Here is a 57671-nt window from a genome sequence, read left to right as displayed (position 1 = left end):
CTGTTTACGAATCCAGAGCAAAGCCTGCAATTTTCGCAGGATGGCTATCGCCGCGTGATGGCGGAATTCACCATCACTCAGCATACCCAACGCTTTGAAGCTCTATACCAATCGCTACTGACCAATCCAAGCATGACCGCCCGTTGGACCAACCAATGGCAATTTGTGCCTCCTGTTAAGGCGTCACTGAACTTTGTTCGCAAATTCCGCCGTCAACCTTCGGAGGCTGTGTAATGAAACGTTTAAAGCATATCGTGATTCTGGATCCGATCCCCTTTGCTGGCGGCTCTAAGGTATCCACCAAACATATCCTTAGCCAGTTGGAATCAAAGCCGGTTCGCATTTCGATCCTGACATCCGACCCTGACACCTGGGCGAAAACGCAGGCGTACGTAAAAACCTTGCACATGCCAAAGCAACTGGAAAAAACCGAGCAGGGTTTAAGCTACTTCGCCCGTCATTTTCTGATTGCCCTGCAATTGCTTTGGTTAAGATTATTTGTCGGAAGAATGGATACGGCGCTCGCGGCATCAGGGCCGGGTGTTGACCTTGGCCTTTACCTCGCCCGTTTTCTGCTGGGTTACCGTCTGGTGCAATGGTACATGGCCCGGTTGCACGCTCAAGAACCATTGGCCGCTGCTTACTGTCTGCCGATGAAGTCTATTATCTTGACTCCACGCGGGATTCGTTAAACCACGCCATCAGTGCAACAGGCTCGTTGGAAGATGTTTCCGCCTTTCCTCAATTCCAGACCTTCAGAAATGGTCTGCCAAAGGCGCTTTGGCCAACCCGATGCCAATATGACTATGCGGTATTGTTCTGGGCGGCTTCTCTCCTGAAATGGAAAGGGTTAGATACGCTAACCAAAGCGCTATCGCACATGACACCGTCTGAACGCCCGGAAACGCACATTTGCTTTATCCGCCCGAAACAGACCAACCTTGCGGTCAGCGACGCGCCGCAATGCATCACAAAAGTGTTCTGGCATGAAGCCCCTGAAAAGTTGGATGCCATTCGCGCGCACAGCAATATTTTTGTTTCCACCAGCACCAAAGAACCTTTCGGTTTATCCATTCTTGAAGCCATGGCTGCGGGTATGTGCGTCATCATTCCTTCCGATGGTGCCTACTGGGACACCCAGCTGACTGATGGCGAAAACTGCCTGAAATACTTGCCGGACGATGAAGCGGATCTTGCCCGCACACTGGCAAAAGCGCAGCAGAACATGCAGTCGCTTAAAGAGTTGGGTGAGGAAGCGTTCCAAATTGCGCGTCAATACCGCGCCGAACTTTGCTTCTCAGCCATTTGTGATGCACTCACTCAACAAAGCGCACGCAGTGAAGCCACGCTCGCCCGCGATGAGGTTCAAGGATGAAAGCGTTATCGCCAATGATGAAACAAACCTTGCTGTATGGCAGCAGCATGGCATTGATGAGAGGGATCTCTCTGCTGATGCTGCCCTTTATTACCCATCAGTTGCCTCAAGCTGAATTCGGGAAATTGGAGATTGTCAGCAGTATCGCCGCCCTCGGCAGCATTCTGGTGGGTTTGGGACTTGAAGATGCCTTGTATCGCTTTGTTGGGCGCTGTAAATCCGAGGCAGAACGGCTCACCATGTCCGCGCGGATCTTTACGCTTACTTTGATTATCTGCGCGGTGGTGATCCCTTTATCCTGGTCACTGGCGGCTTGGCTCGACAGTATGGTTCCCGGTGGGCTCACCACCTATCAGTTACGTCTTGTGCTTCTGATGTTGGCGCTGGAAGGTTGTATCGCTGTACCACTCGGTTGGATTCGAATGCAGAATCGTGCCTTCACCTTCTTCTCCGTCGCCGTTGGCCGCGCGCTGCTACAAGCGGGTCTTACTGTGGTGATGCTGCTTTCAGGCCGAGGCATCGATGGCGTATTGGAAGCCGGGATCATTGCGGCTGTTGTACAGGCAGTGATTCTGTTTGTGATTCAGGTTCGCGAAACGGGATTGGCGTTTTCCATGCCTGTCGCCAAGCAATCACTCATCTACAGTATTCCTATCATGGCGAGCGGCCTAATGGCTTTCACCATGAACGGTTTCGACCGCTGGGTACTGGCAGAAGTCAGTTCTCTCGAAGAGGTGGCACAGTTTGGCGTCGCCGCGAAGTTCGGACTCGCAGTAGTGCTTTTACTGCAACCTTTCGGTATGTGGTGGATGCCAAAACGCTTCGATGTGCTTTATGACGTCAACGGGCGCGAAACAGCAACACGTTATACCTGTTTTGGACTGACCGCAGTGATGCTCATTTCAGTAATGGTTGCCTTTTTGGCTCCACTCGCCATTACTTGGTTACTCCCTGATACCTATCAACTCGCTGCGACTTTCACCGTCTTTTTAATCATTGCCGCATTGTTCAAAGAGCTGGCTGAATTGGTCAACCTTGGCAGCTTCGCCGGAGACACCACCTACGGACAAATGGCGATTAATGTGGTGTCTGCTCTTGTTGCTGTGGGTACCTTGATTTGGTGGGGAAACAGCTACGGCGTGATGGGTGTGCTAATGGCACTCACCTTTACCCAAGGTCTTAGGTTCGTGTTGTTCTATGCTGTGAGCCAGCACCTTTACCATCTGCCTTATCCTTTAACAGCCTTGCTTTTCTGCGGTGGTTTTTGCTTCTTCTGGCTTTACGTTTCCACGTATGAATGGTCAGACATCGCGCGCCTTATGCTACTGATGATGGCGATAGGTTCTATGGTACTGCTGGCACAACGCTTCAGCCTGCTACCCAAATTTTCGATTCAGGCGATGAAAAGGCAAACAGCAAACTAATACCAATCGTAGTAAATATCTACTCATCCTAGCTTGTTAAAATGCTCGATAACAGCGTTGGAAAATTTGAATGTAGAATAACTACTTATCGAAATTTTCCGCCTTGTTCTCGAGCATTTTTCCTGCGCTATTTCTGATCACCTACTTACTGTGATTGGTATATCCGCCAATTTGATTAATCTGACATTCATAATGAGAAAACGCCGTTTTATCGCACGGCGTTTTACTCTATCTATCTGAAAATTAACACTATTACATCTTGGCACAGTTAGTGCTCTCTTCTTGGAAAAGGCGCTCATCAATGAACGGAAAAGAAAACCAAGGAGAACGATTATGTGTGGGATCTTCGCAGCTGTTTCAGAAACGTCAGTCACCTCAGCATTAGTGGGTGGGCTTCGTGCCCTGTCATATCGCGGATATGACTCCAGTGGTCTGGTGATCGCACAACGCACCGGATTACAACGCCGCCGTGCACCGGGCAAACTTGATGCCTTGAGCTCACTGCTGAAAGAACATCCATTGGAAGGCTTTGTGGGCATAGCTCATACCCGTTGGGCGACCCACGGTGCACCTTCCGAATCCAATGCTCACCCGCACATGACACCTAAAGTTGCCGTGGTTCATAACGGCATCATCGAAAACTACAGTGCTTTGAAAACCGATCTGGAAAGCGATGGTTATCGTTTTAACAGCGAAACCGACAGCGAGTGCATCCCACTGCTCATTACCCGCAACCTTGATAAAGGATTATCACCCGAAGCTGCGCTGCGAGAAGCTGTCGCTACGTTAGAAGGCAGCTTTGCGATAGCAGTCATCTTCGCTTCTGAACCAAACACGGTTTATGCCGCACGTCTAGGCAGTCCATTGGTGATTGGTCAGGGCGCTGCGGGTCACTTTATTTCATCTGATTCGATTGCTTTAGCGAGTGTTGCACGCAACCTCTGCCTGCTGGAAGACGGGGATGTTGCCAAAGTAAGCGTCGATGGCTTGGTGATCACCACCACCCATGGCGAAACCACGCACAGAGAAATGAAAGCACTGCAGGTCTCCGAGCACGACCAAGGCAAGCAAGGCTATCGTCATTACATGCTGAAGGAAATCCACCAGCAGCCAGAAGTGGTGCGAAATACGCTCAACCACTACTGTGACAACGCGACATTTACGCTGAAAGATGAAATGTTCCCAGCCAATCTGGAACGCTTTGACCGTCTTTCTATCGTTGCCTGCGGCACCTCTTACTATGCAGGCATGGTCGCCCGCACCTGGTTCGAACAATACGCAGCGATTCCCGTCGAGGCGGATGTTGCGTCTGAATATCGCTACCGCGAATCTCCTCTGTCGCCAAACACCCTGTCGCTGTTTATAAGCCAATCCGGCGAAACAGCTGACACCCTCGCCGCGCTTCGTTACACCAAAGAGCAAGGCTTATCTTGCATGTCACTGCTTAATGTTGATACCAGCACCATGGCCGCTGAAAGTGACTGCTTCCTGCGCACACTGGCTGGCGCTGAGATTGGTGTGGCTTCAACCAAAGCCTTCACCGGACAGTTGATGGTTCTGCTGCTGACAGCCCTCCGCATGGCAAAAGCCAGCGGCCGACTGGATGTCGCAGCAGAAAAAGCGGCGATCAAGGCGCTGTTCAGCCTACCGGTAGGCTTATCTAACGTGATTGATCAACTGGCGTCCCTTAAGTCTGTCGCTGCTTCCATGATGCAATCTGAGCACGCACTCTTCCTCGGCCGTGGAACAGGTTTCCCCCTGGCTCAGGAAGGCGCGCTGAAGCTCAAAGAGATCAGCTACATCCACGCTGAAGCTTATCCGGCAGGCGAGCTGAAACACGGCCCAATTGCTCTGATTGATGACAGCATGCCTGTGGTATTGGTTGCACCTCCGGGCCCAATGATGGCGAAAACACTCTCGAACCTTCGCGAAGTGGCCGCACGTGGCGCCAAAGTGATTCTGATCAGTAACCACGAAGGTATCGAATTGGCATCAGACCATATTACCCATGCGATTGAGATGCCGGATTGCAACCCCATACTGATGCCCGTGCTTTACACCCTGCCTTTGCAGTTGCTGGCGTATCACGTTGCTGTGCTGAAAGGCACCGACGTTGACCAACCACGTAACCTCGCAAAATCAGTGACCGTGGAGTAATCATCATGAACATGCAAGCTACCCGACATTGGTTAAAGCACAGCCCGAGCCCCGTCGCTCGCGGCCTGTTCAAAATGCTGAAAGGCATGCTCCAGATGAGCATGCCAGCACCAAAACTCATTGTTGTACCACTCTACAAAATCACGGTTGTGATTCAGGCCCTGTGGGGCAACCTGACTCGCGCTCTGTGGTGGACACCGGTATTCAAGGGTCGCCTGCAGCATGTCGGGCGTGGTTTGTACCTCTACGGCGGTATGCCCTTCGTCAGCGGTCCAGTTGCTATCTCCATGGGTGACAACTGCCGCGTATCAGGGCAATCCACCTTCTCGGGTCGCACCAGCGGTAACATCCAGCCTGAGTTGATCATTGGCAGCAATATCGATATCGGCTGGCAAACCACCATCGCTGTTGGCTCCAAAGTGGTGTTGGGTGACAACGTTCGCATCGCCGGCCGTGCTTTTATCGCTGGCTATCCCGGGCACCCTGTCAATGCTGAAGACCGCGCCGCAGGCATGTCTGAACTCGACAGCCAAGTCGGCGATGTCATTTTGGAACAGGATGTTTGGCTGGCGACCGGTGTCTCTGTGATGGCTGGCGTCACCATCGGCCGCGGCACGATTGTCGCCGCTGGCAGCGTGGTCACCCACGATCTGCCCCCCTTTGTTGTCGCTGGCGGTGTGCCAGCAAAAGTGATTCGTCCACTCACGGATGAGGAGATGAAACGATGAGCCGCGATTTGATTGTTTTCGGTGAAGACTGGGGCGGATTGCCTTCAAGTACCCAGCACCTTATCCGTCGTCTTTCGGAACAGCGCAAAGTGGTTTGGGTCAACTCCATCGGCCTTCGCCGACCAACACTCACCATGAACGATGTGCGTCGGGCGTGGAGAAAGCTCACCGCAAAATCGGTCCCAACTGCAGAGAAAAGTGAGGCGAGCTTGCCTGCAAACTTCACCTTAGTGAATCCATCAACGCTGCCTGCACCCCGAACCCGTTTCGGCAGAACCATCGCATCCAGTATGCTGATGAACCAGCTGCTTCCCATCATTGAAAAAGCCAACTTGCACAACCCAATCCTCTGGACTTCTCTGCCAACCGCAGTGGATATTTCAGACAAACTGGGCGCATCGTCGGTGGTTTATTATTGCGGTGACGATTTTTCCAAGCTGGCGGGTGTCGACCACGACACCGTGGCAGAACGCGAAAATGAATTGGTGAACAAAGCAGATCTCATCCTTGCTGCCAGTGAAACCCTCTACACACGCTTCCCTGCCATGCGCACACGTCTGCTGCCACACGGTGTCGACTACTCACTGTTTTCTAAGCCGGCCCCCCGCGCAAAAGACTTGCCTAATGATGGTAAGCCCATCGCTGGTTTCTACGGCTCCCTGTCTGAATGGCTGGATTACCCCATGCTGCACAGCACCATTGAGGCCCTGCCAGACTGGCATTTTATCTTCATCGGACATGCCTGCGACGAAGCCAAAACCTTGGCAAAGCACGATAACGTCACCCTGATGGGCCCGCGCCCTCACCACGAATTGCCTGGTTACAGTCAACATTGGTCAGCCAGCTTGCTGCCTTTTACCGACAACGGCCAGATTCAGGCATGTAACCCTCTGAAGTTACGCGAATATCTCGCCACGGGGCGTCCGGTTATCAGCACACCTTTTCCTGCTGTCAGTGAATATCGTGGATATGTGTCTATCGTTAATAATGTGGACGAAATGATCTCAGCACTGGAACGTGCGGGGCAGAAGCAAAACAATTCACACCAGCAAGCGGCGGTCAGCCCTCATACCTGGGATGCGCGAGCTGAAAAATTAGCTGACTGGTTGGATGCGCTATGAACTCCTTGACCTACAAATTCCTGATCCTGCTCGATGGCGCTTGGCGTCGTCGCTATGTGGTTATGATGCCGATACTCATTTTTCCTTTGATGGGGATTGCCATCGGCCTGCTGAGCCCAAAGCAGTATATTTCGCACACCAGCATGCTGATCCAGGAAACCTCTAAGATGAATCCCTTTCTGGAAGATCTGGCGATATCCGCTCAGATGAAAGAGCGTTTTAGCGGACTACAAACCTTGCTGCACAGCCGACATATTTTAGGGAAGGTTGCCGTAGAACGTGGCTACGTAAAGGAAGACGATTCTCCCCAGAAGCTCGATCAGGTTATCGCCCAGCTTTCCAATGGGCTGAATATGGTCACCATTGGTAAAGACGTGATCAGAATTGATTACCGCTCTAACGACCCAGAAGGTATGAAAGAAACGCTGGAAACCGTAAGCGATTATGTGGTGGAAGAACTCTTAGCACCGGAACGTTCCTCCATGAAAGACTCCAGCTTCTTCCTTTCAGAACACATCAATAAACGTCGCGAAGAACTGGATCATGCAGAAGCGGCGTTGGCTGATTTTCGCAGCAAGCATGCTGATGGTCTGCCGGAACTCCAAGTCGCAAACTATGCCCGTATCGAACAGCTCAAGCAGCGCCTTTCCGAAAAGGAAGCCGAAATGGCCGGTGCACAGAAGAGCCTCGGTGGCCTTGACCAACAGCTTTCCAGCACCAACCCAGTCATAGGTAGTATTGAAGATCAGATTGTGAAAATTCGCAGTGAACTGGCATTGCTGAAAGCTCGCTACACCGACCAACACAGTCTGGTTCAGGCGGCGCTCAGGAACCTGCGCCGCCTCGAAGAACAACGCGCCCAACTGGTTGAATCAACCCGCGAGACCATTGATACCGCGCAGCTCTGGGATATCGCCAGCAGCGCACGTATGAATGGTGACAGTGAATCCCAACCCCTGCTTATCTCCCAGCTAGAAAGCCTTCAGGCTGCAAGAAGCAAAGTCGAAACGCTGGAAGAAGAAACAGCCAGCTTGCGGAAAATGATCACCCAGCTGGAAGAAAAGACCAATATGTCCGGCGAGAAAGAGCAGCAAATCCGCAAGCTCGAGCGTGACCTGCAGGTGAAACGTATGTTGTTTGAAGAGTTGCTGGAACGCCAGGAAAAAGCACGTTTAACCAGCTCTCTCGGTGTGTTCGAACAAGATAAACGGATCAAAATTATCGACCGCCCCTACTCACCGAGCACACCAAGCAATCTCCCCATCATTGTGTTTGCCATCGCTGGCATGGTGGGCGGCGTATTCCTTGGCTGTGGGCTTGCCGTCATCATGGAACTGACGGACACCACCATTCGCCGTATACATACACTGGAAACCATCACAGGTGCGCCGGTACTCACGCGCATTCCTTTCGTGAAGCAGGAACACCCTGCGCTGCCTTCACCCAAAGACGGCAATGTTATCGAAGCCAAATAATGGAGTGACAAAGATGAAATCATGGATTCTCACCTTGCTGTTACTTTATCCTTCGTTGGTAATGGCTAATCTCCGTCTCGACAGCACGGAGCTGCAAGACATCTCGGAAACGAGCATGCTGGTGATTTCGGGTAATAACCTTTCGAAAACCGACGCCATCGCCGTCATCCGTGCCGACGACACCAAAAACCCGGGTTATGCCGATCGCGCCAACATCGAGCGGGTCATCCCACCCGGTGAATTTAATCTGGAAGTCCCTTTTGCCAGCTTGCGCACCCCGGCAGGCAGACGATTAGATCTGCAAAGTCTTGAGCAAATCATCGTTTTTACCGGACGTGCAGAACGCGGTTTCGCGCTGACCAGCATCAAGGCAGTGACCCCCAAACCGCTTGGCAAAAATATCTTTGCGTGGGATTTGGGCCCTGAAGGAAGCGCGATTTGGCCTGGGTTTCAGCCTTTGTCACCCGGTTCGCCGCTGGTCACCGGACGTTCAGTTCATGCGCTGGACAGAAGTACCCGCATGCAGGCTGCCGACGCCCTAACGTTTGATGGCATCCGTGGCATTGATAACCTCACACTGCCACTACCTGCCGGTGAATGGCAAATCACCCTTTGGCTTCGCGACGCAGGGGAATGGGAATTTCTCCCCCACCCACTGGAACGCCAAATTCAAGTGGATGGAAAAACCGTTTACCGACAACGTCTTTCTCCAAAGGATTGGATTGAAAATGTCTACCTCGGTCTTCGCGACGTGACCGTCTCACCGGAAAGCAGCAGTTGGGATCATTTTGGCGCAAGGAAAAGTGACCGCGTCACTTTCAGTGCCAGCAGTAACGGCAATCCGGTGAAGATCACCCTCAAAGGCGACAGCCCAGATGCACAGTTTGTCAGCGGTGTGCTGGCAACACCTGCGGATAACCCGCTGATTTTGGATATGCTGACCCGCCAACGCAAACTCTGGTGGGACAGAAACTGGCCGGTAGCGGCATGGAAAAAGTGGCCAACTGGACAGCCGAGGTTACAGGTTCAAAAAGAAACAATCAGTGCTGCTCCCGGTACACCCGTGTTATTTACCATGGCGTTTGAACAAGGTAACCTGCCCGGCGCTCCCATGGTGTTGCTGAGACAACCCAGCCAAGAACAGCAAACTTTGTCGGCCAGTTGGCACTGGAGCCAATGGCAACTGACCCGCACCCACCTTTCATCAACCTTACTGGCACCCAACGATGATTACCTCCGGCATGGGTTGATGCCAGAAAACCAAGGCGTTGCGCTGCCAAGGCGGCTAATGGTGAGAGTTGATGTACCAGACAACCAGCCGCCCGGTGACTATCGCGGCGAAGTACAGGTGATGATGCAGGGCAAAGTCCTTAAAGCACCGTTCACCGTTTCTGTTCTGGATGTTGCCTTACCGCCGTTGACCAAACCCGTCGGGATTTACCTTGAAAAACAGGTGCAGTTTGGTTGGTTCAAAGATCTGGCACCCATTGGCGACATGGCAATGATCTGCGATTTGAAGTTCCTGAGAAAAATCGGGCTAACCGGTATCTCTCCGCCTTATTCCACACCCCACAATCAGGAAACACAAAAGGAATTCGATAACCTTTCCGATAACCTGAATGTGCTGGGCTTTAGCTCCGTGATGGCTTACGCCCCGGCTAAACGGCTGAGCCAGTCTATAGGCACAGGCAATGCTGCCAATGTTGTGGCAGACATCGAAGCCCGTTATAAACAGCGCTTGCAGCCAACACCCTATTGGTCGATTGCTGATGAACCAAGCAATCCCGGCAATGTTGATCTGTTTAAGGAAATGCACCGAAGCTTTAGCATGCTCGCCCCGGACGCCAAGCTCGCTGGGCACCTGAACAGTGATCATGATAAAACCTACCTTCCCATGTTCGACTTGGTCTTGGTGAACGATGGTTTTGGCATTGATGCGGATCAGGTCAAAGAGACGCAGAAAGACGACCGCGAAGTATGGCTCTATAACCTCTCTAACGCTCGCGCAGCGTCCGGCTACTATCTGTGGCGAACCGGCGCAGATGGCTTCTTGAAATGGCACGGACGTATGCCCACCGCAGACCCTTTCGACCCCACCGATGGGCGGGAGTTTGATGTGCAGATGCTCTACCCTTCCGTCAATCCTTGTCCGGAAGAGCCTGATATCCACAACGATCTGTATGATATGATGAACGGCATTGTTGATTACCGCTGGTTGTTATGGCTGGAGCAACAAGCCCAAAGCGATCCCAATGCACGTCAGCTTCTGGCGACGATAAAAAATGACATCCCAGACCGTTGGGAGCAGATGGAAAAGGTAAATTCCCGCACGATGGAAAACTGGCGTGAAAAAATCATGGGACTCGCCCGATGACTGTCATGGCGATTCTCAGAATGAGAAATTCAACTCTCCGGCCAAATCCCATTTTACAATTCTTCACTATTTCATTGAGTTAAATACCTCACACGAATTGGCACACCCTATGCACTAAGGTCTTCATCAACAAGGTTCCTAAAGATTGAATCGAATTGGGGAAAACCATGAAGACCATAGTGCAGGTAGTACAACATCTCAGACCCGGTGGACTCGAAGTCATGGCGCTCGAGCTGATGAACTTCTCCACGTTCCGCAACAACATGAAGATTGTGAGTCTGGAAGGTGATCTGGAAACTGCGATTGCAGCGTGGCCTCGTCTCGAGGCGCATAAAGACCAGCTCATTTTCCTCAACAAGCAACCAGGCCTGTCTTTGGACCTGGTAAAGCAGTTGAAACGAGTTCTCCGTGAGTTGAAAGCAGATGTGGTTCATACCCACCATATCGGTCCCTTCTTTTACGGTGGTTTGGCATCTCGCCTTAATGGCATGGCTCACATGCACACCGAGCACGACGCTTGGCACTACAGTGAAAAAAGCCATCGCCTCCTGCACCGTATCGTTTCCTTGATTGCCAAACCTGTCGAAGTCGCAGATGCCGACATCGTGGCGCAGGGCATGATGGATTTACCCGGCATTCACCAGTTGAAGGTCATCAAGAACGGTATCGATACTTCCCGATTCATTCCGGGTGACAAATTCAAAGCACGCAAGGCATTGAATCTGCCTTCTGGTGTCAAGCTGATTGGTGCCAGTGGCCGTCTCGAAGAAGTGAAAGGCCACGGCGTGCTTATTGAAGCGATGGCCGATTTGCCTGCTCACTATCATCTGGCCATTGCGGGCTCCGGCTCACTGGAAAGCGCGCTGAAAGATCAGGCTGAACGTTTGGCGATTGACCATCGCGTTCATTTCCTTGGCCATGTCGAGAGCATGCCAACCTTCTACCAATCACTGGATCTTTTCTGCTTACCCTCGTTCAACGAAGGCTTTCCACTGGCCCCCCTTGAAGCACAATCTTGCGGCATTCCGACTGCAGTTACCGATGTGGGTGGTGCTGTCGAAACGTTATGTCCGAAAACAGGTTTACTGTTGAAAGCGGGGGATTCTGCAGACATGGCGGAGAAAATCCTGCCATTCCTGTATGAGAACCGCACTCAAAACCCACGAGATTTCGTGATGTGCCATGCCGATGTCCGAAACATGGCAAAAGCCTACGATTCTTTGGCGGAGGGTCTTAGCTATGGCGTATGAACTGATTTTTTGGCTCACTACGGCGAGTATCTTGCTGGTGATTTATCACCATATTGGCTACCCGCTGCTGCTTAAACTGTTGGTGCGATTTACCACTAACGCAGCCTCAGAGCCAGCAACCACGGCGGATGAAAAAGCACTGCCAACCATCTGCGTGCTGCTGCCTGCATACAACGAGGCACAATGGATCGCAGAGAAAATCCGAAATCTGGCCATGCTGGACTATCCCGCAGAAAAACTGGAAATCGTTCTGGCATGTGACGGCTGCACCGATAACACAGCAGAAGTTGCCCGCAACACTATTAGAGAGCCGCTTTGCCAGCACCTGAACCTTCGCGTGCTTGAGTACATCGACAATCACGGCAAGGTGACTGTGCTCAACAAAGCCATGGCGACCATTCATACCGATCTGGTAGCGATGAGCGATATTTCAGCCCTGATTTCTTACGACGCATTGCGTCTGGCGGCCAAACGCTTTCAGTGCAAAGAAGTTGGCGTAGTGAACAGTCGTTACTGTTTCCTGAACCCTTGCGAAGAAGAACAGCAATATTGGCACTATCAAAACAAAATCCAACGCAACGAAGCACAACTCGGCTCGGCATTGGGTGCTCATGGTGCGCTGTACTTTATCCGCCGTGAATTATTCAAGCCGTTGGCGCTGGACACAATCAATGATGATTTCATCCTGCCAATGTCCATCGTGGCGCAAGGTTACCGCGCAGTGGTGCTGGAAGATATTCAGGCTGTGGAGCTGGAAGCCTCCAACCACGCACAGGATTTCCGCCGCCGTCTGCGCATTGGTGCGGGTAATTGTCAGCAGCTTATCCGCCTCGCAGAATGTTTGCACCCCAGCCACCGCGGTGTCGCATTCACCTTTGCATCTGGTAAAGCGTTACGCGTGCTGATGCCGTTTCTGATGCTGACTGCGTTGGCAGGCAGCATCTACCTTGCCCAGACCAATCCCTTCTTCATGGTTGCAGCGGCAGGACAACTCAGTATTTACAGCATTGTGGCGATATGTCAGCTGATCGGCTGTCAGCCAAAAAACAGAATTAGTAAGGCGCTGAACTACCTGGTTGCCGGCCACACGGCAAACCTGATTGGTACTCTGCGCTACATCATTGGATTAGAAAAAGGACGTTGGCAGCGTGTCACGTCTGGCAAATGAATTTAGGAAGAGGACGATCATCATGAACCTGAACATGAATCTCAACGCGCAAATGGACATCAACCCCATCACTGCAAAAGCAAAGCGCTCGATGGACATTTTCTGCTCTCTTATCGGACTGGCACTCACACTGCCGCTGTTTCCTTTGATTGCGCTTGCTATCAAACTCGACAGCCCAGGCCCAGTGTTTTTCAGCCAGATGCGCATTGGTCGTTCACTGCCAGACCGCAGCCTGATTTTTAACATGATCAAGTTCCGCACCATGCGCACTGACGCAGAAGCTGGCGGCGCGGCTTGGGCAGCCAAAGAAGACCCTCGCGTGACCCGCGTAGGCCGTTTCCTGCGCAAAACCCGTCTGGATGAACTGCCACAGTTTCTGAATGTGCTGGCCGGTGATATGGCACTGATTGGCCCTCGTCCAGAACGCCCAGGTTTCTACCAAAAATTGGAAACTGCTATTCCTTACTTTGCCGACCGCACTTACGGTGTGACGCCAGGCATCACCGGTCTTGCTCAGGTTAACCAAGGCTATGACACCTGCATTGAAGATGTACGTTCAAAAGTCGGCTTTGACCACTCTTACGCACTGTCACTGTCTTCACCAATGAGTTGGTTGAGAATGGACTGTTACATCATCTTCCGCACTTTGGTTGTGATGGTGTGCGGCCGCGGCCAGTAAACCGAACCCAATCTCTCTATCCACTGCACCCTTGCGCAGGCTCCTATTCCACCACCGGAGTCTGCGCTTTTTTATCTGACGATAATGGTGATTTTGTGGGAAATAATAGGTTTAACATGAGGAATATGAAGGTAGTCTCCGAAAAGTAATTGCAGCGAGTGCTTTCCCTTCGGTAGCGTCAATTGCGTCTCAGTTTGCCCACCACCAAAATGCAGGATGTTATTTGTTGCTGGTAAAGGCAGCGAAAAATCCACCAGCGAGTCAATGTTGATCAAAAGATGATGATGCCCTGAGTTAGCCACTTTCTCACCGGCTTTCGCCAACCGCATACCTTCCAACCCGAATTTGACCGTAAAGGTCTGCGGGACCACCTCACCATCTTGTGGAGTGATAAAGAAGACCCGCGCATTTGACGGCGAAGGTGTCGCGGCGTTCGCAAAAGTGCCCAAAAGTGCGGGGGCAAGCAGCATCGATATGACGCATAACACTAAAAAGCTGTCACTTTTCATGAACCACCCTGAGCGCGAACCTAAAGTAATCATGAGCAAAATTTGCTGACAAAGGTGTCAGGATTTAGGACAACGGGGAAAAAGGCCAGCGATAGGCTGGCCTACAATGAAATGATTAGCGGATTCATTTAGCAGAAGGCGGTTTTCCAGGTGCGATAGCCACCTATCAGGTTCTTGGCTTTAAAGCCATTGTTCACCAACTGGCGATAAGCAACATTGCCGCGCAAACCAACCTGACAGGCCACCACGATCTCTTTGTCTTTCGGCAATTCATCCAAGCGTTGACGGAGCTGATCGACAGGAATGTTGATAGCATTTGGAAAACGACCAACTGCTTCGAGCTCACCCGGATTTCGAACATCCAGCAACACTTGGTCATCGCCAAGCGTTTCAATCTCGTGGTAATGCATGGCTTTTATGTCGCCTTTCATGACGTTAGTTGCCACAAATGCAGCCTGATTAATCACGTCTTTGGCGCTGCCGTAAGGTGGCGCATAAGTCAGTTCCACGTGCTGCAATTGTTCAACCGTCATGCCTGCCCGTTGCGCGACAGCAAGAATATCGATTCGTTTATCGACACCATCTTTACCCACAGCCTGACCACCGAGAATTTTACCAGTCTCTGGCGCAAACATGAGTTTCAGAGACACCACTTCCGCACCGGGATAATAACTGGCATGACTCGCAGTGTGGACATAGACCTTCTCGTAGCTAATGCCTTCACGCTCCAACTGCTTTTCATTTTTGCCCGTTGACGCAACCGCCAGATCAAACACTTTACAAATCGCAGTTCCCTGTGTCCCTTGATACGTTTCATTCGCACCCAGCATGTTGTCTGCCGCCATGCGCCCTTGTCGGTTAGCTGGCCCAGCCAAAGGCACAATGGTTTGTTTGCCAGTGACGAAATCTTTTTCTTCAACCGCATCGCCGACCGCATAGATAAAAGGGTCGCTTGTCTGCATCTCGTCATTCACCCAAATACCACCTAACTCGCCGATTTTCAGGCCTGCCGCTCTCGCCAACGTGGTTTCAGGTCTTACACCAATCGCCATGATCAGTAAGCCCGTTTCCAGTGATTCCCCGTTGTTGAATGAAAGGGTCAGTCCTTTGTCATGCTGATTCACAGCCTCTAATGCTGTGCTCAATCTAAGGTCGATACCTTTCCCTCTGATCTCCTGATGAACAAAACCTGCCATTTCTTTATCGACTGGCGTCATGACTTGATCCGCCATTTCGATCAAAGCGGTTTGAATCCCTAACTGATGGAAAGCTTCCATCATTTCGAGACCGATAAATCCGCCACCCACCACAGTGGCATGTGAAGGCTTATTGCTCTGGATAGCATTGATGATGCGATCCATGTCAGGAATGTTGCGAAGTGAAAACGTAAGAGGATTGTCGATACCCGTGGTCGGTGGAACGATAGGGCTGGCACCCGGACTTAACAACAAAAAGTCATAGCTCTCCTGATACTCTGAGCCATCCACTAAGTTTCGAACAGTGACTGACTTTGCTTCACGGTTTATGGCAACGACTTCATTCATGACACGCACGTCTACGTTAAATCGTGCCAGGAAGCTTTCGGGGGTTTGAAGCAGGAGTTTGCTGCGATCTTTGATGTCACCGCCAATATGATAGGGCAAACCACAGTTGGCAAAAGAGACGAACTGGCCACGCTCAAACATGATGATTTCAGCGTCTTCACTTAAGCGTCGTGCTCGTGCAGCGGCCGAGGCACCACCTGCAACGCCACCGATAATAAGGATCTTAGGCATACGTAACTCCTGTTAGGGTTTGTTCGCGATACGACAGGTTCTTAGAAACTAGGCCAATAAATGCGCATCGCACCATTTACTCACTTTGTTGAATACTTTACATTAGTTTATACTGATACACAATAATCTAATTTAGCGTTGACTTATATTAAGGTTTCAATAAAACTTTAGGTATTGGGAGTCGCCGCATTTGCGGCTGATGCATTGAGAGTTCGGGAGTATTTATGGCATTTCAAATACCATGGGACGCACTGCTAGGTGGCATGCTTTTGGGTGTTTCTGGTTTAGTTTTATTGGCACTGAATGGTCGGGTCGCTGGTATCAGCGGCATCATCGGAGGCTTACTGAAGCCTCGAAAAGCGGATGTGTCCTGGCGATTGCTGTTTGTAGGCGGCATGGTGGTAGCCGGACTGACGGCGTCTTTCATCGGTTTCCCCTACCCCAACTTTTCAGCCATATCAGCTGACACCTCTCCCCTCCTCACTATGTGTGTCGGCCTTCTCGTCGGGGTTGGTACTAAACTCGCCAATGGCTGCACCAGCGGCCATGGCATTTGCGGCATGGGCCGACTTTCAAAGCGTTCTATTGTCGCAACGCTTGTTTTCATGGCGGCGGCTTTTACGACCGTTTTCATCCGTTTTCACCTTTAAGGAATATCATCATGCTTTTTAAATTGGTTGCCCTGATGTCAGGTTTTCTTTTCGGATTGGGGATGATGGTGTCTGGTATGGTCAACCCTGACAAAGTCATCGGCTTTCTGGATGTGTTCGGAGAATGGGATCCCAGCTTGGCGTTTGTCATGGGCGGCGCTTTGCTCGTATTCCTTCCAGGCTACTTCCTTTTAGTGAAGAAACAGCCTAAACCAGCGCTGGCAGATTCTTTTTCGGTCAATCTAAGCCAACATATCGACAAAAAACTGGTGGCTGGCTCACTCATCTTCGGTATCGGTTGGGGGCTTGCAGGTATTTGTCCCGGACCAGCAGTGACAGTGATAGGATCTGGTTCAAGCATGATAGCGCTGTTTGTTGCTAGCATGCTGTGTGGCATGTATTTGGTTAACGTGTTCACAGAAAATAAAGCCAAATTTTCTTACCAAATTCAGGGATAAGAAATATCTCTCTTAAACAGGTCACATTATATTTGTCTATAGCGGGAATCCGGTCATTTACATTCCCGCTCAAAAATTGATCAACATCAATTTTACTCCCCCTCGTCACCCATCTTATTTTGCTCAGAATTTATGCGTTATTTACATTTGTTACAATTTAGTTGAAAAAAACAAGTGTCTATATAAAAAGTCACACTGCATAAAATAGTCTGCAAATATATGTAATTCTGTTTATATAGTCAATGAACCAATTGCAATAGGTAAGGAATATTTAACATTTCTCTGACAAAAAAATTCCGTGACCCAATTCAAACAAAGTAAAAAATAATGACGAATCTCATCTGATTTAAGCATTAGACAAGAAAACCAATTTCATATATATATTCGTGACCACCATCAAGTTATCCGCTCATTTATATTCAACAAATTAGTTACTCAACAGATTTACAACCACCCCACACTGTCTCATATGTGACTTTCTGGTTCATCATTGAAATAAATAGGTCTGGTAAGTCAGGTAGATTAATTTGAATATCAGATATATCTTATGGTTCAACTTTGGCATTTAAGATTATTTTTTAATTACTGAGTTCTTAAAAACTTTGCCAAAGTTAAACACTCTCAAACTATATAAATGGAGTTTTCTCATGTTTCTTTCAAAGATCGTAGAGCGTTTTGCACGTGATGAACGCGGTGTAACTTCGATTGAGTATGCTGTAATCGGTGTTGCGATTTCTGCTTTGGTAGTTGCAGTGTTCGCTGACAATGGTGAATTGAACACCGCTCTGACCACAGCATTGTCAACTATCACGACTAACATCGGAACCGCTGGCGCAACTAACTAATGGTTGAAGTGGTTTAGCATCCCGAATGTTCATTCTGGAGATGCTTCTGATAACCAGCTCTATCGTTGTACTACTATCGGATATCTCGCATAGGCGCATAAGCAATAAATTGAACTTAATTGTCTGCTTTATCTGCTTATCTTTAGCCGTTTTTAGTGAGGATTACTCACTACAACTTAGCCAGAGTGTTTTGATATTAGGTGTAGGGCTGGTTCTATTTCTGCTGGGTATTCTAGCAGCTGGCGATACGAAACTGTTTTCGTCTTATGCGCTCATTATTGATAGTAAATATTTTTTGTTGAGTGTTGTGATGATAGGCATTTTGGGTTTTTTCACCGCCATCATCATTTTCCTCATCAACAGATATCGAAAAAGCAGTGTGCGAGGTGTGCCTTATGGAGTTCCTATCGTAGTTTCCTGCTTGTTCTGGATTTATTTAAGCAAATTGAGTTAAACCATGAGCCAACGTCTTTTTTTCATTATAGCCACGTTATCGATCAGCATTGGTGTGCTAGGTCTTAGCGGCGTTTTCCAGAGCAGACCATCGACAGCTTCAGGTATTTCTCACATCTCCTATCAAGTTGCTCAACTCAAAGAGCCACTGTTAAAGGAGAGATGTTGAAAAGTGGTAATTTTCGTTACTTCCGTATCAATGAGGAAACCGCATTAGAGCAAGGGATCTCCTACGACACCAATATCTCTATCATTTCTGGAATGGTCGCAAAACGCAGTATTTCCGCGCAGGAGTATTTGTCCCAAAGTGACTTCATTACTCCAGAAGATCCCGGTTATGTTGATGCAGTAATCGAAGATGGCATGGCGCCATATTCACTCACCATCGAGAAAAAGAAGTTTATAGGATCCGGGATATCAGTCGGTGACAATGTAGATATCATCATTTTGACATCTGATGACCAGAATATTGGTGAATCCTCCAAGAGTAAGTTTATCGACTCTTTTCGAACACTGTCAGTATCTCCACTTCTACAAAATGTGCGCGTGTTAGCCATCGATGAAGATGATGATGAGGGGCTGTTGCCTTTGACCATCGAATTAGATCGCGAACAAGTAGCCAAAATGGTTATCGCACGTCGCATCGGAATCTTAGAAGTCATCAAGTCAACAGACAACTTTTTAAAGCCTTCAAACAGTTTAAGTGCTGATACGCACGACGTACTACCCAACTTCAAATCAGTCACAGAAATTCGCGGTCAACAAAGGGCCTTTAATTAGAGAGCAGGGATATGCTACGCCTTCAGAATCGATTCATTACTTGTTCAATCCTGCTTACCAGCGCACTGTTAGCAGCCACAGTAAAAGCTGCAGGTATTATGAACCTTGGTGTGGGCGACGCAAGATCGCTTCAATTTGACCAAGTTATTGGAACTGTATTCATCGCTGACCCAGAAACCGCAGACTACCAGGTGATCGACAATCACAAACTGGTGGTGTTTGGAAGAAAAATTGGACAGACCTCATTAATTGTTTTTGGTGAAAACAGCAATACGCTTTCAAGTCGAAAAATTGTTGTAAATAAAAGCCTCACAAAAGTAGAGCAGATCCTCAATCTGCACTATCCGAATATCAATATCTCCGTCCAAAACTTGGGTGACCAGGTTGTCTTATCTGGATTTGTTCCGACGCAAAAAGAAAAAAACGACATTTACGCAATGGTTGGTGAGTTGCTCAAAAAGGATTTCACTGAGAAACGTCTTGAGTGGAAAACTTCTGATAATGAAAGCTATGACATCGACTTTATGGCGCGTCGTACCTATGAAGGTTTAGTCAATAACCTGGAAGTAAGCGTTTCTAAACAAGTCAACGTCAAACTGACCATTGCTGAAGTTAACAGTTCTCTTGTCAACGAACTAGGTATCAAATGGGGAACCATTTTAAGTGATGGTTTTGCAGGAAACGGACAGTTCTTTAGAGGAATTTCAGGCCTAGGAGGGAGCGCCACCAATGTCGCAGCCTATATTTCCGCTATCAACGATGACACCGTTGGACAGGTACTTTCTGAACCCAATATTTCAGTAATTTCAGGAGAAACTGCAAGCTTCCTTGTCGGGGGAGAGATTCCTATTACATACCGCGTGGATGATGGATACCGCATTCAATATAAAGAATTCGGCATCGGTTTAGATCTGGCTGCAGAAGTGCTACGGGACGACAAAATCAAGCTCTCGATTGTTCCTCAAGTCAGCTCAGTTGATGCTCAATTTGGTGATGAACTACTTGATATCCCCTCGTTCAAAGTGCGACGTGCACGCACAACTTTGGAATTAGGTGACGGCGATAGTTTTGTCTTAGCAGGGCTATTAAGCACCGAAGATGAAGAAGCCTTATCCAAAATCCCATTTATTGGCGACGTACCCATCCTTGGCGCACTTTTCCGAAACACCACTACAGAGCGAAGGAAAACTGAACTGGTCATTGTCGCTACTGTTTCGCTCGTAGAACCAATATCTTCCGGCAACGTGCGTATCCCCTCCATGCAACGAACCTCAAGCCTGTCCAGGTTTTTTGGCGTCAACCTCGAGGCTTCACCGGAAGTCGCTCAGTGGCAAGAGGAAATATTATCAACCGGAGGATTCAAAAAATGATCTCATTAAGATTGTCATTGATAGCAAGCTTAACTGCCTTAGCTCTCACTGCATGTTCCGCGAATTCACCCGCGGTTGATGGAAGCCACTTATCAGTAACACCAGTGAATTATCAATACAGTGTTTCAGTGCAGAAGAACGGCATGATGCGAGCTCGTGATGAGGTTGATGCGTATCTGATCCTTAATCGCAAAGCGCTACTGGTTTATGGCGCCAAGATTTCTTGGAACGGAAAACAAGGGCAAAAATTGGCGCAAAAAAGTTATCGCTGGCTAATTCGACAAGGTGTATCGCCTGAAAAAGTGTCCTTACAAAACTCAGCGAAAACAGAGGAAAACAGCATCACAATCTCTACCGAGGTTCACCAAGTTCAAGCACCGTCGTGTGATTACACAGTTATATCCGGGAATAATCTCCGCAATCACGGTTGTACTGTCGAATCTCTACGTTGGGAATCGATGGTGTATCCAGAGCGTAAGATCGCAGGTAAGTCTCAAATTTCTGGCGTACTGCCAAAAAGTCCAATGTAAAGGGGTCGTCCATGTTAGATTTCGGCGATCTATTAAAGAAAGATCAGAAAGACTCCACAGCTACTTCATCATCAAAAAACAGTTTGGGCGCAATACAATTTTATCGTACAGATCAAGTTCGTATTTTGATTGAGGAAACTTTTCGCTTCGATGGTCATGAGCCTCCAATTGCCCAACCTTACAAGTTCAAAGATGTCGCTGTTCAGGTTGAAGAAAATAAAGCGCAATTAGCCGTCATTGACCTGATTGGTTGTCCCGACACATTAAAAGAATGTCGTCAGTTATCGGCGCGTCTACCAACATCACTTTCAATTATCATCATAGGTGATGTCGACTCTATTTCCGTTGTTAGAGAACTCAAGTCTCTTGGTTTCTACTACCTGCTTTGGCCAGTAGACAAAGTCGATTTGGCAGAGTTTGTACAGTCTGTCGTCTCCAGACACATAGAAACATCCTCTCTAAAAAACCGTCGTCGAGCAAAGCGTGTGGGTATTGTTGGAACGAGAGGTGGTGTTGGTGCGTCATTGCTTACCGCTGAGCTCAGTTGGGTACTAACGAACGACAAACAAACTTCCTGCATGGTGGTAGACCACAACTATCTTTCAGGTAATCTCGATCTTCTCCTTGGTTTAAAAAATCGCGACAAGAGACGATTAACAGACAACGAAGTCGGTACAGAGTTGGACCACACCTCTGCCAAAAGTCTCGTCACTCGCATCTCCAACCGATTGGATTACCTGGCTTTAGGACTAAACAATGAGAGCTCAGCAGACCTCTTCGAAACGAACAGTCTCGTCGTCTCTTATTTGACATCAGAAACCAACTTTATATTGGATGACCTCTCTTCATCCGTAAGTTTCGATGTGCAGCCACATACCATCCATCAAATGCTCGACGTTGCCGTCATTGTGATGGAACCAACCATTTCGTGTTTGCGCGAAACTTCCGCCATGTTGAATAAGCTTGCCAAGCAGACTCAAGAAGCTGAGAGACCGAAGAATTTTCGAACTCTATTGGTTCTAAACCAGCATAGAGCACCAAGATTTGCCAGTGTGACGCAGGCTGAAGTAGAAAAATACCTAAACCGGCCTGTTGATATTGTATTGCCGTACGAGACCAAACTTGAGGAGTTTTTGGTCAGCGGCACGAATCCAGGAAGCACCAAGTCCAAGTTTGGTGGGGAAGTTCGCCGTTTGTGCTCACTTATTATTGGTGAAGATTTGGCACCCAAGCGAAAACCTCTTTTCTCTCTTCCTCGTCTTGGAGGCAAGTAACCGCATATGCAGGGAACAAGAGACTTATATCGTTCGCTTCGCGAGAGAATCTTTGATGCCATCGATGCGGAAGCCATTGCCTCACTGAAACGTGAAGATCTGCAGCGGCAGTTAATTGAGGCCATTAACCTATTGGCCGATCAAGACAACGTACCTATTAACAATGCGTTGAGAAGTGACTTCGTACGAATGATGTACGATGAGCTTCGAGGTTTAGGTCCCATTCAACCGTTAATCGAAGACGACACAATCTCTGACATCATGATCAATGGTCCGTCTGATGTCTTCATCGAACGAAATGGTTTGGTGGAAAAATCTCCAATCACATTCATCGATAACCAACAACTGATTAATGTTGCAAAGCGAATTGCGGCACGCGTGGGTCGTCGGGTGGATGAGTCGGTGCCGATGTGTGATGCACGCTTGGAGGATGGCAGCCGGGTAAATATCGTGCTCCCTCCAATTGCGATTGATGGTGCTTCCGTTTCAATCCGTAAGTTTAAAAAGCAAAGCATCATGTTTGCGGATTTAGTTGAATTTGGAGCCATGACTCCTGAATTAGCCAAATTGATGGTCATTGCTTCGCGATGCCGCGCAAACATTGTGATATCAGGAGGTACGGGCTCCGGTAAAACAACCATGATGAATGCTTTATCTCACTATATTTCGGAGAAAGAGCGAGTCGTCACTATTGAGGATGCGGCAGAACTGAGATTGCAACAACCCCACGTCGTCCGCCTTGAAACACGTACAGCAGGTATAGAAGGTACCGGTGAAGTCAATCAGCGCCAGTTAGTTATTAACGCACTGCGTATGCGTCCAGACAGAATCATTATTGGTGAGTGTCGTGGTTCAGAAGCATTTGAAATGCTCCAAGCTATGAACACTGGCCATGATGGTTCAATGACAACACTTCATGCCAATAACCCTAGAGATGCTATATCCCGTATCGAGAGCATGGTCATGATGGCAACCTCCTCTCTCCCCTTGGAAGCGATTAGGCGAACCATAGTCAGTGCTATCGATGTCATTATCCAAATCAGTCGCCTTCATGATGGTAGCCGTAAGGTGCTTAGCATTAGTGAAGTCGTTGGTATGGAGGGTAACAACGTAGTCATGGAGGAAATTTTCCGCTTTGAGCACCGTGGTATTGGAGAAAACGGAAAAGTGCGTGGCGACTTTATCACTTCTGGCTTGCTTCAACGTTCGGTGCTTTATGAAAAGGCCCGTTATTTCGGTTTAGATAAAGAACTAAACAGTATCTTCAGCGGGAGATCTTCATGATTGCAAACGCGATTTACTGCTTATTCCTAGCGTTTGGACTCTACTTGCTCCACAAACAAACGCGTCTTAAATCCCGTCGGGAAACATTGCTAAAAGACAATAACCCGCTTCCGGAAACCCAATTTCTAGAAAACCGTGCGGTAGACATGGATGCGCTGACGCAAACTACCTATCCGCAAAGAGTAAAACGCGCGTTCGAGAATGTGTTGGCCGATATAGGACGGTTTGCACTTCTGAAAATCATCGCGTTCTTCGCCGTCACCTCAATGCTTGGGGTTTACGTGTTGGGTACCTTATTCCATTTATCCATGATTACTAGTCTCGTAATCACAGTGCCTCTATCTGCCATTTTAGGTCTTTCATACCTAAATACCCGAGCTCAGAATGCGTTTGAGGATAGCTTCCCTGATGCGCTAAACATGATTGCAAGCTCAGTCTCCGCTGGTGAAAGTTTGCTTCATGCCATCGTTTTTGTCGGTGGAAATCTCGACAGTATCGTCGGTAAAGAATTCAAGCGCATGGGAGAACGTCTGAATATGGGAGAGTCGACAGATGCTGCGTTCAGGAAGGCTTGTTTGCGGTTTCCCACACCATCATTTCAATTCTTTGTCATCGCAATGCGCGTCAACGTTAACCGAGGCGGCCAGCTTCGGGAAGTTATCACTCGATTGAACCGAGTTCTGTTTGATGCCCGTTCAATAGAAATGAAAAAGAGGGCGATGACCGCAGAGGCGCGAATGTCTGCATACATTGTGTGTGCCATACCATTCATTTTCATTTTCTTCATCATGCGTGTACTTAGTCCTGAAAACTATGACTTCGTGATGAACAATGAAAACGGTCGCCCACTGCTTTACTACACCCTTATTAGTGAAGCAATTGGTATGGCAATCATTACTGGCCTGATGCGGAGCGTTAAGTAATGACTGGTGTACAGATAGTTTTCTACACCTTGCTGATATCCGTTGGTGCGGCAGTGATTCTTACCGGGATTTATGTTTCGTTTTTTCGCCGCTACCGCATACGCCAGACACTCGACGCTCCGACCGCATCTACCCAAAAATCGGCGATGTCTGAGATAGCCAGTTTTACAGCTAGCTTTCTTGCAGGTACAAACCGAGAAATTGAAGAGAAGTTTATCGGTGCGGGTTTTTACAATACCTCCCTCGCGCCTTACTACTTCCTTATCAAGTACACGGTCTGTGCTGTAGGCACCCTGATTATTTTGTTTTCGGGCGACACACCTCTCAGTGAATCAGTCACTTCAAAGGTGATGTGGTTGAGTCTACTCGTCGTAGCAGTTGTTATCGCTCCTGATATTTATCTGGACATGCGTCGCCGAGCTTTAGCATCCAAACTAACCCGAAAACTACCCTACCTTCTCGATCTAATGGGCGTTTGTGTACAAACAGGCATGACTATCGAAACAACCTTGTTTTATCTCACATCTGAAATGGCTGCATTTGATAGAGATATGGCCTATATGCTCAAACGCCTGAGAGATAGGTCTCAAACTGTCGGTCTTGAAAAAGCTTTGAGAGAACTGCATGAGCGGATCCCTGCTCCTGAAATGCGCAGCTTCGTGATGACACTTTCTCAAAGCATGCAGCACGGAACCTCAATTTACGGTGTTCTTTCAACGTTGGCGAGAGACATACGTGAAATTCAATTGCTCTCTCTGGAGGAAAAAGCCGGCAAGCTAGCTTCAAAAATGTCTGTTCCTTTGATCATTTTCATCATGATGCCAATCGTGATTTTGATTACCGCACCAGGAGTTATGAGGATGTTAGGTTAATGAAAATCTTCGCTTATTTTTTGCAGCAACCCTATTAATAGGTTGTACCTCTTCTTCACCATCTCAGTACGTGAAAGATAACGGTGAAGACATCCTCATTAACTCAGGAAACTATGCTGCTCTTGTAAAACGCTACGAAAGGCAGCTGCAAGAAGAACCATCTGCCACCACGAGATTCAAGCTCGCATCAGCACATTACAAGTTGGGAGATGCAGAAGCTGCCATGTTCCAACTATCCCAAATATCTCCCAGGGAGCTGGATAGCGCAGAACTCGCCCTTCTTCGTGCAAACGTTTTTCTCGACCAAGGCAAATTGACGTTAGCTGAACAACATGCGAATACCGCAATTCGAAAGGAAAAAGGTTTAGGTGAAGCACACAACCTCAGAGGGTTGATTCTGGCTGAGCAAGGAAAATTTGCCGATGCCACCACGGCCTTTGAAACCGCAAGGAAAAATCACTACAACGATGCCGCAGTAAAAAACAATTTAGCGATGATGGCGCTTTTGAAAGGTGACTACGACGAAGCTATTGATATTCTCGCCCCACTTGTTCAGGCAGGTAGAGCCGATGATAAGGCCAAAGCCAACCTCCTTCTCGCTTATGCTAAAGCTGGCAAAACACGCGCATTCAGTCAATTACTGGCAAACAGCGAAAATGATACCTATCTCGCCGAGAAGTTTACGGGACTTCGGGCCACAACTCTCAACACAAATAAGCTCACATATGTTGAGAAATCCGCTTCAGTGCCATTGGCTAAACAAGACAAGCTGCATGAACCAGTAAAGACAAAACAACCAGATGTTGTGACAAAGGGCAACGTGGAAAGTAAGCCAAAGGTTCAGCCGAACATTGTAACAAGCTCAGCCCAACCAGGACCAAATACAGCGACGGGCTCAAATGACCAACTAGCAAAACTCCGAATAAAAATGGAGCAAGCAAAAGCCAAGAGCGCTCAGCGAGCGATTGAAGAAGAAAAACAAGCGAAACGGCTAGCTGAAACCAAGAAAAAACGTCAGCTCGCTAAATCGCGTCGCTTGGTGACTCATGTCGAATATAAATCAACCACTGAAGGTGAAGAATACATAGCAACATCTGATTTTCCACTGGGAAAAATCAATACCGAGTATTTGGAGAAACGCAAAAAGTGGGTGTTTGACATTGAGGGCGCAAAAGATTTCACCACCAAGCGGCGTCTCTATTACAAAGAAGGTCCCGCTAAAAAATTGGTTCTGGGGGAACATGAAAACTTTGTACGTATCGTGCTTGAAATGAGGGACGAAAAACAGGGCAAGCCTGAGGTTCAAGTTAAAGGAAACAAACTTTTCATTCGATGGAAGGCTTAGAGATACGGAAATGCAAAATAAAAATAAGATGAACAAACAACGTGGAGTTGTTGCCATCGAATTCGTTCTTGGATTCATGGCCCTATTTTATGTTCTGATATTTTGGGTGGAGTTGTGCATCATGGGATTCATTTCATCCGCCGTCGACTATGCCATTGCTGAGTCATCACGCAATGCCAGAACATCCGCAAACAGTGACTACACCGATGTATTCATGCGCACGATCAATGACAACGATAGCACTTGGGCTCGATTTCTAGACCGCAATAAATTCAATATATCGGTACGTTATTACGAGTCTTATAACGACGCCACTTCCCCTAACAGTCAAGGAAGTGAAGAGCGAGAGGACAACCCCATTGCGCTCTATAGAGTGAGCTATGACTACTCGTCAGTTTTCAATTGGGTAGGCGGCTTACAGAATATTACTTTAGCCCGTGAAGTATTTGGCATTCAGGAGTTTGAACGTGACCAATTTAGCCAATAAACAACGCGGCGTATTCACCATAGAACTTGTCTTGGTATTGATTGGTTTTAGCCTCGTTTTGGTTTTCACTATGGATGTAGTCGTCAAGCAATCCATCAAAGGAAAACTGGATAGGCTTTCCTATTCGCTCGTCAGCCTTATCAAAGAGCGCACTGAACTCTTTGACGGCGATGAGACGATCACCTATGCCGAAGCAACAAAAGGCTTGGACCTGGTATCAAGGTCTCTCAAAGATACTATTGGCGATTTCGAAGCATCGCGATTAGGCCTTTATATCGAACAACAACAATTCGATGACAATAAGCAGCCAATCAGTCCCGTTGTTAATGTTCACCGCTTTAGCCTCGGTCAATATGCATGTCAGCCAGACACCGTTCTATCCAACATGATAGATATGGCTCCTATCACCCAGTTCGACAACAAACTTACGCTTTACCAAGTCACTATTTGCTATCGCTCGAAGAACTGGTATGGCGACATCGTTGGTGAAAACTTCGAACGAGTCCGCTCAATCTCAATGTCATTTGGTCGCTAGGGAAAGAAGATGAATTTTCGTTCACCCAAAAAACAACAAGGCATAGCCACCATTATTTTTGTGATTATGTATCCTTTGTTCTTCAGCATTTTTGTTGTTGCTGTTGAATCAACGCGCTATTTGCAAACACACGCAAGACTTGGCGACGCAGTTGAAATGGCTTCATTGGCCGTTGCCGCGAATGCATCTACAGTCGAGAGCGAAAACAAAGAGCTTGCTCAAAAAGTAACGAACGTTTTTGTTCCAGATGGCGAAATTGAGCAATCAGATATTGCTATCGTCCGAAAAAGTTGTGACGAAATTTACGGTAATGATTGCGGAAAGCCCGGTATTTATGATGAAGAAGGCTTGGTATTTACCGAATACAAAGTTGTCATTAATGCTGATTTCGATTCTTGGTACCCACAAGACGACTACAACTTGGGTTACGAAGAAGTTCAGGAAATGGGCGGTAAGGCCGTAGCTCGAAAATATCAGGGATATACCATTGATGTTGCTTTTGTTGCCGATTTTTCGGGGTCAATGCAGGAATCATGGAATGGGAAGTTGAAGTATCGGGGTGTTATTGACGTCATTTCAGACATCACCCAAAAGCTGGAAACTTTCAATGAAAAAACCGAGCAAGAGCTCAATGGTTCCAAGCTTAAAAACCGTGCAGCATTCATTGGTTACAACATGTATCCAAACAATGGTAGCCGCTATTACAGCAACGTCGATTATAACTACAATTCAGCCAGTTTGACGTGGGAATGGTGGCGAAACATTCCCAATATTAACTATTCGGCTACCGCATCGGATCCTTTGAACAATCGCTATACTCGCATTAACGGCAGATATAGTGGCGACGACTCTTATTTTTACACGCTCGATTTAACCGACAACTTCAGACAGTTCCGTTCAACTATTTCCAGTTTTTATCCAGATTATGGTACTGCATCTTATGAAGGTTTGATCGATGCAGCGAAAATCGTCAATGAAGGCGAGAATGTTCGAAAGTTAATTATCGTGCTTTCTGATGGTATTGACTCAGCAAACGATGAAAACTCAAACGATAACCGCTATCCGGGCTACGCTGCTCTTCGATTATATGAACAAGGCCTTTGCAACGACATCATCAGAGATCTTGAAGCCAAAACGATTAACGGGCGAGACGTTGAAGCCAAAATTTTCGTCATTGGTTTTGACTATGACCTAGAAACCAATCCCGGACTAAAAATATGCGCTGGCGAAGACAATATTCAGTCTGCCGATTCTTATCAGGAAATCTTTGACACTGTCCTTGAGTTGATCAGTGAGGAAGTCGGTCACCTTTACTATCGCCACTACGATGAATAACGGAGTATTTATGAAAGCCACCTTTACCCTTCCTGCGCTTTTTATTGCATTGAGCAGCGTGGCGATGCCGACTCTAGCATCTAACATTTCGGCAACAGTGTTTGAGGACATTTGTTCAGACAAGCAAACAGAGGTCAGGTTCAAAATAGATGTGGGGCAATCGACTGATGTCTTTTTTCATAAGGCGCATTACCTACAACTTGAACGCCAAACCAACGCTTTTCCAACCACCCCAATCTTCATCAACGCCCTGCTCAACGCTGGCCTCAATAAAGAATGTGCGGAGCTCTTGGTGCGTGAGACACCTAAAGTTCAACAAGGTAAGAGCGGATTAATCGCTAAAGTACACTTCGGGTTTGATAAGTCTTCCCTGACCCCTACCGGAAAGAAGATCCTTGCAGGGGTTGTGGATTCCATTAAAACCTCATCAACACCACTCTCCATTACAGGTCATACCGACAGCGTAGGTTCGCACGCTTATAACCTGACCTTGGGTCTGAAACGCGCAGAGTCAGTCAAAGGCTACTTGGTTAGTGCTGGCGGAGACAAGAAGCAACTCAAAACGGTCTCTGCAGGGGAAACCAAGCCCGTACAAAGCAACAAAACAGCAGCAGGCAGAACCGAGAACCGTCGTGTAGAGGTGGTTGCAGTGCCTTTACCTGTTTCACCCGAAGCCACAAAATAAGTGTTTCAGGTCGTTTGAGTATATTGACCCGCTATGATTAGCGGGTTTTTGCTCATAGGGTAAACTAATAGTAAAGGATACCCTTGGAGGTAAACACTCATGATCAAATGTGCCGAGTATGACTATGTTGAAATCGCCTGTTTGTATCACTACCCAGTGAGACTAAAGATGAAGGATGGTGGCGTTAACGAAGGCATTGCCAAAGATACCGCGCGAAATATCCAGAAAGAGGAATGTATGGTGCTGGATGTCGATGGTGAAGAAGTGTTGGTTGTGCTCGACAATGTAACCTCGATGAAGGCCTTAGTTGATAACCCTCACTTCTGTGAAATCACGTTCAGCTAAGCCGCCTGCACTTACTATTAGAAAAAGGATTGGAATAAAAATTCCATTTCTTATTCTCTAACGAAACATTACACTTGCCATAGACGTGCTAAATCAGGGATCGCTATGGCAACTGCAACTCACCTCGCTGAATTACAACAACAAATCCGTCACCGCTATCACGACCTGAGTAAACGGCTTCAGCAGGTAGCTCACTATGTGTTGGATAACCCCAACAGCATTGCCTTCGACACGGTAGCCGTCATTGCCACTCACGCGAATGTGCCGCCTTCGACACTGATCCGCTTTGCCAATGCATTTGAATTCAGCGGCTTCAACGAAATGAAGCAACTGTTCCGCAAAAACCTCGTAGAGGAAACCAGCAGCTATACCGAACGCGCCCGCCTTCTGCAAAACGCCCAAGGTGAAGAAAGAGAGCTGGAAACGCCTTCTGATATTCTGCAGCAGTTTAGCCACGCCAATACCGTCGCGCTTCAGGAGCTCTCCAATGCAGTCGCCCCCGAGCAGTTGGATGCAGCTGTCGATCTATTAGAAAACGCGGAAACCATATACATCGTAGCGATGCGTCGTGCTTTCAGCATCGCCTCATACCTGGGTTATGCGCTTCGTCATCTAGAACGCCGCGTTGTGATTGTCGACGGATTCGGCAGCATGGCAGCTGAGCAGTTAGCCTTGGTAGGCAAAAATGACGTGGTGATTGGTGCGAGCTTTTCCCCTTACTCGCCAGAAACGGTTGATCTCTGCGAGTTCGCCGCAACAAAAAAAGCAAAACAAATCATTTTTACCGACAGTCAGGTGAGCCCTCTTGCGGCAAATAGCGACGCTTGCTTTGTGATTAAAGAAGCGGAGGTTGATTCCTTTCGCTCCCAAACCGCGACACTCTGTTTGGCTCAGAGTCTAGCGGTATCATTGGCATTCAGGCTAAGCAGGAAATAGTCAAAGAAGCCCGTCAATCCCGTCAACCGAAAGCTTTACGCCCGACAGGAAAAGGAATAGATAGCAAAGTTGGTAAATTCGTGTCTGACTAACGCGGTGCAGAAGCTTGACGCCCAGCGCCACCCCGATTGGTGCTAATGGCATGAGTATCAATGCCGTAGATAAGTTGTTGGCATCGAACTCGCCAAGAGCTGCATAGGGAATAAGTTTCACCACATTTAACATAGCGAAGAATACCGCCATGGTAGCCACCAGCGTGACTTTTTCGAGTCTGAGAGGAAGAAGATAGATACTCGCAGGACCGCCGCCAGCGTGGATGGTGGTGCTGGAAAATCCGCTCACACCGCCCCAAAGCGTGGCTGCCAAGGTGTTATTTCGCCTTCTGGCGGGTCTCGCCATTCCTAACAGGCTCAGTAAATACTGACCACAGAACCATAGCGACAATACCCCAATCGTCAACTTCAACCCTGCCTGCGAAACGGCTTGCATGTAGACGCCAGCAAGTGCTATGCCCACCAGCGCACCCGGCAGCATCTTCTTGATCACGGAATAATCAGCGTTGCGGTAGTGATAACGAACGGCGAATACGTCCATCACAAGAAGAATAGGTAGCAAGATAGCCGCGGCCTGTGTCGGTGCTATCGTCAGCGCCATTAAAGGAACGGCGATGATACCCAGAGCGCCACCCAACCCACCTTTACCGATGCCGTAAATCAGCACGGCAGGGATAGCCATCAGGTAAAACAAAGGGTCAGTGATAAAATCCAAGCGCGCCATCTCGTTATTGTTTTATCGACAATATCACTAAAACACATTAATAAAGTGTCGCGGGGCTAAGAAAAACAAAGCCCGCATGAAGCGGGCAATGAGTATTGAGTTAGCAGTCCAGCGCCAACCCGTATTCGTCGGCCGATTGCTGTATCCAAAGCGCGATGTAGTCAGCAAAACTTCGGCGCACAATCAGGTCATAACAGTTTTCACTGTGATGGCGCATAAACACCTGCCCTTTGGCGAAAGATGTGCCAACGCACTTACCCGTAATGAAGCTTCTGCCATCGACATCGTAGGAAACAGATTTCTTCAGCACGTCTTTGGCGTGAGAGCCAGTCAGTGTCAACAATGTCTGCCCGCCAGTGACATCCGTTATTTGGAAATGCCCTGACAACGCTTCCCGAAGTTTCTTCTCGATGGTACCTGCATCTTGGTCGAAGCTCAGGATCAGCCACTCATCTGGCGATTGCCACCAGAGCTGCAGCGAATCGTTCACCGAAGAGGTACAAGGTGAGACTGGCAACGTCAGCCCTAATGCACTTTCCACCGCAGCTGAGAACTCTGAAGTAGGCTCACCACGTAACACAAGGTGACTTACACCATCGCGTTCGTGTAAATGCACGCCCGGTGAAGGCGGGTGCGATTTACCAAGATGATGCACAGGTGTGCGTTTTACTGGTTCATAGCTTTCTGATAGTGCCGATACCTCATCCTCATTCGCGTTCATCGGCTTCTCATTCTTGGTGTCGTAAAAAACTGAGCTGCAAATCTCCGCCTTGAGTGTCTTGCCATTCGCCAATGGGAAGTAAACATATTCCCCCATGCGGTTAAGACCATCTTTTATGAGACCAAATGCAATGGAATGCCCCAATACGGCACTGAAGTATGAAGAGGAGACATGCCCCACCATGGTCATTGGAACAGGTTGGTCAGGGTTATCTACTGCCTGTGCCCCTTCTGGAATAACCTTGTGCGATTCTACACATTTCAGGCCTACCAGCTGTTTCCTGTCAGTTCTGGAAGTGTCCTCCCGTGACCAGGATCGACGACCCAGGAAGCTGTAAGTTTTCTGCTTACCGGTAATCCAACCCATATTGAGATCCTGCGGCGTCACCGAGCCATCGGTATCCTGTCCCACGATGATAAAGCCTTTTTCTGCACGCAGAATGTGCATGGTTTCCGTGCCGTAAGGGGTGATGTTATAAGCTTCACCCGCTTTCATCACCTGCTCCCACACGTAAAGGCCGTAGTTCGCATTCACGTTAATTTCGAACGATAGCTCGCCCGTGAAACTGATGCGGAAAACGCGGGCATCCACGCCTGCCACTTTCATCGGCTTCCAGCTCATGAACGGCATAGCCTCTTCAGAGACATCTTCATCGCCAACCAACTGACGCAGCACATTGCGGCAATTTGGACCGGAAATCGTCATGGTCGCCCATTGGTCCGTCACACTGGTGAAGTAGACTTCAAGCTCTGGCCATTCGGTTTGATGCCACACTTCCAGCCATTGCAGCACACCTGCTGCACCACCCGATGTGGTTGTCATGATGAAGTGAGAATCTGAAATGCAGGATGTCACGCCATCATCAAACACCATGCCGTCTTCGTGACACATCAGGCCATAGCGACAACGTCCCGGTGCCAGTTTGTCCCAGCCATTGGTATAAATGCGGTTCAGGAATTCACGGGCATCTTTACCCTGAATATCGATTTTACCGAGTGTGGAGGCATCCAAAATACCGACACTTTCGCGGGTTGCCTTACACTCACGCGCCAGGGCTTCATCCATGGTTTCGCCGTTCTTCGGGTAATACCAAGGGCGCTTCCATTGGCCCACATTTTCAAACAACGCGCCTTCTTTGACATGCCACTCGTGCATCGCGGTATATCGCGCCGGATCGAACAGTTTGCCGACATGCTGCCCCGCCAATGCACCAAAGGTGACGGGCGTATACATGGGACGGAAAATGGTGGTCCCGGTTTCAGCAATGGATTTACCCATTGCATTGGCAGCAATCGCCATACCGTTAATATTGCCCGTTTTCCCCTGATCGGTACCAAAGCCCATCGCGGTGTAGCGTTTGATGTGCTCGATGGATTCGTAACCTTCACGAACCGCAAGCTCGATACCCGCAGCGGTAACATCATTCTGAAAATCGACAAACTGTTTGGGCGCGCGGCTGACCGGTAAACGGTAAGGCACCAAGTACATCGCCATAGCAGGGTCGGTTTGCATAGTGTCGACGACAGGAACGGTCGTTTCGGCGAGCTCTGCGCCCAGCGCGTCTGCAATGACTTTGGCTTTTGCAGCGCCGTCCTGAATCACGTCCAGCAGTGTGATTTCTCCATTAACAGCACCTGCGTAATCCATTCCTTCAACGGTATTTGAAGGCACGAATCCAGCAATGTCATCACGCCAAGTCGGTCGGCCACCCGTGTGACAACTTAGGTGTAGCGCAGGACTCCAGCCGCCGCTGGTCGCCACCGTATCGCAGCTCAGCACTTTCATTGCACCCGTAACACTCTTTCCATCACGGTCGATAGCAGCCACTTCCGCACCAGTGACATGGCTGCCACCTTGGAGGCTGGTTACGGCATGACCGTGCATGACGGTAATGCCCAAAGCCTTGGCTTCTTTAACACGATCGCCATCAGAGAAGGTACGTGTATCCACAATAGCAACAACCGTCTTGCCACTGTTGTGCCACTCAATCGCCGCGTCATAGGCTTCGTCATTGGTGGTCATCAGTATCAGCTCATTGCCCGGTGCAACCGCATAACGACGGAGATAAATCTGAACTGCCGAAGCCAACATGCTGCCTGGCAGATCGTTATTACCAAAGACCAGTGGCCGTTCTATCGCGCCCGTGGCCAGCAAAACATGCTCCGCGCGGATGTGATGGATGCGCTGGCGAACACCGTTAACGTCGTCACCCAAGTGATCGGTAAGCCTTTCCACGACACCCACAAAGTTGTGGTCGTAATAACCAAACGCGGTGCTTCTTGGCAGCAGCATAAAGTTATGGTCAGCCTCGAGAAGTTCAAGCGTCTCAGCGACCCAATCGGTTGCAGGATTGCCATTTATCTTCTCGCGGCAATGCAGCAGGCTTCCGCCAAATTCTGACTGTTCATCCACCAAGATAACACGCTGCCCTAACCCCAGAAACTGTCTTGCCGCAACCAGGCCTGCAGCGCCACCGCCAACAATCAGCACTTCACAATGCTGATGCATGTGATCGTATTGATCCGGATCGTTTGCGCGTGGAATTTCACCCAACCCCGCCGCCTTACGAATTTGCTTTTCGTAGGTCGGCCAAAGGGATTCCGGATACATGAAGGTCTTGTAGTAAAAGCCGGCAGGCATCATTGCACCGCCAATTTTTCCCACAACGGAAAGAAAGTCTTTATCAAGGCTTGGCCAGGCATTGGCAACGCGGGCAGTAAGGCCATCATAAAGCTCAGTCTGTGTCGCGCGCTGATTTGGCAAAGAGGTCGCTTCGTTAGAACCAAGCTGCAAAATCGCGTTCGGCTCTTCTGCACCTGCCCCCAAAATGCCGCGGGGACGGTGATATTTGAAACTGCGTCCCACGACTTTCACGCCGTTAGCAAGCAGTGCGGAGGCCAAGGTATCGCCTTTATGGCCCTGATACACTTTGCCTTCAAAAGTAAATGTGAAAGAGGAATTGCGGTCTATACGTCCGCCTTCGCTTAAACGGTTAACCTGGCTCATGCACCCGCCTCCCCATTCTCCTCGGGAGCGGACTCACCGATTTTGTATACCGCTTCAATCTTGTAAGTCACTGTGTTTCGCTGCACGTTGAAGAACTTGCGACAGCCCGCGGCGTGATACCACATTTCGCGGTGGCTGCCCTTAATGTTCTTGCGATGGAACAGGTAGTGTCCCCATTCTTTATCGCTCAGGGCTTGGGGTTCCAGCGGGCGAACAATGTGCGCTTCACCGCCATAGCTGAATTCGTCTTCTTCTCTGTATTCTTCACAGTAGGGGCAATAAATCCGTAGCATCTGCGTTCCTTTCCCTAATGCGCCACACCGGCAGCGCCGTGTTCGTCAATCAGATGGCCCGTTACAAAACGGTTGAGGTTAAATGGTGCCGCGATAGGGTGCGGCGAATCGTTCGCGATAGTGTGAGCAAACACATGACCCGAACCAGGTGTGGCTTTAAAACCCCCGGTCCCCCAACCACAGTTGAAGTAGAGCCCTTGAATGTCGGTTTTACTGATGATGGGGCAAGCATCGGGGCAGGTATCTACAATCCCGCCCCAGTGACGGTTCATTCGCACACGGCTGAGGAAAGGGAACATCTCGATGATCGCTGAAATCGTGTGTTCGATGACTGGGAAAGAGCCGCGCTGACCGAAGCCGTTATAGCTGTCGATACCCGCACCAATCACCAAGTCGCCTTTGTCTGACTGGCTGATGTAGCCATGAACAGCGTTAGACATGATGACAGTGTCGATACAGGGCTTCACAGGCTCAGATACCATGGCCTGCAAAGGGTGAGATTCCAGTGGCATCGTCATTCCCGCCATTCGCGCCAACTCACCCGAGTTACCTGCAACCACACAACCTACTTTTTCCCCGCCGATAAACCCGCGAGAGGTTTCGACACCTTTCACCTTGCCATCTTCAATACGAAGACCGGTCACTTCCGTTTGTTGAATTAAATCCACACCCAATTGATCGGCAGCGCGGGCATAACCCCAGGCAACGGCATCGTGTCGCGCCACGCCAGCCCTTGGCTGCCAACTCGCACCTAGAACTGGGTATCGTGCATTGTCAGAGCAATCGAGAAGTGGCACTAAATCCTGTACCCCTTTGGTGTCCAGCACTTCACTGTCGATACCGTTTAGTCTGTTTGCACTAACACGACGTTCAATATCACGCATGTCCTGAAGATTGTGCCCCAGGTTCAACACGCCACGTTGACTGAACATCAGGTTAAAATTGAGCTCCTGGGAAAGACCTTCCCAGAGTTTGAGAGAGTGTTCGTAGAGGTGTGCGGCTTCATCCCACAAATAATTGGAACGCACAATGGTGGTGTTACGTGCCGTGTTACCGCCACCAAGCCAGCCTTTTTCCACCACTGCAACATTCTTAACGCCACATTCCTTGGCAAGATAGTAAGCCGTTGCCAAACCATGGCCACCACCGCCAACAATGATCACGTCATAAAGAGGTTTCGGCGTCGGGTTTCGCCATGCCCGTTGCCAGTTTTCATGGAAAGTGAGCGCGTGTTTAAACAGCCCGAATCCTGAGTAATCTGTCATTCCATTGTCCTGAATTCCGGAAAATCTAACGCCGTCACTGAATTTGTCACGGCACTGAAAAGTGTAGTCTTTTCATTGCTGTCAGGCGGAAAAACGCCACCGTATAAAGGCATGGTAAAGCGGTGATCTCACTGGGAAATGTGCAAATGCGCCCGCCCGAAATGCGTTTGCGACAAAGTGTGACGTCACCTTTTTTACACTTTGGGGCAACGCGTTAAACTGGTTGGCACTATGCTTCGTGACATACACACCGCTCAGGGCTGAGAATGACCAATCGCAAAATGAAAGATGACGAAGCGCAGCCGGATGCGCCACTTCCTCCCCACTCGCTGCATCATTACATTGATGACGAGAGTCAGGTCACTTCGTTTGCAACCCTGCCGACTGAAACGCCACTGGCCATCAGCTACAACAGTATCAGCCACGCAGTGATGATGGTGACACCACAGGATATTGAAGATTTCATATATGGTTTTTCTTTCAGTGAGCGGATTATCCGAAGTGGTAGCGAAATCCACGACATCAACATCGAACAGAAAGACGACGCGCTGATTGCGAATGTGCAGCTTGCCAACCGCGCACAGGCGAGACTTTCCCTCACGAAGCGTCATTTGGCTGGTCGCACGGGGTGCGGGATTTGCGGTACAGAATCTCTCGAACACGCCATACCGACATTTGAACCCTTGCCATATATCGATACTCTCAACAACGACAGCATCCTCAAGCTGAGGGAGTCTCTCCGTCAGTGGCAGTCTTTGGGACATATCAGCGGTGCCATTCACGCAGCGATGCTGGTCAATGAACAAGGCGGGATTTTGCTGTGCCGGGAAGATATCGGCCGCCATAATGCGCTGGATAAAGCACTGGGAACGGCAATCCGAAGCAAAGCGCTGGCACCGACTCAAGCCTTACTGGTCACCAGTCGTTGCAGCATCGAATTGGTGCAAAAAGCGGTGTTATCTGGTGTCGCCACACTGATTACGCTCGGCACGCCAACTTCTCTGGCGGTAAACACCGCGATTGAAGCTAACCTAAACCTCGTTCATCTCCCAAGGCAGGATGCACCGCGCTTTTTTAACCGTGCGTCCCGCTGAGTCACTCGCAAATTTACAACTCGCAATGCAAAAAGTTAAAGGTTCGTTTTATTCTTTCGCATCAATGTTTTAATTGAAAATCCGGAACGAATATGGAACTCGACAAACGCTTTTATCGATGGGGAGAAGAACGCCGCTATGGAAAGTTCTCTTACATCGTCCGTACCGCTTTGTTCCTTACCATCGTTCTGTTGTCATCGCGTCTGGCTTCGCTATTCCTTTACGAACCCAATTCAGGCGTTGAAGCATTTTTCCTCCAATTTCCAACGCAAATACTGATGTTCACCACCCTATCTGTACTCCTTAGTACTCTTGGATGGTGCTTAAAAGAAACATGGTATAAATCCAAAGCACGTCGCCGCAGCTTGCCCATTACGTCTCTGTAATCCGCGCAAAAAGTCCATATTTCGAGGCACACGTCGCGTCACCGCATTCAAGAGGAATCATGCTTAACATTCTGGGCATAGATCATCTGGTTCTCAGAACTGAAAAACGCGAGGCAATGATCGCAATTTATACTGGCGTTCCGTGGTTTGCTGACCCATTTGCGCGCGGGCAATGCCTTGATTGATATTGTCGATATTCATAGTCAACTGGGACGACAAGGTGGTGGAGCACCAGAAGAGACAGAGAAGAGTGTTGACCATCTTTGTCTACTGATTTCTCCACTGGACGAAGACAAAATTATTGCGCATCTAGACCAACATGGTGTTGAGCATGTTGAATTCACCGCTCGCTATCGTTCAGAAAGTGTTGGCAATGATCTTTACCTTAGCGACCCATAGGGGAATACGGTCGAATTTCGTTGCGCGAAAACCGGTGAGCCGCTCTACGCAGTCCTATCTGGTGATGGATAAGCCAAAGGACAGAGCCATGCTCGACAAAAAGGATATTTATGCTTATTTCTACGATGTTTAAAATTACTATGAAAAGGTATCTATCAGATGCCTGCTAATATCACTTTCAGCGAAGTAACACCCCAACATATTCCTGCGTCACTGCTCCTCGAAGCGGATCCATCAGCATCCAGCATCGCCTCTTATCTACTTGATTCTTGGTGTGTCATTGCAACATCTGATGACAATGTGGTCGCAGCATGCGTGGTCAAGCCTATCGGTAACCAACGTGCGGAGCTATTTAACATTGCGGTGTCCCCAGACTTTCAGGGCAAAGGCTGTGGCACACAACTGCTTCGATACATGATCCAATTCGTTCGTGCCAAAGACATGAAAAGGCTGGAATTAGGTACGGGTACGTTTGGTTATCAGCTCACTTTCTACCAGCGAATGGGCTTTCGGGTATTTGATGTTGTCAAAGACCATTTTTTAGACAACTATGATGAGCCTATTTGGGAAAATGGGGTTCAACATAAAGACATGTTGAGGCTTTATCTGGATCTATAAAGCCTCCCAACGCTTATGGAGGAGTGCTTTTCATGCAGCTAGAGACTTTTCTGCTTTATCTTTTCGTTTCATTTTTCTATGTCACCAGCCCGGGGCCCGCTATTTTGCTGGCCATCCGTAATGGTCTCACGGGAAAAATGTCAGTGGTTGCCACCTCAAGCTTTGCCAATATCGTCGGGCTGTTCATTCTCTCAGTGGTGTCTATGCTTGGCTTGGGCGCACTCTTGATGACATCATCCCTCGTCTTTACTGTCTTTAAAGCCATAGGCGCCATTTATCTCATCTACCTTGGCATCAAGATTTTTCGCTCAAGTCGAATAGGCAATTCAAAAGTTGAAGAGGGTGAAAAACCGAATAAGCGCTATCACCATTACTTTGGCGAAAGTTTGCTACTGGCGATAACCAACCCTAAAGCCATCGTCTTTTTTGCTTCGTTCTTTCCGCAGTTTCTGGATACCAACGCGCCTGTCGCACCGCAGTTTTTCATCATGACGCTGAGCTTTATGGCTATCTCTTTTGGCTCTTTGATGTTTTATGGTGGTGCGGCAAAGTTGATGAAGCAAACCTTGGCAAAGCTTGCATTTATCCGCTGGTTTAACCGGGTAACGGGAACCTTGTTTGTCGGGCTGGGTATCAAGTTGGCACTGACCCAACGATAAGAAGAGCTGTTTACACGAAAAATAAAGGCGTCTGGTTAGACGCCTTTGTTGTCTTTTAGCAGCGCTTTTAGCTCCTGAATCTCTTTCCTCAGAGATTGCACTTCTGCTTCCAATGCCGGCGAGTTGTTGTCCTTCGGCTCAGCAATCAGCCAAGAAGCAAACACCGCGGTAAAGCTGCCAAACATGCCCACCCCCATAGTGATCAGCATAATGGCGACAATTCTTCCTTCGAAAGTCACGGGATAGAAATCGCCATAACCTACGGTCGTGATGGTAATGAAAGTCCACCAAAATGCGTCTGCCGCCGTCTGGATGTTTGCGCCCGGCATGCCGCGCTCAAGAGAAAGCACGTAGATAGAACCAAACACCATCATGATCAGCGAAGTCGCAATCAGAAAATGGAGTGAGGACGACGCTTTATTTTCACTGATGGCATGGGTAATCATGGATATCGACTTGATGGCCCTAACCAGACGCACCACACGAAGAATACGGGCAAATTGGTTCACGTCCATCAAAGGAATGCAGGAAATCAAATCCAGCCATCCCCATTTCATATATTGCAGCTTGGATTCTGCTGCGCGGAACTGTTGAACGAAATCGATGAAGAACACCCCGCAGATCAGGGTGTCTACATATAGCAGGATCTGTCGCGTTTCAGCAGAGAGTGGGAACAGAATTTCCACCATCAGCGAAAGCACGACAAATACAGAAAGCACCAGCACCGCGATTTGAAAAGGCGTGATGGATTCCGGCAGCTTTTTGTCGACCGCTTGCACCTGCATTAACCCGCATCTTCCACTTCAGTTTTGGCTTGCGTGTCGGCCGCTGATATCGCGACATACGCATTTCGCATTGGGATCACCGCCTGAGAAATCAGCGCTGCACCCCAAACGAAGTTGCCGATGAGTGCCGGAACAAAAGCGACAATCGCTAGCGCCACAAAGGATAGGCCAATGCCCACCATGCGGATTTTAGCGGTCGCAAATTGGTGTGCCGTACGCTCTTCAATCACATTCTGAATAAGAAGCAACGCATAGAGATAGCCAGCCAGACCCAGACAACCAATGACTGCATACTTGAACGGGTAGTGATCCCAGAAGCCCACTTTCACTTCAGCAGACAAAGCCACACCCACACATACCGCAGACAACATAAGCAAGAGGTGAGATAACGTCCACTGCATCATGGTTTTAGGATCTGTGCTTCGTGGTTTTCCGTTGCCTGCAAAGTCGAAGTAAATCCAGCACATCACCAGCAACGAGAACCCGCCAATAACGTAGTTAACAAACACATCTGGCGATACATTAGACACGCCATATTCCGACAGTGTTATGATCAGTTTGAAGAAGCCCTCACCCACCACAATCAAGAGCAGCAAGGCAAAGCGCTCTGCCATATGACCAAGTCTTGGTACCAATCGATCATGGCGGATAATGCCGATTTTAGGCATAACGAAAAGCGCCCAAATCACCAGCATGCCAATACCAAACAGGATGTAACCATAGGGCTGAGGCAGGAAAGCGCTGACTGCAAAAATGGCGGAAGCAATCCCGTAGTTACGGGACATTTCACAAGGCAGAGACTCCTCAGAATCCCCCACTTTCCTCGCCCTGCGATAAAGATATGCAATGATAAAACGGTTCAGCGCGTAACCGACGGCAAAAAACGCCCAACCGCCATGGTCGATCGAATGGATCGACGAGGTCATCAACATCACCGTTAAGATCTGTGCTGCCATCACCAATCGGTGGCGAATATCTGTACTCACGTACAGCGAGTTAAACAGGCTGAGATCGAACCAGGCGAACCACACCACCACAAACAGCATGGCAAAGATGGCAAAGCCTTCCACACTAAGATGATGGCTGAGGTAATTGCCCAGAACGAAGATAGAAACTACATGCACCAGGTCATAGAACAGCTCAAGCCAGTGAACATGATCACTGGCATGACCGCTGTCCAAATGGTGTTGAGGCTTACGCCAGAGAGGGTGGTCTGACAGACTCATAATCACATCCGTGTCATATTAAAATTCAGAGCATTCTAATGAACGATCCATGTGTCGACTTTCTCAATATTAAGAATCCAATTCTTTCAATATCTGCTTTAGCACGTCGACAGGTTGAGCGCCTGTCACTGCACTTTCGCGATTGAAAACGATCGTTGGAACAGAGGAAACACCAAGTCCACGCCAGTAATTCTGAGTGTCGTCGAAGATCTTGGCTGCTTTGGCGTCTTCTAGCTTGGCCATGCCCTCTTCGGCACTTAGACCCACTTCTTCAAGCAGTTTCGCCAAAATATCTCGGTTCGAAATGTCCTGCTTCTCAGAAAAGTAAGCATCAAACAAACGCAGCTTGAGTGCCGTTTGCTTCCCCTTTTCTTTTGCGTATTCCAAAAGAATATGCGCATCGCGGGTGTTCAGGGTTTTCATCTCATCGAAAAACGTAAACTGAAAGCCAAGCTCTTGACCCAACTGTGTCAAATTTTGGCGGTTACGGTCGCTGTCTTCCCGACTGATGCCGTATTTACCCATCAAGTGCTCTCGCAAATTCTCACCTTCCGGTCCCACATGAGGATTGAGTTGGAACGGTTGCCATTCAAGCTCGATAACGTCCTGCATACCCAGCTCATCGATAGCTCTCTCCAAGCGTTTGTAGCCGATGATGCACCACGGGCATACAACGTCAGACACAATGTCGATTTTGATTTTATCAGTCACGGTGAACTCCCTTTTTACCCCCTGCAAAAATCGGCATACCAGTCTGCAAGGGTATATACCCAAACTACCTGAAGATGCTCGCATTCAGAGGCCCTCAATGCGTTCAATTCAAGGCAAATTTCGCGAGGAATAGTCGTTCTATTTCCGTGGAATTTAACGATGAAGTGGGCGTATTGAGGGCCTCCCTTCGGGCGAGTTGACTGACGTCGTGCTCTTTGTTGTCCCTTTTTGATGGAGGTGACTACACCTACAAAGGGACGCCGCGATCACAACACCAGTCAAACTCGCTGAATCCGGCATCTTCAGGTTGTTTGGGTATAGAATGTATTGTGTGGTTAATTATGGTAACCTTTACCTTCTTTTCAACCAGTTTACTTTTTGTAACCTAGGGTCTTTTTAGAGCGAGGCATTCTAAGTTGGTAGCGAAAATAGAAACTGACAGTCGCGGCCGGAAATCTGCGACCAATGTGTGCACGGAGCCCTGTGCGATTGAACGCGCGATGCGACTGATTGGCGGCAAGTGGAAAGGCTCAATCATTTATCATTTAAAAGATGGCCCAGTCCGTTTTAATGATCTCGCCCGTCAATTAGGCGGTGCCAGCAAAAAGATGATCGACCAGCGACTTAAGGAGCTGGAAAGTGAGGGCATGGTTTTACGCAAGGTGATCAGTGATCGTCCTATTGCTGTTAGTTATGAGCTCACAGAGTTCGGCCAGTCTGCATTAAAGATTCTTGATGACTTGAGGAACTGGTCAGAAGCACATCAAATTGAATTAAAGAAATAACCCTCGTTAAATAATTGGGCAAGATTTGAATGTTAATTAATACAAGACTTGCCCCCCTGCATATCAGCGCAATGCATTTAAATTAATATAAATACAAACAAAGCCTTTCCTTTATTAAATAAGATACAAACTCCCTTTTTCTGCCTCCTGTAATTTGAACAGGAATTACGTTTGATAGTCGCTATTTCAATAGCGTAATAACTGGTTAGGAAAAGGAATTTAATAAATGAAGTTGGGAACCGGCTTGCTGTTTGCGGCACTGGCATCAGGTGCTGCACAAGCGAATGAACAAGATTTCTACATTGCAGGAAGCATTGGAGCGCACGAGTTTGCTGATGAAACAGGCGAAAAATTTGCCGTACATGTAGGTGCCAAAAATATCGCCGATAACAGTTTTTTTCTTGGCGGTGAACTCGAATTCGCACTATTGAACAACGATGACTTCGAAAAGACCTACGGGGGTTACAAAGAAGACTACTCATATTCTGCCAATATTCCGGTAGGTAAACGATTCCACATGGGTTCTGAAAGTTCACTGGATGTATATGGTTTGGTCGGCTATTCGTCACTCAGAATTTACAACGGCAGCGACGATGCGACAGGGGATGGTTTCCGCTGGGGTGCTGGTGTTGACGGCAATTTTTCTAATCTGATGGTAGGCCTCCGTTATACCCAAGGTAAGCAGGAAGGCTCCCTGAACAGTGGCCAAAATCTCGACGACACGGAAAAAAATCTCAGCCTCATTCTTGGTTACAGAATCCAGCTCTAAGTTCTGTATTCAAATGAATAAAAAGCCTCTGTTACTCAAACAACAGAGGCTTTTTATTGTTCGCAGCTTTCAGAAATCCAGGATAGGTAAGCAGGTAAACCCGCTTCAATCGGCAGTTGTATCACTTCGGGCACGTCGTAATCATGCAACCGACTGATTTCTGCTTCGACATCCTGATATAGTGACTTTTTCGTTTTTATCATCACCTGCTTTTCAGTATCCGACGCTATCTTCCCCTGCCAATGGTAGTAACTCTGAATGGGTAGCACCTGAACGCAGGCCGCCAGTTTCTTTTCCAGCAGCGATTCGATAATACGTTTGCCGATGTTGTCATCAGCGAAGGTAGTCATGACGACCACATAGGATTCAGGAGAAGTGTTCATACTCGGCCTCAGTCGATATTGGACGCTATATTTTGAATAGAAACATGGTGAAGCATGCCCACCCTATTTCACCTCAGCGTTAATTTAAATAAGGTCATTATCTCACAAGGATTCATCAAGATTCAGTTTCACGATTTGAAAGAGATCCATATCAACTCGGGTCTTTGTCTTGACACGCTATAGAAGGGATCCAATATGCGCACCTTGTTTTCTTTTACTCTCGTTGCCGCTGCATTGGCACCTGCGACACTGTCTGCACAGAGCTGGGAAAGCAACGGCTCGCCAGCGACCATCGTAGAGCTTTATACCTCAGAAGGATGCAGCAGTTGCCCTCCGGCAGAAGCCACGCTTAACAAGCTCAAAGGGAAAGATGGGCTTTGGACGAGTGTGATTCCTATGGCGTTTCATGTGGATTACTGGAATTACATTGGCTGGGAGGATAAATACGCCAAGTCTGAGTTCAGTCAAAGGCAGCGACAGAAGGTCTCTCAAAGCCGTGCCAGTGGCGTGTATACCCCAGGATGGTTTATCAATGATCAGGAATGGCGGGGCTTTTTCGCCAGACAGCCCGTTCCGTATGTCAACGGTCCCCAAGCGCCCGCACTAAAAGCGTCTCTTAACGGCAATATTCTCAGTGTGAATTACGAAGGCAATGCACACCTCAACGCACAATTTGCACTGCTCGCCATGGATATTGAAACCAAGGTAAAACGTGGTGAGAACCGCGGCAGAACTTTGGAACATGATTTTGTGGTGGTAGATTTCGGCGCTAAGCCAGGGCAGCAAAACTGGCAGTTTACGCTGGATAACGAGGTCGCCGCCAAGCCATCAGCAATCGCCGTTTGGCTGACGCCACAAGGAGGCGGTGATCCGGTACAAACGGTCGCCGGATGGTTGAAGTAGCTTCTCCTTTCACTACCGAAAGTTCATCGTCTCAAAAGCAAAAGGGAGCCATTGCTCCCTTTTGTTGAATCCAGTTACTGATCGCGATCAGGTAGCCTTTGATTCATCCTCCGAACTCTCAATAGTGGTATTTCCGAGCGGTGAAGCCTGAGTGTCGCCTAAGAGCGCCTTCAACCCTTCAATATCTAACGGACGACTCAAATAGTAGCCCTGTGCTAAATCACAACCTTTCGACTTGAGCATCTCCAGTTGCTCTTCGGTCTCTACACCTTCGGCAACCGTCTTGATCTTCAGCCCTTGAGCCATAGAAATGACGGCGGTAGCGAGGGCTTCATTTAATTCAACGTCCGTAATACCGTCGACAAACTCACGATCAATTTTCAGGGCATCGAAAGGGAACTGAAGCAGGTAGCTGAGAGAGGAATAGCCCGTGCCGAAATCATCCATCGACAGCTCCGTGCCCAAATCATGCAGAGTGTTCAGCATCTCTTTGACGTTCGGTTGATTGCTGAGGAGTAGCCCTTCCGTCACCTCCAACTCCAGTCTTTCGGCTGCGAACTCATGCTTTTCCATGATTTGGGTGAAGTCATCAACAAATTGCGGTTGCCTGACTTGTTGTGGGGAAATGTTGACGGCCAGATGCAGTAAATCCCCTTCCTTATTTGTCAGTGATGCAAAATCGTTCATGGCAGTATCGAGAACAAATTTGCCAATTTCATAGATGAGGTTTGACTGTTCTGCGATAGGAATAAACTCGGTTGGCGCGACAGAACCCAGTTCGTCGTTGTTCCATCGGAGCAATGCTTCTGCGCCAGATATACGGTTGGTGTTCAGGTTATACAATGGCTGGTATACCAAAGAAAACTCCCCGCGGGAGAGCGCCCAAACCAGGTGATATTCAAGCCTCAACCGGCGGTGGACGTTATCATTCATCTCACTGGTAAACAGGCGATAGCTGTCTTTACCGCCCTCTTTCGCCTGATGTTTCGCAATATCAGCATTACCAAAGAGACGCTTGAAATCATCTGAGTCCAGCGGACTTAGCGAGATCCCCATGCTGGCAGTGACATGCACCTCACCGCCACCTGAGATTTCGATTGGCTTATTAATGGCCTTGCGCAGTTTGCTGGCGATCTGGCAGGCATTTTCTGTCTGATGCAAGCCGGGAAAGACAATCAGGAATTCGTCGCCACTGACCCGTCCGACGGTGTCTATTTCGCGCACGGTTTTCACAATCCGGCGAGACAACTCTACCAACACCTGATCGCCCACGTCATGGCTCAGCGTATCGTTGATGATTTTGAAATTGTCGATATCCACCAGCATCACGCCCGTCATTAAGCCCCGACGGAGATCGTGAGCGATAGCGTAGCGAAGCCGATCAAGTGTGAGATTACGGTTCGCTAACCCCGTCAGCGAGTCGTAGAGCGCTCGCTGCATGATCAATTCTTCATTGCGACGAATACGAAGTTGGTTGTAGATGCGCAGTTTGACTTCTGCGGGTGACACTGGCTTGGAAATGTAATCGGCACAACCAATTTTCAACCCCATTTCCCGGCCTTCATCTTCTGAATGCTCAGTGATCAGAATGACAGGGATATCTTTGGTGTCTGGTTCAGTTTTAAAGTACTGACAAAGTTCAAACCCATCCATATCAGGCAACTCGACATCCATCAGGATCAACTTGGGCGATTCAGCCTTCGCCAACACTTTGGCTGTTGCCCCCGAGGTCGAAAAAATCACCCGGTATTCTTCACCCAAAATGGCGTTTAGGATGCGGATACTGTTTGGTGATTCATCGACCAACAGAACCGTATCTTTGTCTGGAGCAATGTTATTAGCGTGCATGCGTTGCTCCCTTTTCATCAGCCAATGGGATATCCAGTTTGTTTTCTTTGATGTAAGCGTTGAAGGCGCTCAACGCCTTGGCATAGTCAAGCTCAATCAATTTATCGCCCACGGGTTTCAACTTGGGTGCCAAATCGCAGTAGTCGACCAGCAACTGATAATAGGTATCGATCGCTATCAGGTCTTGCGACATCATTTGATCTTTGAAGACTTTTAAGCGCAAAAGTTTTGCTTGATCCACATCCGGCGTCGCTGAGCTTGATGGCGTGTTCTTTGCGCTTTCAGCGTTCAACAGGCTCTGTGGGATAGCGGTTTGATGACGCTTCAGCAAAATCTCCCCAATTTCCTTTATCGCGTTGTCCATGTCGCGCTTAAAGTGGGTGAGCGGCGATTGATAATCTTCCAGCGCCATCAGGGCGTTCTGCAGTTGTTTGGCCGAGCGGCGTAAACCCACGATTGAAAGGTTTCCCGCGCTGCCAGCAATGGTGTGAGCATTTTCCGACGCTTCCGTCAGCTGCCCCGCTTCAATTTTTTGATAGACCTGATTCTCCTGCGCTCTGGCTTGATGGACGAAGTCACTCAGCAGTTTGAAATAAAGCGCCTCGTTCCCCATCACACGTTTGATCCCATCCTCCACATCGACATATTCGTATTCAGTCGCTTGGCCTGCCTCTTCCCCTTCCTGAATCGAGACCGAGGTGACGGCCAGTCCAAGATACCCAGCGAGCTTTTGCAACAAGTTGTCAGCATCAAGCGGCTTGGGAATATGGTCATTCATTCCCGCTTCTGAACAACGTTGACGGTCACGCTCCATGGTATGTGCGGTCACCGCAAAAATCGGTAAGCTTTCTTTGTCAGAAGTTTCACGGATGATCCGGGTGGCTTCCAGTCCGTTCATTTCTGGCATTTCTAGATCCATCAAAATGGCATCGTATAGCTCTGGTGCCGGACAAACCTTGACCACCGCTTCACGGCCGGAAGAGGCTAATTCCACCTGGAAGTCGTTACTGATTAAGACCTCTCGGGCAATCTGCTGATTGATGGGCATGTCATCCACCACCAGAATCCGGCGTCCGCCGCCGTTGACAGTGACGGCCGAGCCATACTGTTTGGCCCCGATGACACGTCGGTGTGTTTTGGGCAAGTTTTGCCCCATCACTTCCATGATGGTATCGAACATCACTGACGCAGAAATAGGTTTATGGAGGTAGCCATCAATCTTGCCCTGACCGCGCTCCTTGTCGATTTTCTTCTTGTCATACGCGCTGATCACAATCACCAGCGGGTGTTTCTCAGGCTCAAGGTCATCTTTGATTTTTTCCAGCAGATGGAACCCCTTCTTCCCAGGCATGTGCCAATCAAGCAATACCAGGTCATAAGGTTCCAACTCTAAATCCAGATGCCCTTCCATAATGGCGGTGAACGCACTGTCTACATCACTGGCTGCATCCACATCAAAGCCCAACGACTCGATGATGGCCTGATGCACCGCGATGGAAGAAGGATTGTCATCAACGATAAGAACGCGAAGCTCACGCAAATCGACAGGCACAGAGAAGCTCTTATCTGACGTAGCTTTTGCCAGTTGCAACTCCAGATTGAAATAAACGCCGGCCTCGCTGTCATCCATTTCATCATGCACCTGCCCGCCCATTTGCTCAATCAAGCAAGATGCAATCAGCAGGTTGATGGATTCATCCACTTCCGACTTGGACATCAGCAGGCGTTCGTTTAACTCTTCCAGATCGTCGAACATGTGCTCGTCGTCCGTCACTTTCTGGTTGATCGCGAATTCCAGCACAGCACTGTTATCGTTCAATTGACCCGACTTGATGCTGAGAATAATGGGACTGCCTTCACCGACAATCATGGCCTCATCAATTAAGTTGAGCAGCACTCTGCGCAATCTGTCCGGGTCACCCACCAAGGAGCGCGGTACGTCCAGTGGCACATTAAACAGAAGTTCAACATCACGACTCTCCGCCTCGCTGAGTAGGTACTCACGCAAACTTTCTAATAATTGGTCGAGGTCGAAAGGCGTGTTTTCCAGCGAGAGAAAGTGCGAAGAAAGCTCTTGGAAATCGCGCAGGTTATCGCAGATCACCCCAGTGCGTTTGAGGGCGCGGGTCAGGCTATCCAAGTACAGCGCCTGCTTATTGCTGAGAGAGGTTTGATTCAGCATCTGGGCGCAGCTTAGTGCCGTCGCCATCATGGGATACAGCGAAAGGTTAGACTCAGACAGCACATTGAAGCTTCTACTCAACGCACTGGCGACGTTGCTTCTTGCTCCCGCCGTCAGGTGCGTCGACATTTTCAGGAACAATTCCTCTGGGGCGATGGGATAAACCACATAATCAGCGCCACCGCTTCGGTAGGCCTGTTGTTTTTGTTCAACAGAAAACTGGCTACTCGTCATCACAATCCGCGTGTTGCGGCAGGTCGGTAACTGTTGGATCTTGGCTATCTCTTGGGCCAATGAACCACCATCTTCAAACGGAAAATCCATGCTGATAACAAGAATATTCACCGGATGCTGTTGGAGGATGGTCATCAATTTGGCGGGCGTCGCGACCGAACGCAGCCAATATCCACTCTCACTCAAAACTTGCTGGTAAAAATCAATGTGGGAAAGATCTTCGTCCGCGAGCACAATCAAGGGCTCATTTTTCACCAAACCTGTCATTAGGCCTTCCTTTAAGACTTTTTCAGACACAACCGTCTTGGGCCAAGATCGCCAATCAGCTTTTGGTTAGCCTTTCTCTGCAGGCCTTGATGAGGCACGGACCCCGTCATCGGCGACTTCCCGCACTCACTTATTTCTCACTGGCGAAACATTTCTCTGCCTTATAAAGCTAGTGGCTTTTCATTGTGACTGCCAAATCTGACACAGACTTAATTATTTGTTTGTCAGTTGCATATGAGACCTATTTCCATCTTTTTCGCGGGTGACAATGTCGCTTTTCTATTCACTTCCATTACCAGCCTGCACGTAAATCTCATTTATGAAACAGATTGCAAAGAAAATTTATCTAACTTCCTTGACCGGCTTATCCCCACTTAACGTTATGTACTACTTTTAACAAACCGCTCAAAAGATAAACATTTAGCTCAATGATGAGCCGCCAATTGTCGGGAGAAAACTATGGCTATCAACTTGGTTATTAGTCAGGTCGTAGGACAAGCATTTGTGGTAAAACCGGACGGTGAATTGGTGCAAGCTGCACCCAACACCGTGCTGCAAACCGGCGATGTATTATCCGTACCCAATGGAAAAAACGCCTGGCTGGTAACAGAAGAAGGTGAGCAGCTTGATGTGCTTGACGAAGCATTACTTGTTGGAGAAGAAGGTTTCGATAACCTCGACCTCCCTTCGGATGTGCTCGACGTTATCGCGGCGATTGAAGAAGGCGATGATCCCACCCAAAAGGAAGGCACTGAAACAGCAGCAGGTGAAGAGGCCGCTGGCTCAGCATTGGCCGCAGCTTCTGTTATTGAATACAACGCCTCCACTGGCGGAATCAGCAATATTTCCAGCTTTGACAGCACAGGACTTTTTTCTTCAGGGCTTTCTCAGGGGCAAGCTGATACCCTTTTCAACACTCGCTTTGCCGCACTACTTTCAAATACCGAAGAAGGCGCGGACGATGGAAGCGGTGATTCCAGTGGCAGCACCAATGACGGTAATGGTTACGTAACACCGACTTTCAATGGCCTAAACATTTCCTCTCCGGAAGATGGCGACATTGTTCTCAGCCGCGCTGATATTCTTGGTGCAATTACTGGTGGAGACACTGCCAACATTCAGGTTTCGAGCATTCAATCAAGTGTTGAAGGCGCAACCATCACAGAGAACAGCGATGGCTCATTTACGCTGACACCTCCACCAAACTTCAACGGCACCATCATTTTCACAATCGAAATCACTGACGGCCAGTCAACGGTGACTGGCAACGTAAGCGTGAACGTCGCAGAGGTTGAGGATACTCCAGAAATCACCATCACACCTGTCGAGCTCACTGAAGATGAGAATGTCTCTGAGGGCAGTGTGATTGCATCTATTGATGCCACTGATGGCGACGGCGACGCACTGACCATTACTATCACTAATGATCCTAACGGCTACTTTGCCATTGAAGACGGCAAAGTTGTGCTAACGGAAGCAGGCGCTGCCGCCATTGACGACGATACTCTGAACCTTGAAGAAATCAGTGTCACCGTCAGTGTCTCCGACGGAAAAACGACGGTTGAAGAAACGGTAACACTCCCCATCACCCGCACAGATGATGACGCTACTGTTGAAGGTGATACCACTGCAACGGTAACGGACGGCAACGGGACAGTCCCTGCTTCAGCCTCAGGAACCCTGAATGTCGTAGACCCAGATTCCAACAATGAAACCACGCTGGATAACGGCACCTACAAAGGCGAATACGGCACTTTGGTCGTCGAAAACGGCGCTTGGGTTTACACCGTCGATAAAGAGTTGGTTGCGCCGCTTGGCGAGGGTGAAAAAGCCACAGACGTTGTGACGATTACGGCTTCTGACGGCAGCACTCACGAAATCACACTGAACATCCAAGGCACTAACGACCCAGCTCAGATTTCCGGTGATGTCACCGCGACTGTGGTTGATAACAGCGGAACCATGACGGCAACGGGAACCCTGAGCGCTGCAGATGTTGATGGTACAGACAACAAATTTATTGCTGAAACCATCACCACACTGCGTGGTGAAGTGACTATTGATGAAAACGGCAACTGGACCTATACCACCACAGATCCAACCGGTGCGATTCAGCGTTTACCAGAAGGTGAAACACTGACCGAAGTCGTCACAGTGCGCTCAGAAGACGGCACAGAACAGCAAATCGTTCTGACCATTGAAGGCGTCAATGACCTCCCCGTATTCTCCGCAATTGCTGAACGTGATGTTTATGAAAGTAATGATGTGATCAGCGTGTCAGGCACCATCAATGTGGTTGATCCTGACAACGGCCAATACTACATGGAAGCTGGTACCTACGTGGGCGAGCTCGGCTCTGTGACTATGGATCGTGCAGGTAATTGGACCTACACCTCCGATCCGGCACAAAACGCCGCATTGGACTCGCTAAAAGAGGGCGAGCAGCGCGTCGATACCATTACTGTTCGTTCACAGGACGGTACAGAAACCGAAATCAAAGTCACCATTATTGGTACCAATGACCCTGCAGAAATCGCTGGCGACATTGTCGGTACTGTGGTCGAAGCCGATGGCACCATGACGACATCAGGACAGTTAACCGCGACTGATGTTGATGGCGAGAACGCCTTTACTCCGCGAACCATTGAAGGGCGCTGGGGTGAACTGACGATTGATGAAGACGGCAATTGGACGTACAGCTCCGACGACGGCAAAGGTGCGATTAACCGCCTCGGCGAAGGCGACCAACTGACAGATACCATCACTGTTCAGTCTGAAGATGGCACTGAGCAAACCATCACAATTACGATTAACGGGACAAATGATACTGCTGTCTTCAGCGGCTTGAACAGTGTGAGCGTCAACGAAACCGACAGCCAAATTACCACCAGTGGCAGTATCAACGTGTCTGATGCTGACTATGGCGAGTATTTCTTCCAGGAAGGTACTTTCGACGGTGAGTACGGCGAAGTCACCATAGACCGGGCAGGTAACTGGACCTACACATCAGATCCTTCCAATACCGCTGAATTTGATGCGCTTAAAGAAGGCGAGCAGCTTACAGATACCATCATTGTCCGCTCTCTGGACGGTACAGAAACCGAGATTATAGTGACGATCGTTGGCACCAACGATCCGGCCGAAATCGCGGGTGATATCGTCGGTACCATTGTCGAATCCGATGGCACTATGAGCACGTCTGGACAACTGACATCAACCGATGTGGACGGCAACGACAATGCCTTCATGCCTCAGACTATTGAAGGTCGTTGGGGTGAAATTACCATTGATGCGAACGGTAACTGGACCTACTCCACCACTGACGAGAAAGGTGCAATCAACCGCTTGGGCGAAGGCGACCAACTCACTGATACCCTTTCGGTACGAGCAGAAGATGGAACTGTACAAACCATTACCATCACCATTGATGGAACCAATGATGCGGCAGTCTTTAGCGGCAAAACCAGCGCTACCGTCGATGAAACGGACGGTCAAATTTCTACCAGCGGCCGGGCGAAAGTCTCGGATGCCGATTATGGCGAGTATTTCTTCCAGGAAGGTACTTATACCGGAACCTACGGTGAAATCACCATAGACAAAGCAGGCAATTGGACCTACACCTCTGCATCGGAAAACAACGCAACCTTTGATGCATTAGACGCAGGAGATACCTTGCCTGAGTCCATCACAGTTTACTCTCTGGATGGCACGCCGCTCACTATCGATATCATGATTCAGGGTACCGATGATCTTCCTGTTGTGAGCGGTCAAACAGGTGGTGCATTGACGGACACCACTAGCGGCGAAGTACAAACCATCTCAGGTTCACTGTCGATTAGTGATGTGGATGCCGACGACACACCAACGTTCGAAGATACACGCATCGAAGGTGAATTCGGCGTATTGGAAATGGTCGATGGGGAGTGGACCTACACGCTGGACAAAGAAGCTGCTTCCGCGCTAAATGCAGGTGAAACTGACACTGACGTCATCACGTTGACCGCCAGTGATGGCACCGAACAGAAAATTGTCATCACAGTCACAGGCACAGACGATGAGCCCGTCCTGACGGGCAATACCGTTGGTTCAATCAGTGACAACGGTTCCCCAACCACATCAGGCTTTATCAGCGTCATCGACCCGGATTCAGACAACTCGCCAACCCTGCCAGATGCCGAAGTTGATGGCCAGTATGGCTCGCTGACGCTGGTCGATGGCGAATGGACCTACACGCTGGATCCTGATTCTGTCGCAGCATTGCCAGACGGTGAGACCACCATTGATGTCGTCACTGTTGAAGCTTCTGACGGCTCGAAGCACGAAATCACCATCACAATTACCGGCACCGATCAGGAGCCTGTGCTGACAGGCAATACAACAGGTACCATCACTGAAGGCAGCGCAGCGCTGACCGCCTCTGGTTCAGTCGAATTGATTGATGTGGACGCAGGCGAAAACCCTACGCTACCAAACGGCACAACGACTGGCCAATACGGCTCCTTAACATTGGTCGATGGCGAGTGGACGTATACGCTGGACCCGGATCTTGCCCAATACCTGGATGAAGGTGAAACGACCACAGACACCATTAGCATCACGGCTTCTGACGGCACAGTGCATGACATTGTCATCACCATTACCGGTAGTGAGGATTCTGCGGTCCTTGATGGTGACACGACAGGCGGTGTCACCGATGAAACTGGCTCGCTGACAGCCACTGGTTCACTAACTGTCAGTGACCCAGACAGCAGTGATACCCCCACGCTGCCAGACACCAACCAGCAGGGGCAATATGGCTCCTTCACCATGGTTGATGGCAACTGGACCTATACGCTGGATCCTGAATTGGCAGCCAGTTTAGACGAAGGTATCACCGTTATCGATACCATCACAATTACCGACTCCATGGGTGGTACCCATGAACTGTCCATCAATGTAACGGGCACAGATAACGCGGCAGAGCTGACGGGAGATACCTCGGCAAATCTGGTGGAAGGCACAGACATCACCGCAACCGGCTCCATAGAAGTGATAGATGCAGACAGCGGTGATACACCAGTGATTGCCAACACTGATGTTGACGGTCAATACGGCTCCTTCTCACTGGTTGATGGAGAATGGACATACACCCTAGATCCGTCTGTTGCCCAGGGATTGAATGCCGGTCAAACGGCAACTGACACCATCACCCTGACCGACAGCGAAAACAACGAACACCAAATCGTTATTACTATTGAAGGCACTGCCGATGCCGCTGTTGTTTCCGGTGACTTCACCGGTTCTGTTTCTACAGAAACAGGCCCCGTGGTGGAAGTCACTAACCTGTTCGTATTCGGTGAAGATGTAGATGGCGACACCGAAGATTTCAATGCAGGCAGCCAGCCGGGTAATCTGAATTTCAGCTCCACTGGATTCAGCGCCAACATCACTGACAGCGATGGTAGGCTGAACAACGACGGCTCCCAGTCTATTGAACTGAATGGAGAGTCATATCCGGTTTCGGTTAACGCTACGGTTCAATATACCGATGCCTATGGCAATGTCTTCACCATGGCTGTACTGACGGTTTCAGCTACCCAAGCCGGAGGATACTTCGGCGACACAGGCGAACCTACGACCCTGTTGGTTCAAATCGATGGTCCGGATGTCGTTCCAGGCACTGACTTGACGCTGGTCGACGGTTCATACAACGAAGTCAGCAGCATCAATTATCTGGATGTTACCGATGCTGTCACAGCGACAGGTCAAATCAGCATCTCTGATGCCGATACCAACGATACGCCAGAATTCGCCAATACCACCATTGAAGGACAATACGGTACGTTTGAACTGGTCGACGGTAACTGGACTTACACTATCGATCCATCCAAAGCTGAAGCTCTGGGTGCAGACGATGTTGCGACTGAAACCTTCACTCTGACCGCATCAGACAATACTCAACAGACGATCACTATCGAAGTGACGGGTACCGACGATGCCGCTGTCATCACAGGTGATATGACGGGTTCAGTCACCGACCAAGACACCTCGACATCTGGCACGATAAACATCACTGATCCTGATGGTGGTCAAACAGCCACCATCGACAATGTCACCATTGAAGGCGAATATGGCACCTTCGAATTAGTCGATGGCGAGTGGACTTACACCGTCGACCCTGACAAAGCCAAACCGCTCCCTGAAGGCGAAGAGGCCACAGACTCTTTCACTCTGACGGCATCAGACGGCTCTACCCATGAAATCGTCGTGACTGTCACCGGCACCGATGACGCTGCCGTCGTCACTGGCGACACTACCGGACAAGTGACCGATCAAGACACATCGACCTCAGGCTCAATAACCGTCACCGACCCAGACAACGGTGAAACCGCCACCATCGATAATGTCACCATTGAAGGCGAATACGGTACCTTCGAGTTAGTCGATGGCGAGTGGACTTACACCGTCGACCCTGACAAAGCTAAACCGCTGCCGGAAGGCGAAGAAGCCACAGACTCGTTCACTCTTACAGCTTCAGATGGTTCTACTCATGAAATCATCGTGACCGTCACCGGTACCGATGATGCTGCTGTGGTAACCGGCGACACCACCGCCACCATTTCCGATGTCGATACCTCAGCAACAGGCTCTATCACGGTTACCGACCCAGACAATGGCGAAACGGCCACCATTGGCAACACCACCATAGAAGGCAACTACGGCACCTTTGAATTGGTCGACGGTAACTGGACTTACACGGTAGACCCAGACAAAGCACAAGCTCTGCCGGACGGGGAAGAAGCAACCGAAACCTTCACCCTCACGGCGTCCGACAACTCAACGCACGAGATTGTGGTCACGGTTGAAGGTACTGATCAAGCAGCTGTTGTGACGGGTGATACCACTGCGTCTATCACTGACGTCGATACCTCAGCAACAGGTTCAATCACGGTGACCGATCCGGATTCCGGCGAAACGGCCACCATCGGCAACACCACGATTGAGGGCAACTACGGCACCTTCGAACTGGTCGACGGCAACTGGACTTACACGGTTGATCCGGATAAAGCGCAAGCTCTACCGGACGGGGAAGAAGCAACCGAAACATTTACCCTTACTGCGTCTGATAATTCAACGCATGAGATTGTGGTCACGGTCGAAGGCACCAACCAGTCTGCGGTTGTCACCGGTGATACCACTGCCTCTATCACTGACGTCGATACCTCAGCAACAGGCTCT

General features: G+C 49.0%; 51 protein-coding genes (1 of these 51 running past the window's edge). 39 read left to right on the top strand and 12 right to left on the bottom strand.

The window, feature by feature from the left end; all coding sequences use genetic code 11:
- The 12 genes from G5S52_RS11945 to G5S52_RS11895 all read left to right on the top strand — a co-directional run.
- Positions 1 to 234, top strand: partial view of a glycosyltransferase gene (locus tag G5S52_RS11945; protein WP_165013790.1) — the final stretch only. 1017 nt of this gene lie to the left of the window's left edge; only the last 234 of its 1251 coding nucleotides appear in the window; its start codon lies off the left edge, out of view; the stop codon is at positions 232 to 234.
- Positions 234 to 692 carry a hypothetical protein gene (locus G5S52_RS23925; RefSeq protein ID WP_235956211.1) on the top strand — a complete coding sequence of 153 codons (459 nt, stop codon included), beginning with the start codon at positions 234 to 236 and terminating at the stop codon, positions 690 to 692. Before G5S52_RS11945 ends, G5S52_RS23925 begins: the two co-directional genes overlap by 1 nt.
- On the top strand, positions 596 to 1375 hold the full coding sequence (locus G5S52_RS11940) for a glycosyltransferase family 4 protein (protein WP_235956209.1): 780 nt from the start codon (positions 596 to 598) through the stop codon (positions 1373 to 1375). The genes G5S52_RS23925 and G5S52_RS11940 overlap by 97 nt, the downstream gene beginning before the upstream one ends.
- A complete protein-coding gene (locus tag G5S52_RS11935; protein WP_165013788.1) occupies positions 1372 to 2799 on the top strand; it encodes a lipopolysaccharide biosynthesis protein in 1428 nt (475 codons plus the stop codon). Before G5S52_RS11940 ends, G5S52_RS11935 begins: the two co-directional genes overlap by 4 nt.
- A gap of 333 nt (positions 2800 to 3132) precedes the next feature.
- A complete protein-coding gene (gene glmS, locus G5S52_RS11930; protein ID WP_165013786.1) occupies positions 3133 to 4956 on the top strand; it encodes a glutamine--fructose-6-phosphate transaminase (isomerizing) in 1824 nt (607 codons plus the stop codon).
- A gap of 5 nt (positions 4957 to 4961) precedes the next feature.
- Positions 4962 to 5684: an acyltransferase gene (locus G5S52_RS11925; RefSeq protein WP_165013784.1), complete on the top strand. Its 723-nt coding sequence runs from the start codon at positions 4962 to 4964 to the stop codon at positions 5682 to 5684.
- Complete coding sequence (locus G5S52_RS11920; RefSeq protein WP_165013782.1) at positions 5681 to 6805, top strand: glycosyltransferase; 1125 nt, start codon at positions 5681 to 5683, stop codon at positions 6803 to 6805. The genes G5S52_RS11925 and G5S52_RS11920 overlap by 4 nt, the downstream gene beginning before the upstream one ends.
- The gene (locus G5S52_RS11915; RefSeq protein WP_165013780.1) at positions 6802 to 8280 is read left to right on the top strand and encodes a GumC family protein; all 1479 of its coding nucleotides are present in this window, start codon (positions 6802 to 6804) and stop codon (positions 8278 to 8280) included. The genes G5S52_RS11920 and G5S52_RS11915 overlap by 4 nt, the downstream gene beginning before the upstream one ends.
- Before the next feature lie 13 nt (positions 8281 to 8293).
- Entirely contained in the window at positions 8294 to 10654 is a 2361-nt protein-coding gene (locus G5S52_RS11910) for a hypothetical protein (protein WP_165013779.1), read from the top strand.
- Between the two features lie 167 nt (positions 10655 to 10821).
- Positions 10822 to 11904 carry a glycosyltransferase gene (locus G5S52_RS11905; RefSeq protein WP_165013778.1) on the top strand — a complete coding sequence of 361 codons (1083 nt, stop codon included), beginning with the start codon at positions 10822 to 10824 and terminating at the stop codon, positions 11902 to 11904.
- Complete coding sequence (locus tag G5S52_RS11900; protein WP_165013776.1) at positions 11894 to 13072, top strand: glycosyltransferase family 2 protein; 1179 nt, start codon at positions 11894 to 11896, stop codon at positions 13070 to 13072. The genes G5S52_RS11905 and G5S52_RS11900 overlap by 11 nt, the downstream gene beginning before the upstream one ends.
- A 22-nt stretch (positions 13073 to 13094) precedes the next feature.
- The gene (locus tag G5S52_RS11895; protein WP_082111403.1) at positions 13095 to 13751 is read left to right on the top strand and encodes a sugar transferase; all 657 of its coding nucleotides are present in this window, start codon (positions 13095 to 13097) and stop codon (positions 13749 to 13751) included.
- Positions 13752 to 13822: 71 nt separating this feature from the next.
- On the opposite strand, the gene G5S52_RS11890 is transcribed toward G5S52_RS11895, so the two are convergent.
- Both G5S52_RS11890 and G5S52_RS11885 read right to left on the bottom strand, forming a co-directional pair.
- Positions 13823 to 14260 (bottom strand): DUF4399 domain-containing protein, encoded by a 438-nt coding sequence (locus tag G5S52_RS11890; protein ID WP_165013774.1) that lies wholly within the window; start codon positions 14258 to 14260, stop codon positions 13823 to 13825.
- Between the two features lie 128 nt (positions 14261 to 14388).
- Positions 14389 to 16035 (bottom strand): FAD-dependent oxidoreductase, encoded by a 1647-nt coding sequence (locus G5S52_RS11885; protein ID WP_165013772.1) that lies wholly within the window; start codon positions 16033 to 16035, stop codon positions 14389 to 14391.
- Between the two features lie 224 nt (positions 16036 to 16259).
- Between G5S52_RS11885 and G5S52_RS11880 the strand changes: the two genes are divergently transcribed.
- The 18 genes from G5S52_RS11880 (at position 16260) to G5S52_RS11795 (ending at position 31142) form a co-directional block, all read left to right on the top strand.
- The gene (locus G5S52_RS11880; protein ID WP_165013770.1) at positions 16260 to 16685 is read left to right on the top strand and encodes a YeeE/YedE family protein; all 426 of its coding nucleotides are present in this window, start codon (positions 16260 to 16262) and stop codon (positions 16683 to 16685) included.
- Positions 16686 to 16696: 11 nt separating this feature from the next.
- A complete protein-coding gene (locus G5S52_RS11875) occupies positions 16697 to 17143 on the top strand; it encodes a YeeE/YedE family protein (protein ID WP_165013768.1) in 447 nt (148 codons plus the stop codon).
- Between the two features lie 647 nt (positions 17144 to 17790).
- Positions 17791 to 17988 (top strand): Flp family type IVb pilin, encoded by a 198-nt coding sequence (locus tag G5S52_RS11870; RefSeq protein ID WP_002539837.1) that lies wholly within the window; start codon positions 17791 to 17793, stop codon positions 17986 to 17988.
- 25 nt (positions 17989 to 18013) lie between these two features.
- Complete coding sequence (locus tag G5S52_RS24355) at positions 18014 to 18442, top strand: prepilin peptidase (protein ID WP_368737470.1); 429 nt, start codon at positions 18014 to 18016, stop codon at positions 18440 to 18442.
- A 161-nt stretch (positions 18443 to 18603) separates the two neighbouring features.
- Entirely contained in the window at positions 18604 to 19221 is a 618-nt protein-coding gene (locus tag G5S52_RS11860) for an RcpC/CpaB family pilus assembly protein (protein WP_235956208.1), read from the top strand.
- A gap of 11 nt (positions 19222 to 19232) precedes the next feature.
- Complete coding sequence (locus G5S52_RS11855; RefSeq protein ID WP_165013766.1) at positions 19233 to 20591, top strand: type II and III secretion system protein family protein; 1359 nt, start codon at positions 19233 to 19235, stop codon at positions 20589 to 20591.
- Entirely contained in the window at positions 20588 to 21121 is a 534-nt protein-coding gene (locus tag G5S52_RS11850) for a hypothetical protein (protein WP_165013764.1), read from the top strand. Before G5S52_RS11855 ends, G5S52_RS11850 begins: the two co-directional genes overlap by 4 nt.
- Before the next feature lie 11 nt (positions 21122 to 21132).
- Complete coding sequence (locus G5S52_RS11845; RefSeq protein WP_165013762.1) at positions 21133 to 22395, top strand: CpaE/TadZ family protein; 1263 nt, start codon at positions 21133 to 21135, stop codon at positions 22393 to 22395.
- 6 nt (positions 22396 to 22401) lie between these two features.
- Positions 22402 to 23679 carry a TadA family conjugal transfer-associated ATPase gene (locus tag G5S52_RS11840; protein WP_002539829.1) on the top strand — a complete coding sequence of 426 codons (1278 nt, stop codon included), beginning with the start codon at positions 22402 to 22404 and terminating at the stop codon, positions 23677 to 23679.
- On the top strand, positions 23676 to 24602 hold the full coding sequence (locus G5S52_RS11835; protein WP_165013760.1) for a type II secretion system F family protein: 927 nt from the start codon (positions 23676 to 23678) through the stop codon (positions 24600 to 24602). Before G5S52_RS11840 ends, G5S52_RS11835 begins: the two co-directional genes overlap by 4 nt.
- Positions 24602 to 25474 carry a type II secretion system F family protein gene (locus tag G5S52_RS11830; RefSeq protein WP_002539827.1) on the top strand — a complete coding sequence of 291 codons (873 nt, stop codon included), beginning with the start codon at positions 24602 to 24604 and terminating at the stop codon, positions 25472 to 25474. Before G5S52_RS11835 ends, G5S52_RS11830 begins: the two co-directional genes overlap by 1 nt.
- Positions 25475 to 25544: 70 nt before the next feature.
- A complete protein-coding gene (locus G5S52_RS11825; protein ID WP_368737469.1) occupies positions 25545 to 26819 on the top strand; it encodes a tetratricopeptide repeat protein in 1275 nt (424 codons plus the stop codon).
- Positions 26820 to 26940: 121 nt separating this feature from the next.
- On the top strand, positions 26941 to 27306 hold the full coding sequence (locus tag G5S52_RS11820) for a pilus assembly protein (protein WP_235956207.1): 366 nt from the start codon (positions 26941 to 26943) through the stop codon (positions 27304 to 27306).
- Positions 27287 to 27841 carry a tight adherence pilus pseudopilin TadF gene (gene tadF, locus G5S52_RS11815; RefSeq protein ID WP_165013756.1) on the top strand — a complete coding sequence of 185 codons (555 nt, stop codon included), beginning with the start codon at positions 27287 to 27289 and terminating at the stop codon, positions 27839 to 27841. Before G5S52_RS11820 ends, tadF begins: the two co-directional genes overlap by 20 nt.
- 9 nt (positions 27842 to 27850) lie before the next feature.
- Complete coding sequence (locus G5S52_RS11810; RefSeq protein WP_165013754.1) at positions 27851 to 29176, top strand: TadE/TadG family type IV pilus assembly protein; 1326 nt, start codon at positions 27851 to 27853, stop codon at positions 29174 to 29176.
- A gap of 10 nt (positions 29177 to 29186) precedes the next feature.
- The gene (locus G5S52_RS11805) at positions 29187 to 29861 is read left to right on the top strand and encodes an OmpA family protein (RefSeq protein ID WP_165013752.1); all 675 of its coding nucleotides are present in this window, start codon (positions 29187 to 29189) and stop codon (positions 29859 to 29861) included.
- 99 nt (positions 29862 to 29960) lie between these two features.
- On the top strand, positions 29961 to 30206 hold the full coding sequence (locus tag G5S52_RS11800; protein ID WP_165013750.1) for a Rho-binding antiterminator: 246 nt from the start codon (positions 29961 to 29963) through the stop codon (positions 30204 to 30206).
- A 105-nt stretch (positions 30207 to 30311) separates the two neighbouring features.
- Positions 30312 to 31142, top strand: coding sequence for a MurR/RpiR family transcriptional regulator (locus G5S52_RS11795; protein ID WP_165013748.1), 831 nt, complete (start codon positions 30312 to 30314; stop codon positions 31140 to 31142).
- On the opposite strand, the gene G5S52_RS11790 is transcribed toward G5S52_RS11795, so the two are convergent.
- The 4 genes from G5S52_RS11790 to G5S52_RS11775 all read right to left on the bottom strand — a co-directional run bounded on the left by G5S52_RS11790 (position 31143) and on the right by G5S52_RS11775 (position 37204).
- Entirely contained in the window at positions 31143 to 31910 is a 768-nt protein-coding gene (locus tag G5S52_RS11790; RefSeq protein WP_165014002.1) for a sulfite exporter TauE/SafE family protein, read from the bottom strand. It lies immediately after the preceding gene.
- A 109-nt stretch (positions 31911 to 32019) separates the two neighbouring features.
- Positions 32020 to 35646: a sarcosine oxidase subunit alpha family protein gene (locus G5S52_RS11785; protein ID WP_165013746.1), complete on the bottom strand. Its 3627-nt coding sequence runs from the start codon at positions 35644 to 35646 to the stop codon at positions 32020 to 32022.
- Positions 35643 to 35939 (bottom strand): sarcosine oxidase subunit delta, encoded by a 297-nt coding sequence (locus tag G5S52_RS11780; RefSeq protein WP_165013744.1) that lies wholly within the window; start codon positions 35937 to 35939, stop codon positions 35643 to 35645. The genes G5S52_RS11785 and G5S52_RS11780 overlap by 4 nt, the downstream gene beginning before the upstream one ends.
- Before the next feature lie 14 nt (positions 35940 to 35953).
- Complete coding sequence (locus G5S52_RS11775) at positions 35954 to 37204, bottom strand: sarcosine oxidase subunit beta family protein (RefSeq protein WP_165013742.1); 1251 nt, start codon at positions 37202 to 37204, stop codon at positions 35954 to 35956.
- A 266-nt stretch (positions 37205 to 37470) separates the two neighbouring features.
- On the opposite strand from G5S52_RS11775, the gene fdhD reads away from it, so the two are divergent.
- The 5 genes from fdhD (at position 37471) to G5S52_RS11750 (ending at position 40360) form a co-directional block, all read left to right on the top strand.
- Positions 37471 to 38298 (top strand): formate dehydrogenase accessory sulfurtransferase FdhD, encoded by an 828-nt coding sequence (fdhD, locus tag G5S52_RS11770; protein ID WP_165013740.1) that lies wholly within the window; start codon positions 37471 to 37473, stop codon positions 38296 to 38298.
- A 92-nt stretch (positions 38299 to 38390) separates the two neighbouring features.
- Positions 38391 to 38684, top strand: coding sequence for a hypothetical protein (locus tag G5S52_RS11765; RefSeq protein ID WP_165013738.1), 294 nt, complete (start codon positions 38391 to 38393; stop codon positions 38682 to 38684).
- A gap of 147 nt (positions 38685 to 38831) precedes the next feature.
- Positions 38832 to 39083: a VOC family protein gene (locus tag G5S52_RS11760; RefSeq protein WP_235956205.1), complete on the top strand. Its 252-nt coding sequence runs from the start codon at positions 38832 to 38834 to the stop codon at positions 39081 to 39083.
- A gap of 159 nt (positions 39084 to 39242) precedes the next feature.
- Positions 39243 to 39701, top strand: a complete 459-nt coding sequence (locus G5S52_RS11755; RefSeq protein ID WP_046307347.1) for a GNAT family N-acetyltransferase — start codon at positions 39243 to 39245, stop codon at positions 39699 to 39701.
- Between the two features lie 32 nt (positions 39702 to 39733).
- Complete coding sequence (locus G5S52_RS11750) at positions 39734 to 40360, top strand: LysE family translocator (protein WP_165013736.1); 627 nt, start codon at positions 39734 to 39736, stop codon at positions 40358 to 40360.
- 35 nt (positions 40361 to 40395) lie between these two features.
- On the opposite strand, the gene G5S52_RS11745 is transcribed toward G5S52_RS11750, so the two are convergent.
- From G5S52_RS11745 to G5S52_RS11735, 3 genes are all read right to left on the bottom strand, one after another.
- Entirely contained in the window at positions 40396 to 41145 is a 750-nt protein-coding gene (locus G5S52_RS11745; protein ID WP_002539798.1) for a potassium channel family protein, read from the bottom strand.
- On the bottom strand, positions 41145 to 42371 hold the full coding sequence (locus tag G5S52_RS11740) for a low temperature requirement protein A (RefSeq protein WP_165013734.1): 1227 nt from the start codon (positions 42369 to 42371) through the stop codon (positions 41145 to 41147). The genes G5S52_RS11745 and G5S52_RS11740 overlap by 1 nt, the downstream gene beginning before the upstream one ends.
- A 69-nt stretch (positions 42372 to 42440) precedes the next feature.
- Positions 42441 to 43082 (bottom strand): DsbA family oxidoreductase, encoded by a 642-nt coding sequence (locus G5S52_RS11735; RefSeq protein ID WP_165013732.1) that lies wholly within the window; start codon positions 43080 to 43082, stop codon positions 42441 to 42443.
- 416 nt (positions 43083 to 43498) lie between these two features.
- Between G5S52_RS11735 and G5S52_RS11730 the strand changes: the two genes are divergently transcribed.
- Both G5S52_RS11730 and G5S52_RS11725 read left to right on the top strand, forming a co-directional pair.
- The gene (locus G5S52_RS11730) at positions 43499 to 43867 is read left to right on the top strand and encodes a winged helix-turn-helix transcriptional regulator (RefSeq protein ID WP_039850580.1); all 369 of its coding nucleotides are present in this window, start codon (positions 43499 to 43501) and stop codon (positions 43865 to 43867) included.
- A 226-nt stretch (positions 43868 to 44093) separates the two neighbouring features.
- Positions 44094 to 44636 (top strand): outer membrane beta-barrel protein, encoded by a 543-nt coding sequence (locus G5S52_RS11725; RefSeq protein WP_165013730.1) that lies wholly within the window; start codon positions 44094 to 44096, stop codon positions 44634 to 44636.
- Between the two features lie 53 nt (positions 44637 to 44689).
- Here the strand turns inward: G5S52_RS11725 and cutA are convergent, their stop codons facing one another.
- Positions 44690 to 45019, bottom strand: a complete 330-nt coding sequence (gene cutA, locus G5S52_RS11720; RefSeq protein WP_165013728.1) for a divalent-cation tolerance protein CutA — start codon at positions 45017 to 45019, stop codon at positions 44690 to 44692.
- Positions 45020 to 45214: 195 nt separating this feature from the next.
- Between cutA and G5S52_RS11715 the strand changes: the two genes are divergently transcribed.
- The gene (locus G5S52_RS11715; RefSeq protein WP_165013726.1) at positions 45215 to 45922 is read left to right on the top strand and encodes a DUF1223 domain-containing protein; all 708 of its coding nucleotides are present in this window, start codon (positions 45215 to 45217) and stop codon (positions 45920 to 45922) included.
- 87 nt (positions 45923 to 46009) lie between these two features.
- Here G5S52_RS11715 and G5S52_RS11710 read toward each other — a convergent pair whose 3' ends face one another.
- Entirely contained in the window at positions 46010 to 47770 is a 1761-nt protein-coding gene (locus G5S52_RS11710; RefSeq protein ID WP_165013724.1) for a two-component system response regulator, read from the bottom strand.
- The gene (locus G5S52_RS11705) at positions 47760 to 50453 is read right to left on the bottom strand and encodes a response regulator (RefSeq protein WP_165013722.1); all 2694 of its coding nucleotides are present in this window, start codon (positions 50451 to 50453) and stop codon (positions 47760 to 47762) included. The genes G5S52_RS11710 and G5S52_RS11705 overlap by 11 nt, the downstream gene beginning before the upstream one ends.
- A 459-nt stretch (positions 50454 to 50912) precedes the next feature.
- Between G5S52_RS11705 and G5S52_RS11700 the strand changes: the two genes are divergently transcribed.
- Positions 50913 to 57671 (top strand): VCBS domain-containing protein (locus tag G5S52_RS11700; protein WP_165013720.1); only part of this gene is annotated, 6759 nt, incomplete at its 3' end.

It is taken from the genome of Grimontia sedimenti, assembly GCF_011045095.1.
GTDB lineage: Bacteria > Pseudomonadota > Gammaproteobacteria > Enterobacterales > Vibrionaceae > Enterovibrio > Enterovibrio sedimenti.
This window is presented reverse-complemented; position numbering and strand designations above follow the sequence as displayed.

Bases quoted from the DNA above. Each gene is read 5' to 3' on its own strand.
- G5S52_RS23925 (WP_235956211.1), top strand. From the start codon at position 234: ATGAAACGTTTAAAGCATATCGTGATTCTGGATCCGATCCCCTTTGCT.
- G5S52_RS11940 (WP_235956209.1), top strand. From the start codon at position 596: ATGGTACATGGCCCGGTTGCACGCTCAAGAACCATTGGCCGCTGCTTA.
- G5S52_RS11935 (WP_165013788.1), top strand. From the start codon at position 1,372: ATGAAAGCGTTATCGCCAATGATGAAACAAACCTTGCTGTATGGCAGC.
- glmS (WP_165013786.1), top strand. From the start codon at position 3,133: ATGTGTGGGATCTTCGCAGCTGTTTCAGAAACGTCAGTCACCTCAGCA.
- G5S52_RS11925 (WP_165013784.1), top strand. From the start codon at position 4,962: ATGAACATGCAAGCTACCCGACATTGGTTAAAGCACAGCCCGAGCCCC.
- G5S52_RS11920 (WP_165013782.1), top strand. From the start codon at position 5,681: ATGAGCCGCGATTTGATTGTTTTCGGTGAAGACTGGGGCGGATTGCCT.
- G5S52_RS11915 (WP_165013780.1), top strand. From the start codon at position 6,802: ATGAACTCCTTGACCTACAAATTCCTGATCCTGCTCGATGGCGCTTGG.
- G5S52_RS11910 (WP_165013779.1), top strand. From the start codon at position 8,294: ATGAAATCATGGATTCTCACCTTGCTGTTACTTTATCCTTCGTTGGTA.
- G5S52_RS11905 (WP_165013778.1), top strand. From the start codon at position 10,822: ATGAAGACCATAGTGCAGGTAGTACAACATCTCAGACCCGGTGGACTC.
- G5S52_RS11900 (WP_165013776.1), top strand. From the start codon at position 11,894: ATGGCGTATGAACTGATTTTTTGGCTCACTACGGCGAGTATCTTGCTG.
- G5S52_RS11895 (WP_082111403.1), top strand. From the start codon at position 13,095: ATGAACCTGAACATGAATCTCAACGCGCAAATGGACATCAACCCCATC.
- G5S52_RS11890 (WP_165013774.1), bottom strand. From the start codon at position 14,260: ATGAAAAGTGACAGCTTTTTAGTGTTATGCGTCATATCGATGCTGCTT.
- G5S52_RS11885 (WP_165013772.1), bottom strand. From the start codon at position 16,035: ATGCCTAAGATCCTTATTATCGGTGGCGTTGCAGGTGGTGCCTCGGCC.
- G5S52_RS11880 (WP_165013770.1), top strand. From the start codon at position 16,260: ATGGCATTTCAAATACCATGGGACGCACTGCTAGGTGGCATGCTTTTG.
- G5S52_RS11875 (WP_165013768.1), top strand. From the start codon at position 16,697: ATGCTTTTTAAATTGGTTGCCCTGATGTCAGGTTTTCTTTTCGGATTG.
- G5S52_RS11870 (WP_002539837.1), top strand. From the start codon at position 17,791: ATGTTTCTTTCAAAGATCGTAGAGCGTTTTGCACGTGATGAACGCGGT.
- G5S52_RS24355 (WP_368737470.1), top strand. From the start codon at position 18,014: ATGTTCATTCTGGAGATGCTTCTGATAACCAGCTCTATCGTTGTACTA.
- G5S52_RS11860 (WP_235956208.1), top strand. From the start codon at position 18,604: ATGTTGAAAAGTGGTAATTTTCGTTACTTCCGTATCAATGAGGAAACC.
- G5S52_RS11855 (WP_165013766.1), top strand. From the start codon at position 19,233: ATGCTACGCCTTCAGAATCGATTCATTACTTGTTCAATCCTGCTTACC.
- G5S52_RS11850 (WP_165013764.1), top strand. From the start codon at position 20,588: ATGATCTCATTAAGATTGTCATTGATAGCAAGCTTAACTGCCTTAGCT.
- G5S52_RS11845 (WP_165013762.1), top strand. From the start codon at position 21,133: ATGTTAGATTTCGGCGATCTATTAAAGAAAGATCAGAAAGACTCCACA.
- G5S52_RS11840 (WP_002539829.1), top strand. From the start codon at position 22,402: ATGCAGGGAACAAGAGACTTATATCGTTCGCTTCGCGAGAGAATCTTT.
- G5S52_RS11835 (WP_165013760.1), top strand. From the start codon at position 23,676: ATGATTGCAAACGCGATTTACTGCTTATTCCTAGCGTTTGGACTCTAC.
- G5S52_RS11830 (WP_002539827.1), top strand. From the start codon at position 24,602: ATGACTGGTGTACAGATAGTTTTCTACACCTTGCTGATATCCGTTGGT.
- G5S52_RS11820 (WP_235956207.1), top strand. From the start codon at position 26,941: ATGGGATTCATTTCATCCGCCGTCGACTATGCCATTGCTGAGTCATCA.
- G5S52_RS11810 (WP_165013754.1), top strand. From the start codon at position 27,851: ATGAATTTTCGTTCACCCAAAAAACAACAAGGCATAGCCACCATTATT.
- G5S52_RS11805 (WP_165013752.1), top strand. From the start codon at position 29,187: ATGAAAGCCACCTTTACCCTTCCTGCGCTTTTTATTGCATTGAGCAGC.
- G5S52_RS11800 (WP_165013750.1), top strand. From the start codon at position 29,961: ATGATCAAATGTGCCGAGTATGACTATGTTGAAATCGCCTGTTTGTAT.
- G5S52_RS11795 (WP_165013748.1), top strand. From the start codon at position 30,312: ATGGCAACTGCAACTCACCTCGCTGAATTACAACAACAAATCCGTCAC.
- G5S52_RS11785 (WP_165013746.1), bottom strand. From the start codon at position 35,646: ATGAGCCAGGTTAACCGTTTAAGCGAAGGCGGACGTATAGACCGCAAT.
- G5S52_RS11780 (WP_165013744.1), bottom strand. From the start codon at position 35,939: ATGCTACGGATTTATTGCCCCTACTGTGAAGAATACAGAGAAGAAGAC.
- G5S52_RS11775 (WP_165013742.1), bottom strand. From the start codon at position 37,204: ATGACAGATTACTCAGGATTCGGGCTGTTTAAACACGCGCTCACTTTC.
- fdhD (WP_165013740.1), top strand. From the start codon at position 37,471: ATGACCAATCGCAAAATGAAAGATGACGAAGCGCAGCCGGATGCGCCA.
- G5S52_RS11765 (WP_165013738.1), top strand. From the start codon at position 38,391: ATGGAACTCGACAAACGCTTTTATCGATGGGGAGAAGAACGCCGCTAT.
- G5S52_RS11755 (WP_046307347.1), top strand. From the start codon at position 39,243: ATGCCTGCTAATATCACTTTCAGCGAAGTAACACCCCAACATATTCCT.
- G5S52_RS11750 (WP_165013736.1), top strand. From the start codon at position 39,734: ATGCAGCTAGAGACTTTTCTGCTTTATCTTTTCGTTTCATTTTTCTAT.
- G5S52_RS11745 (WP_002539798.1), bottom strand. From the start codon at position 41,145: ATGCAGGTGCAAGCGGTCGACAAAAAGCTGCCGGAATCCATCACGCCT.
- G5S52_RS11740 (WP_165013734.1), bottom strand. From the start codon at position 42,371: ATGAGTCTGTCAGACCACCCTCTCTGGCGTAAGCCTCAACACCATTTG.
- G5S52_RS11725 (WP_165013730.1), top strand. From the start codon at position 44,094: ATGAAGTTGGGAACCGGCTTGCTGTTTGCGGCACTGGCATCAGGTGCT.
- cutA (WP_165013728.1), bottom strand. From the start codon at position 45,019: ATGAACACTTCTCCTGAATCCTATGTGGTCGTCATGACTACCTTCGCT.
- G5S52_RS11715 (WP_165013726.1), top strand. From the start codon at position 45,215: ATGCGCACCTTGTTTTCTTTTACTCTCGTTGCCGCTGCATTGGCACCT.
- G5S52_RS11710 (WP_165013724.1), bottom strand. From the start codon at position 47,770: ATGCACGCTAATAACATTGCTCCAGACAAAGATACGGTTCTGTTGGTC.
- G5S52_RS11705 (WP_165013722.1), bottom strand. From the start codon at position 50,453: ATGACAGGTTTGGTGAAAAATGAGCCCTTGATTGTGCTCGCGGACGAA.